This is a genomic window from Sphingomonas metalli, assembly GCF_014641735.1.
In the GTDB taxonomy this organism is placed as follows: Bacteria; Pseudomonadota; Alphaproteobacteria; order Sphingomonadales; family Sphingomonadaceae; genus Sphingomonas; species Sphingomonas metalli.
In genome coordinates this window covers 166447-222938 of record NZ_BMIH01000004.1, presented here as the reverse complement: position 1 = coordinate 222938, position 56492 = coordinate 166447, and the positions used below count along the sequence as shown (strand labels likewise).

Sequence of the window (56492 nt, the reverse complement as noted above, 5' to 3'; positions counted from 1 at the left end):
CTGCGCGTCGGCGATCAGGTTGCCGAGCGGCGATTCGGTCATCTGGTCGGTCGCCTTGGCCAGCGGCGCGGACAGGCGGCCGGCGGGCGCATTCGCCAGCGGCGCGGCCGCGGCGGTATAGCGGGCGACGATCGCGGCGACGCCCGGGTCCGGCGCCGGCCGCGGCGCGCGATCGGTCGGCGCGACCGGACCGTCCGGCCCGGCATAGCCGTCATTCTGCACCACCACGTTGCGCGCGCGCTTCGCCACGACGCGGTGCGTCGCCGGATCGATCGTGAGCACCGCATCGGTGACGAGCGTCCCGAACTTCTCCGCGCTGGTCAGCAGAAAGGGTCGGTCAGGCGCATATTGGGCATAGTCGCAGATATAGGAGCGGTGCGTATGGCCCGACACGACCAGGTCGACGCGGGTGTCGAGCCGGTCGAGGATCGGCCGGATCGCCCCCGACAGGGCGCGGCAGTCGTTCGGCCCACCCTCCTGCCGGCCGCCTTCGTGGATCAGCACCACGATCGCATCCGCGCCCGCCGCCTTCAGCCGCCCGACCTCTTCATTGGCCGCCTCCGCCTCGTCGCCGAAGCGCACGCCGCGGATGCCGGCGGGGCTGACCAGCGTCTGGGTCGAGTGGGTGGTCAGCCCGATAAAGCCGATCCGGATCGTGCGGCCATGATCCTCCACCGTCCGCATCGCGGTGGCGGGCAGCAGCGTGCGCCCGTCCGGCCCGACCGTGTTGGCGCTGAGATAGGTGAAGCCCGCGCCGCCGAAAGGCTCCAGCCGGCACGGCTCCGCGGTGCGGGTGCTCACCGCCACCCGGTCGCACCCGCCGCGCTGCAGCCGCAGCAGCTCCGCCGTGCCGCGGTCGAATTCGTGGTTGCCCGCCGCGTTCAGGTCGACGCCGATCCGGTTCATCACCGCGATCGTCGGCTCGTCGAGGAAGATCGAGGAGACGAGCGGGCTCGCCCCCGTCATGTCCCCCGCCGCGACGGTGACGCTGTGCGGAGCCTGCGCGCGCAGCGCGGCGATCGTCGCCGCCAGCCAGGCCGCGCCGCCGGCGGGCGCCTGCACCGTCCGCCCGTCCGGGCCCGTCACCGGCATCGACAGTTCGGGCTTGGCGAGATTGCCGTGGAAATCGTTGAAGGCGAGGATGTGCACCTCGACCGGCGCGGCATCGCCGTCGGCCATGGGGCCGGCCGGCCGCAGCCCGGCCGTGGTGCAGCCGGCGAGCGCCAGCCCCGCCAGCAGCAGCGCCGCCGCGGTGCGCATCAGCCGTCGCCCACCCGCTCGATATCCGCGCCGACCGCCGACAGCTTCTCCTCCAGCCGCTCGTAACCGCGGTCGAGATGATAGACGCGGCTGACCTGCGTCTCGCCCTCCGCCGCCAGCCCCGCCAGGATCAGGCTCATCGAGGCGCGCAGGTCGGTGGCCATCACCGGCGCGCCGACCAGCCGCTCGACCCCGCGCACCACCGCGGTACGGCCCGACACGGTGATGTCCGCCCCCATCCGCGCCAGTTCGGGCACGTGCATGTAGCGGTTCTCGAAGATCGTCTCGGTCAGCACGCTCGATCCGTCCGCCTTGCACAGCATCGCCATGAACTGCGCCTGCATGTCGGTGGCGAAGCCGGGGAAGGGCGCGGTGGTCAGCGTCAGCGGCCTGAGCGGGCCGTTGGCGGCGATCCGCACGCTGTCCCGGCCCGCCTCCACCGTCACCCCCGCCTCGGTCAGCGCCGACAGGGTCGCGCCCATGTCGTCGGCGGCCACGCCGGTCAGGGTCAGGTCGCCGCCGGTGATCGCCGCCGCGCAGGCATAGCTGCCCGCCTCGATCCGGTCGGGCATCACCGCATAGGTCGCGCCGTGCAGCCGGTCGACGCCCTCGATCTCCAGCGTCCCCGTGCCGATCCCCTCGATCCGCGCGCCCATCGCGACCAGGCAGCGGCACAGGTCGACGATCTCGGGCTCGCGCGCCGCATTCTCGATCCTTGTCGGGCCCTTGGCCAGCACTGCCGCCATGACGACATTCTCGGTCGCGCCCACCGACACGACCGGGAAGCGATAGGTGCCGCCGGTCAGCCGCCCCCCCGGCGCCACCGCGCGGACGTATCCCGCCGCCATCTCCAGCTCCGCGCCGATCGCCTCCAGCGCCTTGAGATGGAGGTCGATCGGCCGGTTGCCGATCGCGCACCCGCCCGGCAGCGACACCCGCGCCTCGCCCGCCCGCGCCAGCACCGGGCCGAGCACCAGGATCGACGCGCGCATCTTGCGCACGATGTCGTAGGGCGCCTCGGTGCTGGTCAGCTTGCCCGCGCGGATCGTCATCACCCGCCCGAAATCCTCCGGCCGCGTCCCCTCGATCCGGGTCGAGGCGCCGAGCTGGTTGAGCAGATGGCCGAACCCGTCGACATCGGCGAGCCGCGGCAGGTTGCGCAGCGTCAGCGGCTCGTCGGTGAGCAGCGCGCAGGGCATGAGCGTCAGCGCGGCGTTCTTCGCGCCGGAAATGGGCAGGCGGCCGGACAGGCGGCGACCGCCGCGGATGATGATGCGATCCATGCCACGGCTCTATCGCCCCCGTCGCATCGTGCAAGCGCCGCCGCGCGGCCGGCCGCCGCCGCCGCGACGGCCCACACGCCGCATACGTCAGCCCCGTTGATCGACTTTAATGCGAGTACGAAGCGATAGCCCATAAACGACTGGCCTTTGGGGGAAATATCACGACGTGTCGGAAAGTGTGTTCGCGGATCGCCTTACCCGTCTGATTGCCCTCTCCCCCGACGAGCATGCGCTGTTGACCGGCGTGGAGGAACGCGAGCGGCGGGTCAGGCGCAACGGCGTCCTGTTCAGCGAGAATGACCGCGTCGCCGAACTCTTCGTGCTGCGGCGGGGCATGATGATGAGCTATGTGCTGCTCGACGACGGCAGCCGGCAGATCCAGCGCTTCCTCTTCCCCGGCGACCTGATCGCCACCACCTCGCTCGTCTATGCCAAGGCGCCGGACACGGTGATGGCGGTCCATGACAGCAGCCTCGGCGCGATCGACCGCCAGGCGCTCGCCGATGTCGTGCTGCGCTGCCCGCGCATCGGCCTGGGGCTGCTCGCGCTCGAGCAGGTCGAGCGGGTGGCGATGAGCGACCGGCTCGCGGCGGTCGGTCGCACCTCGGCCAAGGCCCGGGTGGCGGCGCTGCTGCTCGAACTGCGCAACCGCCTGCGCGCCACCGCGCCGGCCGGCATCGACAGCTTCGCCCCCGGCATCACCCAGGAGGAGATGGGCGACGCCACCGGCCTCACCGCGGTCCATGTCAACCGGATGATCCGCCAGCTCGAGGAGGAGCGGCTGATCGGGCGCGAGGGCGGCCGCTTCACGATCCGCGACGAGGCGTCGCTGGTCCGCATCGCCAACTATATCGACCGCTATGCCGGGCTGGACATGGGCTGGCTGACCGTGCGCGGCTGACCGTCCGCGGCTGAGCGGGTCGGCCGCCGGCAAGCACGCCGCCGCTCCGACGGATATTTGCGCTGTCCCTCGAGGGGGAACCCGTGCCGACCCCGCCACGCCGACGACGGCGCCGAACCTAGGCCACGCTTCCGCCTGCACCCCTTCTCCGCGCCCTCCGCGCCTCCGCGCGATCCGGCCTTCGTCGGCCACACGGGCCGGGCCCGAAGCCACGCTTCCGCCTCTCCCGAACCGTCGCCCCAGCGCAGGCTGGGGCCTCTCGCGGCTCCTGCCGCGCGCCATCACCGGGAGATCCCGGCCTTCGCCGGGATGACGATCGCCTTAGGCCCCGATCCGAACCGTCGCCCTAGCGCAGGCTGGGGCCTCACGCGGCTCCGGCCCGTTCGCAGCCGGCCCTAGGAACGCCCCGCCGGCCTCCGCCGCCGCCCGTTCAGGCCTTTTCCAGCGTGCATTGCAGCGGATGCTGGTTTTGCCGGGCGAAGTCGATCACCTGCCCCACCTTGGTCTCGGCGACCTCGTAGGAGAAGATGCCGCACACCCCCACGCCGCGCTGGTGGACGTGGAGCATCACCCGCGTCGCCTGCTCCATGTCCATGCGGAAGAAGCGCTGGAGGCAGAGCACCACGAATTCCATAGGGGTATAGTCGTCGTTGAGCATCAGCACCCGATAGGGGGTCGGCTTCTTGGTCTTCGCGCGGGTCTTGGTCGCGACGCCGACGCCCGTGCCGCCATTCTCGTCGCTGCCGTCGCCATCGTGGCGCTCGGTCATGCTCGTTGCCTTCCTATGCCTGTGTGCGGCGAAATATGGCATTCTCGTCGCCGCGGGCAAGTCCCCGCGCGGAGCCCCGCGCCTCGCGCGGACGCGAAAGGGGCGCGGCGCGGCGGGGGATCCCCGCGCGCGACGCGCCCCTTGCTGCCGCCGCCGCCCCGATCGGGGCGACCGGCGGATATCGTCAGGCGACGACCTTCATCTTCTCGGCCGCGACCGCGACGCGGTTCGAGATCGGCTGCGCGACCTCGCCGGCCAGCTTCAGCGACGCCTCGGTCCCGCGCGAGGCCTGGGCGACCATCGCGTCGAAGCTCGAGCGGACATAGTCGGCCTGGAACTTCATCAGCTCGGTCGGCGACTTGATCGCGGCGAGCGTGCGCATCGCCTGGGTCGCGTCCTCGAACGACGACTTCCAGTAGGCGGCCGCGTCCTGGCCGAGCGTCTCGAAGCCCTTGGCGGCGATCTTCGACGATTCGACGACCGCCTCGACATTGCCCTTGCCGAACTCGGTCAGCTCCTGGAAGAACTTCGCGCCCTTCTCCATCGCGCCCTTGGCGCGATCGTTGGCGTCGGCGAACATGGCCTGGGTCTTCTCGGCGCTGTTCTGGATGGTATCCATGATCGTCTGCTCCTGCTTGGCGTGGACGGCTTGTGCCGCGGTCGTTGTGGTTTCGGCGATGTGGGCGACCGTCGCCTCGGCGGACCCGGTCACCTGCTCGGCGGTCTCGGCCGCCTGTGTCTGAAGCGTCTCGACGGCGTCCTGCGCGGTCTCGGCGAGCGACTCGGCCGACGCGCTCGTCGTCCCGGCCACGTCCGCGGCCGCCTCGACGGCCACGGCCCGCGCCGGCTCGGCCTGCTGCACGATCTCGGGGATCGTGGCGGGCGCGGGTGCGGGCGAATCGATCGCGGGCGACTCGGCCTCGACCGGCTTCGCCTTGCGCACCGGCGCCTTACGGACCGGGCGGGCGAGGGCGGCGGGGACGTGCAGCGCCTGCTCGACCACCGTCTCGGGGTCGGGCAACACCGGCGCGGGCGACGCGAGCGGCGCGACGATACCCGGAATTCCCGCGCTCGCCGGCGCGGGCGCGCGCTTCGGGCGCTTGTTACTGGGTGCAGCCATGCATCCGCCTCCAACTCTGCTGCGGCGCAACATAGTAGATCGAAACGGCGGAAACAAGCCCTTTTGTGCAGTGCAACAAAAGCGTCAGCGCTGCGTCACATAGCGCCCCGGCGCCGGCTCGAGCGCGGGCAGCGCGCCCTCGCCCGGCACCCGCGCCCCGGTGGCGGGCACCTGCCCGCCGCCCCGCTGCGCCAGCCAGGCCTGCCAGTCGGGCCACCAGCTGCCCTTGGTCTCGGTCGCCCCGGCGACGAAGTCCGCCAGCGACTCGGCGGGCGCGTCGTTGGTCCAATATTGGTATTTGCCCGCGGCCGGCGGGTTGACCACGCCCGCGATATGCCCCGATCCCGCCAGCACGAAGCGGACCGGGCCGGCGAAATGCTGCGTCACCTTCCACACGCTTTCGGCCGGGGCGATATGGTCCTCGCGCCCCGCCTGGACATAGCTGGGGGTCGCCACGCGGGAGAGGTCGATCGGCGTCCCGTCGACGCTGATCGCGCCCGGCTTCACCAGCAGATTGTCGCGATACAGGTCGGTCAGGTACGACAGGTGCCACTTGGCCGGCAGGTTGGTGATGTCGCCGTTCCAGTGGAGCAGGTCGAACGGCGCATAGTCCTTGCCGAGCAGGTAATTGTTGGTGACGTAGTTCCAGATCAGGTCGCGCCCGCGCAGCAGGTTGAAGGTCGCGGCCATGTAGCGCCCGTCGAGGAACCCCTCGGGCGACAGCGCCGCGATCATCGCCAGCTGCTCGTCGTCGACGAAATGCTTCAGCTCGCCCGCCTCGGCGAAGTCGACCTGCGCGGTGAAGAAGGTGGCGCTGGCAACCCTGTCCGCCTCTCCCCGCGCCGCGAGCAGCGCCAGCGTCGCCGCCAGCGTCGTCCCCGCGACGCAATAGCCGATCGTATGCACCGCCTTCACGCCCAGTAGGTCGCGCACCGTCTCGATCGCATCGATCTGCGCGCGGACATAATCGTCCCAGCTCACATCCTTCATCGACGCGTCGGCCGAGCGCCACGAGACCATGAATACGGTCAGCCCCTGCTGCGTCGCCCAGCGGATGAAGCTCTTCTCGGGCGTCAGGTCGAGGATGTAGAAGCGGTTGATCCAGGGCGGAAAGATCACCAGCGGCGTGTCCGCCACCGTGTCGGTGACGGGGGCGTACTGGATCAGCTCGTAGAGCGGCGTGCGCTTCACCACCTGCCCCGGCGTCGTCGCCAGGTCCCGCCCGACCTGGAAGGCGCCGCCGTCGGTATGCGTCAGCTGCCCGCGCGCGATGTCGGCCAGCATATGCTGCAGACCCTTCATCAGATTCTCGCCGCGCGTCTCGATCGTCCGCTCGATCACCTCGGGATTGGTCCAGGGGAAGTTGGCGGGGCTCATCGCCTCCACCAGCGCGCGGGTGGCGAAGCGGATCTTCTCCTTCTGCGCCGGCTCGACGCCGTCCAGCGCATCGATCCCGCGCAGCAGATGGTCGGCGATCGTCTGGTAGCTCTGCCGGACGAGGTCGAAGGCCGGCTCGCGCCATGCCTCCGCCCGAAACCGCTTGTCGGCCGGCGGCGCCCCCGGCTCGGCCGCACCGCCGGGCGTCAGGAATCGCTGCCACAGCGTCAGGCTGTCGCTCCAGAAATCATGCAGCCGTTCGATCGTCGCGGCATCGTTGACGCCGGGCACCTCGGGCAGCGCGGCGAGGCCCTGCTCCATCATCATCTGCTGCATCCGCCCGATCACCCAGGTCCAGTGCTGCATCTCCTCGAGGCTGGGAAAGCCGGCCGCCGCGCCGGGCGTCCCGCCCTGCTCGGGCGGCGCGGTGTCGGTGGGCGAAGCGGCCATGATTGCTCTCCTGTCTGGTCCCCAACCTAGGCTTGTGGGGCGGTGCAGGGAAGGGTTGTGGCGTGCCTGCCGCTTTGGGCGTACACGGACGAGGCAACCGCAAGAGGAAGCCATGTCCGACGAATTCTACCGCATGAAGCGCCTGCCGCCCTATGTCATCGCCGAGGTCAATGCGATGCGGGCACAGGCGCGTGCGGGGGGTGAGGACATCATCGACCTCGGCATGGGCAATCCCGACCTGCCGCCGCCGCCGCACGTCATCGAGAAGCTGGTGGAGGTCGCGACCAAGCCCTCCGCGCACGGCTATTCCCAGTCCAAGGGGATTCCGGGCCTGCGCCGCGCCCAGGCGAATTATTACGGCCGCCGCTTCGGGGTCGATGTCGATCCGGAGACGGAGGTGGTCGTCACCATGGGGTCGAAGGAGGGGCTCGCCAGCCTCGCCACCGCGATCACCGCGCCGGGCGACGTGGTGCTCGCGCCCAACCCCTCCTACCCGATCCACACCTTCGGCTTCATCATCGCCGGCGCGACGATCCGCGCGGTGCCGACCACGCCCGACGAACACTATTTCGAGAGCCTCCAGCGCGCGATGGAGTTCACCATCCCGCGCCCCTCGGTGCTGGTCGTCAACTATCCGTCGAACCCGACCGCCGAGACGGTCGACCTCGCCTTCTACGAGCGCCTCGTCGCCTGGGCGAAGGAGAACGGGGTCTGGATCATCTCCGACCTCGCCTATTCGGAGCTGTATTTCGACGGCAAGCCGACCGTCTCGATCCTCCAGGTGAAGGGCGCGAAGGACGTCGCGATCGAGTTCACCTCGCTCAGCAAGACCTATTCGATGGCCGGCTGGCGGATCGGCTTCGCGGTCGGCAACGCCAAGCTGATCGCGGCGATGACGCGGGTGAAGTCGTATCTCGATTACGGCGCCTTCACCCCCATCCAGGCCGCCGCCTGCGCCGCGCTCAACGGGCCGCAGGACATCGTCGAGGCGAACCGCCAGCTCTACCACAAGCGCCGCGACGTGCTGGTCGAGAGCTTCGGCCGCGCCGGCTGGGACATTCCCTCGCCGCCCGCCTCGATGTTCGCCTGGGCGCCGCTGCCCCCGGCGCTGCGCCATCTCGGCAGCCTCGAATTCTCCAAGCAGCTCCTCACCCATGCCAAGGTCGCGGTCGCGCCGGGGGTGGGCTATGGCGAGAATGGCGAGGGCTATGTGCGGATCGCCATGGTCGAGAACGAGCAGCGCCTGCGCCAGGCGGCGCGCAACGTGAAGCGCTATCTGCAATCGATGGGGGTGAATACGCCGGGGGGTCAGGCGGCGGGGTGAGGGTCTGAAGCCTCCCCGCTACCCCTAAGCGCCACCCCCGACCGCTTCCCCCCAAACCGTTCGTGCTGAGCGACGTCGAAGCACAGGTGAGTCTCAAGCCCTTCGACTGCGCTCAGGGCGAACGATTCGAAGCGGGTCGACCTGACGTCATCCGGCTCTCGGGTTCAATTCCCTGAGCCAATATCGTCATCCCAGCGCAGGCTGGGATCTCCCGGTAATAGCACGGGACCAGAGCCGCACGAGGCCCCAGCCTGCGCTGGGGCGACGCTAATGGCCAAGCGGATCAGGCTCCGCAGCCCAAAAAGAGCGCAGTGTGTCGACACGCTCAGCACGAACGGGGTGGAGCGTCGCGATCGCCAGCCGACCGAAGATCCACCCCAAAAACCACGGGCGGCGCCTTCTGAAAGGAAGCACCGCCCGCAGCCCGTAGTGACACAATGAATGTGTACAGCCGCGAATGCGGACTGCAAGTGTCTCGCTAACGCCTAAATCGTACCAAATTGTGTCTATTCGGCGGGTGATCCGGTAACATCCCGTCGGCGAGAGGCCTTCGAACCCACGTCATCCCGCCAGGAACGGCGCCGCGATATCCTCGCGCACGCGCAGCAGCCGCCCGGTGGCGCGGTCGATCAGCGCCCAGGTCGTCACCGCCTCCACCTTCACCCGGCCATCGTCGCCGGTGAAGCGGACATGCCGGTCGAAGCGCGCGCCCTTCGGCACGCCGACCCAGGTCTCCGCGGTCACCCCCTCGCCCTCGGCCAGGTTGCCGCGATAGTCGATCGCGTGCCGGGTCACCACCCAGGCATAGGCGGCTTGGTGCGCGGCCGGCGCCACCGATGCCCAATGGGCGGTGGCGATGTCCTGGATCCAGCGGACCCAGACCGCATTGTTGACATGGCCCAGCTCGTCGATGTCCGCCGCCGCGGCGACGAAGCGCATCGCGAAGCGGCTCACGCGTTCCGCCTCCAGCGGCGGATCTGCCCCCAGCCGAGCAGCAGCAGCACCGCCCCCAGCCCCGCGAGCACCAGCGTCGTGCCCGAGGGGCGATAGCGGTGGAACAGCGCCTCCAGCCCGTCGCCGAAGACATAGCCGAGCCCGGTGAAGGTCACGCCCCAGACGATCGCGGCAAGCGCGTTGAGCGCCAGGAACTGGCGGTGCGCGACCGACGTCGTGCCGATCGCGATCGGGCTGATCGTGCGAAGCCCGTAGAGGAAGCGGAAGCCGAGGATGAACCCGGTCGGCCGCCGCTCGAACGCGGCGAGCGCGCGGGCGAAGGCGGGGCGCGCCATGATCCGCCGCACCCGCGGATGATGGCGGAAGCGGCGCCCGATCAGGAAGAAGAGCTGGTCGGCGACGAACGAGCCCGCCACCGCGACGGCGGCCGCCCCGGCCAGCGGCAGCAGCCCGCGATGCGACAGGATGCCGCCGGTCACCACCGCCGTCTCCCCCTCCAGCCCCGCGCCGAAGAACAGGGCGATCAGGCCGTAGCGCGCGATGATCGCCTCGATCGTCACCCTGCCGTCAGGCCTCCACGCCCAGCTGCCACAGGACGAAGGCATGTTCCTCCGCCACTTCGCGCAAGGATTCGAACCGGCCCGACTTGCCGCCATGGCCCGCGCCCATGTTGATCTTGAGCAGCAGGACAGTGTCGTCGGTCTTGGTGGCGCGCAGCTTCGCGGTCCACTTGGCCGGCTCCCAATAGGTGACGCGCGGATCGTTGAGCCCGCCGGTCACGAACAGCGGCGGATAGGCCTGCGCACGGACATTGTCATAGGGGCTGTAGGAGGCGATCAGGTCGAACGCCGCCGTGTCCTCGATCGGATTGCCCCATTCGGGCCATTCGCCCGGCGTCAGCGGCAGCTCGGCGTCGAGCATCGTGTTGAGCACGTCGACGAACGGCACGTCGGCAACCACCGCGCCCCACAGGTCGGGATCGCTGTTGGCCACCGCGCCCATCAGCTCGCCGCCCGCCGAGCCGCCGGCGATCGCGATCCGCCCCTTGCCGGTCCAGCCGCCGTCGATCAGCCCCTTGGCCACGTCGACGAAGTCGTTGAAGGTGTTGGTTCTCTTCTCCAGCTTGCCGTCATGATACCATTGCTGGCCCAGGTCGTCGCCGCCCCGGATATGCGCGATGGCGAAGGCGAAGCCGCGGTCGAGCAGGCTCAGCCGCCCGGTCGAGAAGCCCGGCGGCACGGCATGGCCATAGGCGCCATAGGCATAGAGATAGAGCGGCTCCGTCCCGTCGCGCACGAAGCCGGCCGGATAGACGATCGAGACCGGGATCTCCGTCCCGTCGCGCGCCGCGATCTTGAGCCGTTCGGTGCGATAGCGCGTCCCGTCATAGCCCGACGGGATCTCCTGCACCTTGCGCACGGTCAGCTGTCGCGTCGCCACGTCATAGTCGTAGACGGTGCCGGGCGTGACCATTGATTCATAGCCGAGGCGCAGCACGTCCATCGCATATTCGGGATTGTCGCCCAGCCCCGCGGTATAGCTCGCCTCCGGAAAGTCGATCCGCTCCGCCACGGTCGGCGCGTCGTAGCGGTGGATGGCGATCCGATCGAGCCCGTCCTCGCGCCCCTCCACCACGAAGAAGTCGCGGAAACACTCCACCCCGGTCATGTAGAAATGCGGGTTCGGCCCGACCAGCTCGCGCCACTCCCCCGGCGCGTCGAGCGTCGCGGTGCACAGGCGGAATTGCGGGTCCGTGTCGTTGGTGTGGATGAACAGCGTGCCGTCATGCTCGTCCACATCATATTCGCGCCCCTCCCGGCGGGGCGCGATCAGGATCGGCGCGGCGGTCGGGTCGCCGGCCGGCACCAGCCGCACCTCGCTGGTATTGTGGTCGCCGGTCGCGATCACGATCCAGTTGCGCGCGCTCGTCTCCCCGACCGAAACGCGATAGCCCTCGTCCGCCTCGCGATAGAGTTCGACATCCGCCTCGATCGGCGTGCCGATCCGGTGGAGCCGGGCATTGTCGGTCCGCCACTGGTCGTTGGCGAGGCCATAGAGGAACGCGCTGTCGTCCGCGGTCCAGACTATGTCGGAAAGCATGCCGGGGATCGTGTCCGGCAGCAGCGCGCCGGTGGTCAGGTCCTTCACATGGATGGTGAACCGCTCCGCGCCCGAATCGTCGATCGCATAGGCGAGCAACCGTCCGTCGTTGCTGACCGCGAAGGCGCCCAGCCGGAAATACTCCTTGCCCTCGGCCAGCGCCGGCTCGTCGAGCAGCAGTTCGTCGGGCCCGCCCGCGACCGGTCGCCGCCACCACTGGCGATACTGGCCGCCCGTCTCGAACGCGGTCCAGTAGAGCCAGTCGCCATCCTTTTGCGGCACGGACGAATCGTCTTCCTTGATCCGCGCCTTCATCTCTTCGTAGAGCCGGTCGACCAGCGGCCGGTGCGGCGCCATCACGCTCTCGAAATAGGCGTTCTCCGCCTCGAGATAGGCGAGGATCGCCGGGTCGTTCACCTCGGGATAGTCGGGGTCCTTCAGCCAGGCATAGGGATCCTCCACCGTGCGGCCATGCACGGTAAAGGCATGCGGCCGCCGCTCGGCGACGGGGGGAACGGGACGGGAGGAATCGGTCATCGCACCGGCCATAGCGCGCGATGGTTAAGGGCACAGCCTGAATCGGGGTTGAAGCGAATGGCTGTTACCGAGGGGTGCCGCGGGAGTTCGTCGACCGGCATAAGAGGTTGATCTGCTCCGCCCCACACCCGTCACCCCGGCGAAGGTCGGGGCCCAGTCGGGTGGAACTTCGCAGTGACGTGCCGCTCCCTCCCCAAAGGCTTCTGCCTTCACGAAGCCGTGGCTCGAAGCGGACGCCTGTCGCAAACACCCGTCACCCCGGACCTGTTCCGGGGTCCACCGTCCCACAAACTCATGGGCCTGATCCTATTCGCCACGGTGGATGCCGGAACAGGTCCGGCATGACGAGTGGGCCCCAACCCCCTTCACATCCGGTACACCCCGCCCCAGCTATGACCCGCTTATGTTCCCCACCCCCGGCTCGGAGCCCGTCCCCTATCTGATCGCCGCGCTCGTCGTGGCGGTCATCCTCGTCGCGCGGCGGGTGCCGATCCTCGGCGGGCTGGTGCGCGTCGCCACCTGGGGGGCGCTGGCGCTGCTGCTCGTCGTGGTGCTGGGCGAGCGGGCGAGCTTCGACCCCTATCTCGGCCGGATCGCGGCCTTTCTGAAGCTGGAGGACCAGAAGGTCGTCGGCGACACGATGCGCATCCGGATGAGCCCCGACGGCCATTTCTGGGTGCGGGTGACGCTGGGCGGGATCGAGCGGCGGATGCTGGTCGACAGCGGCGCCACCGTCACCGCCGTCTCCACCGCCACCGCCCGCGCGGCGGGGCTGACGCCCGACGAGGGGATCGTGCCCGTGCTGCTGCGCACCGCCAACGGCACCGTCCAGGCGCAGACCGGCACCGTGCCCGAACTGCGCCTCGGCAACATCGTCGCGCGCGACCTGCCGGTGGTGGTCTCACCCGCCTTCGGCGACATCAACGTGGTGGGCATGAACTTCCTGTCGCGGCTCAAATCCTGGCGCGTGGAAGGCGACACGCTGATCCTCGTCCCGCACCATCCGCAGGATCGGCCCACGGGTCATACATCCGGCGACGCCGCCTAGGGGCCGGTTCGCCCCATCCGGATCGTCGCCCCGACAGTGGCCGGGCCCTCTCGCGGTTCATGCCGGCGCGCATGATCGCGCGGCCCCGGCCTTGGCGGCGATACCGGGTCCTGTCCTGAGCGCCAACGGATCCTAGCGCTTGATGACGTCGCTCGTCGCCTGTTCGCCCGCCGTGCAATCGCGCACCCGCCGGGCGACGATCTGGCGCGTCTCGTGGCTGGTGGCGCCCGATCGCATGTCGGTCACGCTGATGTCGGCGGTCGCCGCATAGCGAACCGCAGTGTAGCGGCCGGCGAGCGACCCGCGATACAGGCTGCCGCGCGGTCCCACGCAGCGAAGCGCGCCGCTGATCGTGCCGCCGCCGGGCGTCATCTTCCAGCCGCAGCGTAGCGTCTCCGACTCGACGGCAGGCGGCGTCGCAGCGGCGGGAGCGCTCGCCCCGCCCGGCAACGCGGCACCGCTCGCCGCCGTCGGCGCGGCTCCTTCCGCCCGGCTCAGTGGCGACTCCGCATTTTCGAGCGGATTGGCCTTCATGAGGAGCGCCAGCGCCGAGGCGGGGGTTTCCGTCGCAATGCAGCGCCGCCACGATACCGGGCTCCCCGCCCCACGCAGCGCGCCGTCGCTACTGTCCGACGCGGTGCGCCACGACGAGACCAGCCACAGCCCGGCGTCCGGCTGCACCGCCTTGCGGCCGCGGACGACGATTGCATCCGGCGGGTCGCCCGGCGTCTCCGGCAGATCGTCCGCCCCTTTTGTGAACGCGCCGGCCTTCACCAGGCCCTGTAACCGGCGCAGATAGGGTCCGACGCAGCGATTGGCGTCCGGTCGCGTTACCGCGCCGCCCTCGACGCAGCGCTGGATCAACAGGCAGATCGCCTCGTCGACCTCGTCGTCGCCGGTCGATGGCGACACCTCGCAGTCGAGCAGTTCGCGATCCTTGTTCATCATCTGGATGTTGAGGCGAGCAAAGCGGGACGCCACCTCGTCCCATGTGGGCCCGGCGACGGCCGGCGGAGCCGGGGTGCCGGACACGGGTGCGATCGCCACGGCGAGGGCCGCCAGCATGGCCGTCGCCGGAACGGCAGAACCGCGCATCACCCTCTCCCCGTCTTCGGACCACGCCCTATCCTCCGGTCTGGCGCCGCTTCCGACAAGGGACGGACCGGCGGGGCTTCGGGACAGGGCGCGTGCCGGGTGACGCGGTATAAGGCCAGGGACGATCGCCGACGCGGCCGGGCCGGTCCGTGTTCCGCACACCGCGCGACATGGCCGGGTCGAAGCCGCGCGGATCGAGCCATCGCAAGGGGATTACGCACGTCGCCGAAATCGACGCCCCGATCCTGCCCGAACGGATGCCCTTAGAAGCGGAAGGCCGTCCCCACATACACCGCCTGGCTGTCGCGGCGCTGGTCGATCTGCGTCAGCCGGTCGCGATCCGCGCGGTAGCGGACGCCGGCGGTGACGTCGATGTTGCGGGTCAGGCGATAGGAGCCGCCCAGATCGAGCGAATAGCCCGGATCGCCCGAGACGAGCCGCGGCACGCCGGCGAGCGGCTGGTCGGCCTCGGCCTTGACCCGGCCGGTCCAGCGCGGCGTCGAATAGCTGACCGTCACGTCCGCCGAGTCGCGACCGCCGGGCTGGCCCATCAGGTCGACGCGCTTGACGTCGCCGGCCACCGCGAATCGCTTCCAGCCGAGCGACATGCCGAGGTTGTACGCGATCGGCGCGATCCCGACCGCGGCATCGGTCGCCAGCCCGCGCGCCGTCGTCCCGCGCACCGCCCGCGCCCGGACGGCGACGGTCACCGCGCGCGAGTCGCGGCGCGATTCGGCGGGGGTGAAGCGGAACTGGGCCGCGTCGATGCCGCCGCGCGCCAGCATGGCGGCGAGTCGCGGATCGCCCGCGGCGGGGGTGAAGCTGCCGACGGTGCGGGTGGCGGAGGCGCGCGGTGCGACCTGCGCGCGGTCCTGATCGGTCGCGCCGAAGGCAGGCGCGACGAGAGCGCCGACGGCCGCGAGGCCCGCCGTTGCGATCCCGATCATCACGCGCCCAGCGCTCACCGTTCCTACTCCCTGGCGGTCTCTTATGCCCCGAACCGGCCCTAGCAGACTTTGATCCGTTAGCGCCACCAGCTTGGTCGGAATTCGGTCAGGTGTTGCATAGGTCACACAGGCTGCCAAAACCGGGGCGACCGCGTCGCCCGTGGTGTGCAAGGGGCAGCGGGCGCCCCGCTTGCCGCTGGGGGCGGCGGGCGATAGAGGCGGTCAGTCGCTCCCTTCGCGCAGGATTTCCGCCATGTTCCGCCCTTCCGCCCTTGTCACCGGGCCCGTCATCGCGATCGCCGCCCTTTCGCTCGCCGCCTGCGCCAGCAAGAAGGACCGGCCCGCCCCCGATCTCGCCGCCTCACGCGTGACGACGATCGGCGTGAACTCCTATCTGTGGCGCGCCACGCTCGACACGCTGTCGTTCATGCCGCTGGTGCAGACCGACTCGAACGGCGGCGTCATCGTCACCGACTGGTACGCCAATCCGCAGGCGCCGAATGAGCGGGTGAAGTTCACCGTCACCATCCTCGACCAGGATCTGCGCGCCGACGCGATCCGCGTCGCCGGGCTGCGCCAGGTCAACCAGGGCGGCCAGTGGGTCGCCGCGCCGATGACCGCCGCGACCACGCAGAAGCTGGAGGACCTGATCCTCACCCGCGCCCGCGACCTGCGGCGGACCTCGGTCGCCGGCTGAGGCTGACGCTGCGATGAGCCGGTACAATGCCCTGAAGGCGGACGCCCATTGGCAGGGCGAGTGGGACGCGCGGCGCACCTTCGCCGCCGACGATCACAGCCCCAAGCCGCGCGCCTATGTCCTCGAGATGTTCCCCTATCCCTCGGGGCGCATCCATATGGGCCATGTCCGCAACTATACGATGGGCGACGTGCTGGCGCGCTATCGGCGGATGACCGGGCACGAGGTGCTGCACCCGATGGGCTGGGACGCCTTCGGCATGCCGGCCGAGAATGCCGCGATGGAAAAGGGCACGCATCCCGGCACCTGGACCCGCGCCAATATCGCGACGATGAAGGCGCAGCTGAAGCGCCTCGGCTTCGCGCTCGACTGGACGCGCGAGCTGGCGACCTGCGAGCCCGACTATTATGGCCACGAACAGGCGCTGTTCCTCGACCTGTTCGCCGGCGGCCTCGTCTATCGCAAGGAATCGGCGGTCAACTGGGACCCGGTCGACATGACCGTGCTCGCCAACGAGCAGGTGATCGACGGCCGCGGCTGGCGCTCGGGCGCGCTGGTCGAGAAGCGCAAGCTCAACCAGTGGTTCCTGAAGATCACCGACTTCGCCGACGACCTGCTCGACGGCCTCGCCGAGCTGAAGGACTGGCCCGACAAGGTCCGGCTGATGCAGGAAAACTGGATCGGCCGCAGCCAGGGCCTCACCTTCTCCTTCCAGCTCCTCCCCGCTGGCGGGGAGGAGCGGATCGACGTCTACTCGACCCGCCCCGACACGATCTTCGGCGCGAGCTTCGTCGCCATCGCCGCCGATCACCCGATCGCCCGCGCGCTCGCCGAGACGCGCGAGGACGCTGCCGAATTCATCGCCCGCTGCAAGGCGGGCGGCACCACCGCGGCCGAGCTGGAGACGCAGGAGAAGCTGGGCTTCGACACCGGCCTGACCGTCCGGCACCCCTTCGATCCCGCCTGGACCCTGCCCGTCTACATCGCGAACTTCGTGCTGATGGAGTACGGCACCGGCGCGGTGATGGGCGTGCCGGCGCATGACCAGCGCGATCTCGATTTCGCGCGCAAATACGGCCTCGCCGTGCGCCGCGTCGTCTCCGACGGTGACCGCACCGATCCGGTGTTCGAGGGCGACGAGGCCTATACCGGCCCCGGCACCATCGTGAACTCGCATGTCCTCGACGGGATGGACGTGGCGGAGGCCAAGCGCGCCGTGATCGAACGCGCCGAGGCGGAGGGCTGGGGCAGCGGCACCACCGTCTACCGCCTGCGCGACTGGGGCGTCAGCCGCCAGCGTTACTGGGGCACGCCGATCCCGATCATCCACTGCGCCGCTTGCGGCGCGGTGCCGGTGCCGCGCGAGCAGCTGCCCGTCACCCTGCCCGAGGACGTGACCTTCGACGTCCCCGGCAACCCGCTCGACCGGCATCCGACGTGGAAGCACGTCGCCTGCCCGTCCTGCGGCGCGGACGCAGTGCGCGAGACCGATACGCTCGACACCTTCGTCGATTCGAGCTGGTATTTCATCCGCTTCGCCAGCCAGCCGGACGACAGGCCCTTCGACCGGGCGGTGGCCGAGCGCTGGCTGCCGGTGGGCCAGTATATCGGCGGGGTCGAACATGCGATCCTCCACCTCCTCTACGCCCGCTTCTGGACGCGAGCGTTGAAGCATATCGGCCGGCTCGACATCGCCGAGCCCTTCGCTGGCCTGTTCACGCAGGGCATGGTGACGCACGAGACCTACAGGGCGGAGGATGGCCGCTGGCTCTCCCCGCCCGAGGTGGCGGACGGCATCGAGATCGCCACCGGCGCGCCCGTCACAATCGGCCGCGTCGAGAAGATGTCCAAGTCGAAGAAGAACACCGTCGATCCCGAACCGATCGTCGACCAGTATGGCGCGGACGCGGTGCGCTGGTTCATGCTGTCGGACAGTCCGCCCGAGCGCGACCTCCCCTGGTCCGAGGCCGGGATCGAGGGCGCATGGCGCTTCGTCCAGCGGCTGTGGCGGATCGTCACCACGGATGCCGAGGGCGAGGGCGGGGATATCGCCCTGCGCAAGCTCGCCCACCGCACCGTCCGCGATGTCGCCGCGGATATCGAGGCGTTGCAGTTCAACAAGGCGGTGGCGCGGCTCTACACCCTCGCCTCGGCGATCGAGAAGGCGCAGCCCTCGGCCGATCGCCACGCCGCGGCGCATACGCTCCTCCTCCTCACCGCGCCGATGGTGCCGCATGTCGCCGAAGAGGCCTGGGCGGCGCGCGGCGGCGCGGGGCTGATCGCCGATGCCGCCTGGCCCGAAATCGATCCGGCGATGCTGGTCGACGACGAGGTGACCGTCGCCGTCCAGATCAACGGCAAGCTGCGCGACACGCTCACCCTGCCCAAGGGCGCGCCGAAGGAAGCGCTGGAAGCCGCCGCGCTCGCCAGCGACAAGATCGTCCGCGCGCTGGAGGGCAAGGCCCCGCGCAAGGTCATCGTGGTGCCCGACCGTCTGGTGAACCTCGTCGCATGATCCGTCCCGCGCTCCTCCTCCTCGCCGCCGCCGCGCTCTCCGGCTGCGGCCTGCGTCCGCTCTATGGCGGGGGCAGCGGCGGCACCGTCGCCGCGGCGCTGGCGGAGGTCGAGGTCGCGCCGATCGAGGGCAAGGCGGGCTGGCTGATGGCCAATGCGCTGCGCGACCGGCTCGGCCAGCCGAGCGCGCCGCGCTATCGCCTCGTGGTGCGGCTCGACGACCAGATCAGCGGCCTCGGCGTACGGCGGGACGACAGCGTCACCCGCGAACGCCGCATCCTGCGCGCCCGCTACCAGCTGATCGATGCGAGCGCGGACCGGCTGCTGCTCGACGCCACCGCCGGCTCGGATGCCGGCATCGACGTCGTCCAGTCCTCCGAATATGCCACGATCGCGGCGGAGAATACCGCGCTCGAACGCCTGTCGGGGATCGTCGCGGACGAGATTGTCGCCCGCCTCGCCCTCTATGCGCGCAATCCCTCGCCGCCCCCGCCGGTGCCGGTCGCGACTCCCAGCCCGACCCCCGTCGTCGGGACGCCGTGAAGGCCAGCGCCAACCAGATCCGCCAGGCGCTCGCCGCGCCGCGCCCGCCGGTCCGCCTCTACCTCCTCCATGGTCCCGACGAGGCCGGCGCGGCCGCGCTCGCCGCCTTGGTCGGACAGGCGATGGGCGATCGGGCGGAGCGGGTCGATCTCGACGGCGCCACGCTGCGCTCCGATCCCGCCCGCCTGTCGGACGAGGCCGCCGCGCTGTCGCTGTTCGGCGATCCGCGCTGGATCCGGGTCAGCGGCGCGGGCGAGGAGAGCCTGACCGCACTCGCCGCGCTGCTGGAGGCGGAGGCGGTCGCCCATCCGGTCGTCGCGCTCGCGCCCTCGGTTCGCACGACTGCGAAGATCGTCAAGCTCGCGACCGACTCGCCGCTGGCCATGGCCTATGGCTGCTACGCCCCGACCGCGCAGGATGCCGAGCGGCTGGCGGCGACGCTGGCGGGCGAGCAGGGCCTGCGCCTCGCCCCCGGCACCGCCGCGCGGCTCGTCGCGGCGGCGGGCGGCGACCGCGCGGTAATGGCGCGCGAGATCGAGAAGCTCGCCCTCTACTGCGACGCCGCGCCCGATCGCCCGCGTGAGCTCGACCATGACGCGATCGACGCGGTCGGCGCCGATCTGGACGAGGCCGAAGCCACCCGCGCGGTCGAGGCGCTGGTCGAGGGCCAGCCCGACCGACTCGCCGCCGAGCTCGCCCGGCTGGGAGAGACGGGCACCTCCCCCATCCCGTGGTTGCGCCAGATCGCCCGCCGCCTCGTCGCGCTCGCCGAGATGCGCGCCGAGATCGCCGCGGGCGACACGCCCGACGCCGTCATGAAGCGCCACCGCGTCTTCTTCCGCGAGGAGGCCGCCACCGCCCGCGCGCTGCGCCGCTGGACCCCCGCCATGCTCGCCGACGCCCTCGCCCGCATCCGCGGGGCGGAGCGTGCGATCATGGCGTCGGGCAATGCCGGCCCGGTACTGGCCGAACAGGCGACGCTGGCCCTGGCACGGGCGCTGGCGCGACGCGGCTGAGGGCGCGAGCGTCTGCAATCCCGTGGCCGAGCCTTTCGCGGCCCCAGCCCTGATCCTCGCCAAGGATCCCGGTCTTCGCAGGACCTTTGCAAATAGCTCGGAGTCCACTTCACTTCCGTCATTACCGCGAAGGCGAGACCTCTGCGAAGGTCCGAGCACCCACCATTTTGCGTCCACCCCGGCGCAGGCCGGGGTCCAGCTGGGCGAAGCTTTGCAATGACTTACTGCCGTTGCCCAACTGGACCCCGGCCTTCGCCGGGGTGGACGGAAGACTTCCCAGGGGTCTCGCGAAGGCAGGGATCCATAGCCTCAGACGTTGCGAGTTATGCGGCAAGCTCCCGCGCGTCTGGCTCCCCGCCTGCGCGGGGATGACGGAAGCATGTGTGGAAAGGTCTTACCCCCCCAACCCCTTTCGTCGCCCCGGCGCAGGCCGGGGCCTCCCGCGGCTCCTGCCCCGATCCTTGCCGAAACGGCGAGCCCACCGCCTATCGCGGCAGCGCCGCCCCGGCCTGTGCGGTGAAATCCGCCGAAGTGCCCGGCGCGCCCGTATCCGGCTGTCCCGATCCCACCGTCACCCGGTAGTGCCCCGCCGCGACCGCGCGGGTCCCGTCGAGCGCCACCGAGCTGAGGTCGCGCGGCGTGAGGTCGAAGCGGAGCGTGCGCGTCTCGCCCGGCTTGAGCGCCACCCGCTGGAAGCCGCGCAGCGCCACTCGCGGCGCACCCGGCACGTCGGGGAAGTTGAGGTAGAGCTGCGCCACCTCCTCGCCCGCACGGTCACCGCTGTTGGTCAGCTGCGCCGTCACCTGCAGCCCCTGCGCGGCCCCGCCGGCCGCCGGCGTCACCCTCAGCGGCCCATAGGCGAAGCGCGTGTAGGACAGGCCGTGGCCGAAGGGATAGACGGGCTGGCCGGCGAAATAGCGATAGGTCCGCCCCGTCATCGCATAATCGCCGAAATCGGGCAGGTCGGCGACGCTGCGATAGAAGGTCAGCGGCAGGCGCCCGGAAGGATTGGTCTTGCCGGTCAGGATGTTGGCGACCGCCTGCCCGCCCGTCTCGCCCGGGTACCAGGCCTCCAGCGCCGCCGCGGCATGGTCCTTCGCCCAGCTCAGGTTGAGCGGGCTGCCGTTGAGCGTCACCACCACTACCGGCTTGCCCGTCGCGCGCGCGCGCTCCAGCATCGCCAGCTGGTCCGCGGGCAGCTCGACATCGGTCTTGTCGCCGCCCCTGAAGCCCGGCACCGACACGCCTGTCTCCTCCGCCTCCAGATCGGAGGTGAGGCCGACCACCGCGACGATCACATCGGCCCGTGCCGCCGCGGCTTCGAGATCGGCGTCGGGCGTCTTCGACACCCGCTTCCAGATCAGGTCGACCGCGCCGCCCTCGACCCGCAGCGCGTAGCGGCGGCCGCCGACCAGATCGAGCGTCGTGAGGCTGCCGGCCGGTGAGGACTCCCCCTTCAACGCCTTGCCGTCGAGCATCAGCGTGCCGCCCCAGCCGGCCAGGCCCAGCCGATAGGTGCCACTGGCCGGCGGCACCAGATAGCCCGTCCAGACGGTGCGGTGGACGTCCTGCACCTGCGGCAGCGCGAGGTTGCGGTCGCCGATATCGGGCTCGACCCGCGACACGACCGGGGTGGCGGCATAGGTCGCCGCGGCGATCGCCCGGTCGCGCGTGCCCGGCGCGAAGGCGGCCGGCAGCGGCGTGACCGGGTTGTAATAGTCGACCCGCACCCCCGGCTGGCCGTCGGGCGTGCGCAGCGCCGCGGTCGGCACCCGGTCGCCATCGGTGATGGAGGCGCCGAAGGGCACCAGCGTCACCCGCTCCGCCCCCAGTTCGGCGCGCAGGCCCTCCACCACCGATACGGGCGGGCCCGACAGCGCCGACGAATAGTTGCCGCGCAGCACCCGCGTCGCGTCGCCGAGCGGGCCGACCACCGCCACGCGCACTCCGGCCTTCAGCGGCAGCAGCCCGTCATTCTTGAGCAGCACCATCGAGCGCTCGGCGGTCGCCAGCGCCAGCGCGCGATGGGCGGGGCTTCCCACCACCGACGGGGGCAGCGCCGCGGGCGCCCCCGCCAGGCCGGGCAGGTCGCCGTTGCGATAGCGCGCCGCGAACAGGCGGACGAGCAGCCGGTCGACATCCGCCTCGGTGATCAGGTTGCGGCGCAGCGCCTCGGCATAGCGCTTCTCCAGGTCGGCGACGTAGAGCACCGTCTCGTAATTGCATTCATTGTCGACGCCGGCCCGGATCGCCGCCGCCACCGCCGCGGCGCGATCGGGGGCGTAATGATGGTTGTCGGCGATGTCCTTCACCGCATCGCAGTCGGAGACGACATAGCCCTTGAAGCCCCAGGCCTCGCGCAGGTGCGTCTTGAGCAGCAGGTCGCTGGCGCAGGCGGGCTGGCCGTCGATCCGGTTGTACGCGCACATGATCGATCCCGCCCGGCCCTCGACGATGGCGGCGCGGAAGGCGGGAAGGAACGTGTCCTCCAGATCGTGCGCCGAGACGAAGACGTTGGCCGAGTGGCGCGTCCCCTCCGGCCCGCTGTGCACCGCGAAATGCTTGGGCGTCGCGATCACCAGCGGGCGCTCGGGATCGGGGCCCTGTATGCCGCGGACATAGGCTACCCCGATCCGCGCGGTGAGGAACGGATCCTCGCCATAGGTTTCCTGCCCGCGGCCCCAGCGCGGATCGCGGAAGATGTTGATGTTGGGCGACCAGGTATCGAGCCCGGTGCCGATCCGCCCCAGCCGCCCGGTCTGCCGCGCGAGCGTGTGGAGCCCGCGCACCTCGGTGCCGATCGCCCCCGCGACCGCCTGCACCAGCGGTGCGTCGAAGGTGGCGGCCAGCCCGATCGGCTCGGGGAAGTTGGTCGTCTCGACCGGCCCCAGCGCGCCGTGGAGGGACTCGGTCCACCAGTTATAGGCGGGGATGCCGAGCCGCGGGATGGCCGGCGCGACGTTGAGGAGCTGCGGCAGCTTCTCCTCGATCGTCATCCGCGCCACCACCGCCCGCGCGAGCCGCGCCGCCGCATCGTCCTGCGCGGCCGCCGCCGCCACCGCGCTCTCGACCGGGGCCGGCGCGGGCTGCGCCGTCCCCGGTCCCGCCCCCGCCACCGCCGCCACCACCACGGTCGCCGCCGTCGCCAGCATCCGCCACCTGCCGCTCATCGTCATCCTGTCACTCCCGCCTCGGTCGGATCGCGTCCGCGCGCGCCGGCCGGGTTCCTCGTCCCCGACCGGCGCGCACGCCCTGCCCTCAGGTCTGGCTCGACCCGCTCGTCTTGATCAGGCCGTTCACGCCGGCCGGGAAGAAGCCCCCCGCCGCGACCGGCGTCTTGCTGATATAGAGGATGTTCAGCACCTGCTCGGGCGTGCGGCGGAACACGCCCTGGTTGGCGTCGCCCGGCAGGATGTCGGCGCCATATTGGTTGCCGACACCCTTGTCGTAGTCACGATTGCCGTCATAGGCGTCGCGCGCATCGCTCAGCTTGAAGATGGTATCGTACAGGCTGTTGTTCAGCGCGCCGCGCCAGTAGAGATAGTAGCGCAGCATGCCGTCCTGATAGCTGCGCGCGGCCATCAGCGCCGACACCTTCGCCATCAGGTCGCGATTGCTCATCTGGCGGGCGACGTCGTGATAGGCGGTCACCGTGATCGCGCCGATCGCGGTCGCCTGCATCAGGAACAACTCCTCCGACGCATAGGGATCGAAGGCGTCGCCCGCCTTGACGACGGTGGTCGGCGCCAGCTTGGTGAAGGGGCCGTCGACCGTCCCGGCGATGGTGATCGCGGGCTGTGCGGTCACGGCGCTGCCGATCAGCCCGCGCAGCGCCGTGATCTGCGTCACCAGGTCATAGGCGGTCTCCCGCAGCAGCTCGGCGAGGATCTGGTCCTGGAAGGACAACGCCCTGCCCCCGGTCACGCTGCCCTGCGCGCCGGCACCGCCGGTCAGGCTCGCCGGCAGGCTCTGGTCGAGCACCCCGCGCAGCATCAGCGCCGCGAAGAGATAATCCACCTGGAGCAGGAAGTTCAGCCGGTCCGCATCGGTCGCGGTATAGGTCGGAACCGGCGTCGGCACCGGCGGTGCGGTCGGCGAGGCGGTCGGCGTCGGCGTCGGGCTCGGCGAGGCGGTGCTGTCGTCGTCGCCCCCGCCACAGGCGTCGAGCAGCATCGCGCCGCCGGCGATCGCGCCGCCCTGCCCGCAGAGGCGCAGGAAGCGCCGGCGATCGGCCGCCGCCCGGAGCGGGTGGATGGTAGCGTCGGCGTCGGTCGTGTCGGCCGTGCCGGTCGTGTCGATCATGTCGGTCATGTTATCCCCCTCCTGTTCGCTCAGAGTGCGGCGCTGATGCGGATGTTGGCGTTCAGCCCGGCCGGGAAGAACCCGCCCAGCGTCGTCGCCGCCCGGTTGAGGAAGGCGACGTTGAGGGTCTGCGCCGCGGTCCTCGCCTGCACCATCGCGTTCCGGTCGCCCGGCAGGATGTTGGCGACGGCCTGGCCGTTGACCTGATCGGGCCCGATGCCCTGGCTCGCGGTCGCCGAGGTCGAATAGCCCGCCACGGCCGTGGCGAAGCCGCCGGCGCTCTGCCGCACGGCCGGGTTCGCCGCGCCGAGCCGGTAGAGCGTGGAGCGGATCATTCCGGCGTTATAGGCGTGCCCGCCGAGCCGCCCGATCGCCACGTTGAGCAGGATCGGATTGGTATAGAGCGGCGCCAGCCCCGCATAGAAGCTGACCATCATGTCCTTCAGCACCATCGCGGCGAGCAGGAAATTGGCGTCCGACGCATAGGGATCGAAGCTGTCGCCGGGCGCCACCACGCCCCCCGCCCGCGCCAGCACCGTGAACGGTCCGTCGGTTCCGCCGCCCAGGTTGATCTGCGGCTGCGCGACGACGTTGGCGCGCAGCGTGTCGCGCAGGAACAGGATGTGGAAATAGTCGTCGACCGCGATCTCGTCGAGGCAGCGGCGCACCGAGCCCGACTGGAAGCGGACGGGGCGCGCGCCGAGCGTCACCCCCTGGGTGCCGCTGCCGGTCAGCGCGTCCGCCGGCAGGCTGCCGCTATAGACGCCGTAGGAGCAGAGCTCCCCGACCAGATATTCCATGTTGAGCGACAGGGTGAGCAGGTCGGTGTCGGTCACCGCGCTCCCCGTTCCCCCGCTCTGTGCCCCGGCCTGCCCGGCCAGGCCGATGGCGAAAGCACCGGCCAGCACCGCGGCGAAGAAGCCGCGCCGGCCCTCATCGATGGCGGCACCCCCCGGTGCGTCCCGTTCTACGATCATGCGTCCCTCTCCCTCTTCCCTAGGCCCGAATGTCCCCCGGTGCGCCTGGGTGCGTTGCGCCCCGGGCCCCGATCGACAGGAGGCCGCGCCACGCTTGGCTGCGTGGTCGCCGGCAGCGGGAAGATGCGATTCGCGGCCGATTCGCCGGGGCGATCGCCCCGGAATTCCACCGCCCTGTCACCCACCGCATTAAGTCCGACAGTTGGAGAGCCGTCATCTTTGCGGGACTTCTGTGACACTTAGCGGAAGATCGTCGGTTTCCCCCCAATTTATCGCGTTCCCGGCCTGTTTTTGCCCCTTGCCGAGCCAATGGGGTACCGGTAACTTTTATGTGTGTCGAGATGTTTTGCAGGACAAAAGATCCTGCGAACGGGGCGGCATCGCAGGGAAGAACAGAATGTCGGCCGCGAATCGCGGCCGCCTCGTGGGGGGAGAGAGATGAAGAGCGTAAGCTATGCGTGTCTGATGGTCGGCGTGTGCACGGGGGCCATGCTGACCGCTCAACCGGTCCTCGCGGCGACCGCTAACACGGCGGCGGGGGCAAGCGATCCGACGACCGAGCAGCCGGCCAAGCGCCCGGCCAAGGGGAAGAAGCGCAAGCCGGGCAGCACGCCGCCTGCCGAGACGCCGCCTGCCGGGACGGCGTCGGCCGCCGGCGGGATCGGCGCCAATACGGGCAAGGCCGCGAACGGCGAGTCGGGCCGGCTCGAGGGCGACATCGTCGTCGTCGGCCTCAAGAACACGGTGAAGACCGCCCGCAACGTCAAGCGCAAGGCGCAGCAGATCGTCGACGTCGTGATGGCGCAGGACATCGGCAAGCTGCCCGACAAGAACGTTCCGGAGGCGCTCGCGCGCGTGCCCGGCGTCCAGCTCGAGCGCGATCGCGGCGAGGGCACCAGCATCCGCATCCGCGGCCTGAGCGACGCGATGACGACGATCAACGGCTCGACCGCCTTTTCGGGCACCTCGCGCACGACCTTCCTCAACGACATCCAGTCGGACCTGATCGCCGGCATCGAGGTCTACAAGACCCGCACCCCGGACCAGATCGAGGGCAGCCCGACCGGGGTCGTCAATCTCTCGCTGCGCCGCCCGACCGATTTCAAGAGCGGCGCCACCTATGCGATCAACGTCAAGGGCGACTATAACGACCAAAGCCGGTCGCTGAACCCCTATGGCAGCGTGCTCGTCGCCTATAATGGCGACACGCCGCTCGGGCAGATGGGCTTCATGGTCAACGCGACCTACAACCATCTGCAATACAACGAGTCGGACCGATTCAACAATCTGCCGGTCCTGCCGGACGATCCCCGCCAGATCATCGAGCCGAGCACCACGCCCGCCGGCATCTACATGCCCAACCGGGTCGGCATCTTCTATCGCCGCGGCAACAACAGCCGCGTCGGCATGAACGTCTCGGCGCAATGGCGGCCCGACGACCGCTGGAAATTCACGGCGGAGAGTTCGTTCACCAACGCCGCCGCCCAGTTCCTCGACGATCTGTTCTGGATCCCGATCACCTATTCCGACTCGAAGAATCCGCCGCCCACGCTGACCAACATCGTGGTCGGCCCCGACGGCCGGCTCGCCCAGTCGCTGAGCGCGACCTCGATCGATCCGATCGGTCCGGGCAAGGATTCGACCCTGATCTGGACCCGCAACTATACGTCACGCTTCCAGATCGACTATATCACCGACCGGATGGAATTTACCGGCTGGATCAACTACGCAAAGTCGCATTTCTTTCTGGACAGGCTTTATCACTACACGCGCTTCCTCCAGCAGCCCAGCTTCGACGTCGAGTTCAATACCGCCAAGGATCCGCGCGGCGGCATGAATATCGACTTCAAGAATATCGATCTGATGGATCCGAAAAACTACATCTACATAGATGGTATTTCTCAGAGCCGTATCCTGGAGATTAGTTCGGAACTGGAACAGCGCTACGATCTCAAGCTCAACACGGACTCGTCCTTCATCGACTGGTTCAAGACCGGCTTTCGTCACGCCAGTCGCGACTACGAACGCAAGATCGGCGAACGCGGTGAGGGCAATATGCGGGTGCCGATCGCGTCCCTGCCCGACTACAAGCTGACCCCGATCGGCAAGGGCTTTCAGGGCACGACCACGGGGGCCGATGCGGATTGGCTCGCTGGCGGGAACAACGTGATCCGGCGCAACTGGAATGCCATCCGCGCCCTGGCGGTAGCGACGAACCCCGGTTCAGACCTGGTCAAGGCCTATCCGGATTACGATCCGTTCCGATACTTCAGCGGCAACGAGGAAAGCTACGCGGCCTATTTCATGGCCCATTACAATGTGAAGCTGCTCTTCCCGATCGAGGGGACGTTCGGCGCCCGCCTCGTCAACAGCCTGACCCGGCTGAACGCCAACAAGCTGACCACCACCTTTGAGTCGATCGACGGCAAGCGCCCGGAATATGTAACCACGGCCGAGCTTGTAAGGTCGAAGGGCAATTACCTCGATGTTCTGCCCAGCGTGAATGCGATCCTGCATTTTTCGCCCAAGCTACAGCTCCGCGCGGCCTGGACCTATGACGTCGGGCGCCCGAGCGCCCAAGCCTTGAATCCTGCCACCTCTATCAACGCGACCAATCCCAATCAGGTTTACGGCCAGGGCGGCAATCCCAATGCCCGGGCGACGACGACGAACAAATACGATATGTCGCTGGAATATTATTTCGGCGAGGCGGGATCGATCAGCCTGGCAGCCTGGAAGTGGCGGCAGGATGGCTATCTGCAAACGCAGCTTCGGTCTGAGATATTGCCCGGCTACGCCGATCCGGTGCTCGTGTATCGCCCCTATAATGCCGGGCGCGGCAAATTTACCGGCATCGAGGCGTCGGCGACCAGCTTCTTCACCTTCCTGCCGGGCGTTCTTAAGTCCTTCGGCGGCACCGTCAACTTCACCTACAATAAGACGCAACAGGAATATCCCGTCTTTGACGCCAAAAATAACGTGACCGGCTATTTAGTGAGGCCCTGGCTCTATACCTCCAAATATGTCTACAATGTCATTGGTTTCTTCGAACGCGGCGGTCTGAACGTCCGCGTCGCCTACAACTGGCGGAGCAAGCAGGTTTATTCGGTAAATCCATATTACTACTATGATAACCGGTTCACCGATCCGGTCGAGCGCCTTGACGCCTCGATCAATTACGACATCACCAAACAGTTGACCCTCTCGGTCGAGGCATCGAACCTCACCCGCAACGGCGTGCAACTCTACTGGAACTCGCGCGACATCCCGCAGGACATCTATTATTACGCCCGCAACTTCGCGGCATCGGTACGGTACAAGTTCTGAACGGCAGCCGGTGACGTATCGCATTCCACGATCGTCACCGGCGTCCCGCAGTGAACGGCGCGAGCAGCCGGTCGCCGGGCCGCGCCTCCGGGCTCAGATCCCCTCGCCGGTCAGCCGCTGGCAGATCATGTCGAGCTGGTCGAGCGTCGCATAGCCGAGCGTCACCGACCCGCCTTTTCCTCCGTGGACGATCGTCACCGAAACGCCCAGCAGATCGGCGAGCTGGCGTTCGAGCGCCGCGATATCGCTGTCCGCAGCGGTGTCGCCACCCCGCACGTCGTTGGCGGGACGCCGCGGCGCGGCATCCGCCTCGTCGCGAGGGCTCTTGGTTTCGCGCGCCAGCTTCTCCGTCTCGCGCACTGATAGGCCGCGGTCGACGATCTGGGTCGCGAGGCGCTCGACATCGGGTGCGCCGAGCAGCGCGCGGGCATGGCCCATCGACAGGCTGCCATCGACCACCCGCGTCTGCACCGGCTCGGGCAGTTCGAGCAGCCGCAACAGATTGGCGACATGGCTGCGCGACTTGTGGACGATCCTGGCCAGCGCTTCCTGCGTATGGCCATATTCGCCGGCCAGCCGCTGATAGGCCTGCGCCTCCTCGATCGCGTTGAGATCCGCCCGCTGGATGTTCTCGACCAGCGCGATCTCCAGCGTCTCGGAGTCGGAGAGGTCGCGGACGACCACCGGCACCTCGGCCAGCTTCGCCCGCTGCGCCGCGCGCCAGCGCCGCTCGCCCGCGACGATCTGATATTGATGGCCGTGCGGTCGCACGACGATCGGCTGGATCAGCCCCCGCGCCGCGATCGACCCGGCCAACTCGTCGAGCAGGGCATCGTCGAAGTGGCGGCGCGGCTGGTCCGGGTGTGGGGCCATGGCGCTGACCGGCAGCATCCGCACCCCGCTCGGCCGCTCCGCATCGGGGCTGACCGGAGTCTCGCGCGCCATTTCGCCCAGCAGCGCGTTGAGCCCCCGGCCCAGGCCGCCGCGCGGCCGCCGCAAGGCCTCGCTCATGCCGCCACCGCCGTCTTGGCCGCCTGGGGCAGGCGCCCGATCATCTCCCGCGCCAGCGCCATATAGGCCTCCGATCCCGAGCAGCGATGGTCGTAGATCAGCGCAGGCAGGCCGTGGCTCGGCGCCTCGGACAGGCGGACATTGCGCGGGATCACCGTCTCGAACACCACCTTGCCCAGGACCGCGCGGACATCGGCGGAGACCTGTTCGGTCAGCCGGTTGCGCCGGTCGTACATGGTCAGCGCCACGCCGATGATCGAAAGGCCGGGATTGAAGCGGGTGCGGATCCGCTCGACCGTCGACAGGAGCTGCGACAGACCTTCCAACGCGAAGAACTCGCATTGCAGCGGCACGAACAGCGCATCGGCGGCGACCATCGCGTTGATCGTCAGCAGCCCCAGCGAGGGCGGGCAGTCGATCAGCACGATGTCCCACTGGTCCTTCACCGCCGCCAGCGCGGTATCCAGGCGATGGGTGCGCGCCTCGAACTCGACCAGCTCGATCTCCGCGCCCGACAGGTCGACCGTTGCGGCGACGATGTCGAGCCGCGGCACCTTGGTCGGGATCGCCGCCTCGACGACGCTCGCCTCGCCCATCAGCACGTCGTAGCTCGACCGTTCCCGCTGCGCATGGCCGATGCCGAGCCCGGTCGAGGCATTGCCCTGCGGATCGAAGTCGATTAGCAGCACCCGCTGGCCGGTCGCCGCGAGCGCGGTGCCGATATTGATCGCGCTGGTGGTCTTGCCCACCCCACCCTTCTGATTGGCGATGGCGACGACGATCACCGGCCACGTCCGTCGAGAATGAGGATCGCCGAGTCCGGCTGGGTAAGGCTATGTTCCACGTGAAACACCACTCGATGCTGTGCGGCGAGCGATGCGAGATCGGCCGGATCGACCAGACCCCTTGGCAGCAGCCACCGCGTCTCCTCTGTGGCGCAATGCGCGGCGGCAAGCAAAAGCTTTTCGACCGAGGCGACCGCGCGTGCGGTAATCACTGCCGCCGTCCAGTCGACCTGCTCGACCTTGGCGGCCGCAACGCGCGCATCCGCCAGGCCGAGCGTCGCGACGCACTCGCTCAGGAAGGTCGCGCGCTTCCGACGCGGCTCGACCATCAGCATCGGCGTGGCGCCGGCGATGGCCAGCACCATCCCCGGAAAGCCGCCGCCAGTGCCGATATCCAGCCATGCACCGCTCGACCTGTTCGCCAGCGGCAGCAGCTGGAGCGAGTCGACGACGTGCCGCGACCAGATGGCTGGGATCGTGGCGGGGGAGATCAGGTTCTGCTGCGCGGTCTCTGCCAGAACGAGATCGACGAACCGTTCGAGCATGGCGAAGCGCTGCGCGCCGACCAGATCGAGCGCCCAGTCGCGTGCCTCCTCTTCGGTCATGCGGCGAGCCGCCGGGCGTGGAGCAGGACGGCCGATAGCGCCGCAGGCGTGACGCCGCGCACCCGCGCCGCTGCGGCGAGCGAGCGCGGACGGCTGGCGGTGAGCCGCGCGACCATCTCGTTCGACAGGCCCGGGATCGCGGCATAGTCGATCGCCTCGGGCAGCAGCAGCGATTCCTCGGTGCGCAGCCGCGCGACCTCCTCCGCCTGGCGTTCGAGATAGGGCGCATAGCGCGCGTCCTCGATCGTCTCCGCGACGACCGCCGGCGCGATCCCGTCCTCCGCACCCGGCGCGACATGCGCGAGCGTGACGCCGTCGAAGCGCAGCCAGTCGAAGGCGCTGCGCCGCGCCCCGTCCTGACTGACCTGTCCCCCTGCCGCCGCGACGTCCGAAGCCGTCCGCATCACCGCCAGGCGCGCGCGGAATGTTCCACGTGAAACATTCCGGCGATCGAGATGGGCCCGCCGAGCCTCGGACAGACACCCCGCCGCGTCTGCGATGGGCGCAAGACGGGTCTCAGCATTGTCGGACCGCAGCGACAGGCGATATTCGGCGCGGGCGGTGAGCATGCGATAGGGCTCGGTGACCCCCTGCAGGACGAGGTCGTCGATCATCACGCCGAGATAGCTCGACGCGCGATCGAGGATCACCGGCGGCAGCGACAGCGCCAACGCCGCCGCGTTGAGCCCGGCGACCAGCCCCTGCCCCGCCGCTTCCTCATAGCCGGTGGTGCCATTGATCTGTCCCGCGCAAAACAGCCCCGGCATAGCGGTCACCGCCAGGGTCGCGTCGAGCGCCCGCGGATCGATATGGTCATATTCCACCGCATAGCCCGGAACGGTGATCGCCGCGCGCTCCAGCCCCGGGATGCTGGCGATCATCGCGGCCTGCGCCGCCGCACCGATCGAGGTCGAGAGGCCGTTCGGGTAGACCGTTGCGTCGTCGAGACCTTCGGGTTCGAGGAAAATCTGGTGCCCGTCGCGATCACCGAAGCGATGGATCTTGTCCTCGATCGACGGGCAATAACGCGGCCCTGCCCCTTCGATCGCACCGGAAAAGAGCGGGGATTCGGGAATGGCGTCGCGGATGATCGCGTGGGTCGCCGGGGTGGTGCGGGTGATCGCACAGGCGATCTGGGGCAGCAGCCGGCGCTCGGTCATCGCCGACATCGTCCAGGGCTCGGCGTCGGACGGCTGCGGTTCGAGGCTGGCCCAGTCGATCGTCCGCCCGTCGAGGCGCGGCGGCGTGCCCGTCTTGAGCCGGGCCATCGGCAGCGCCAAGTCGCGCAACACCGCGGCCAGCGGACCGGCCGCGCGCTCGTCGACCCGGCCGCCCTCGCCCCGTTCCGACCCGCGGAAGAGCCGCCCGCCCAGAAAGGTCCCGGTCGCCAGCACCACCGCGCGTCCGGCGATCCGGCGGCCATCGGCGAGCATCACCCCGGCCAGCGCGCCGCCCGCCAGGTCGAGCGCGACGACGTCGCCCTCGACCACCGTCACGCGCGCCTCGGCGGTCACCATTGCCTGCACCGCCGCGGCATAGAGCCGGCGATCGGCCTGGATCCGAGGACCCTGTACCGCGGCACCCTTGCTGCGGTTGAGCATGCGGTGGTGGATCGCCGCCGCGTCCGCAGCCCGCGCCATGACGCCGTCGAAGGCGTCAACCTCGCGGGCGATATGCCCTTTGCCCAACCCGCCGATCGAGGGATTGCACGACATCATGCCGAGATTGCTGCGGGAAAAGGTGACGAGGGCTACCGACGCGCCCCGCCGCGCCGCCGCCATCGCCGCTTCCACCCCGGCATGCCCACCGCCGATTACGATTACGTCGCTCATGCCGCCCGCCTACTCCGATGGCGACGAGGGGTCAAAATTGTTCCACGTGGAACAATCGGCAGCGCCTCGTCTCGGCTGGCCGTTCCCGGTTGTGCCGGGTTTGTTGAGGCACGGTACCGCATTGAGCAGCTGGACTGTGAGTCGGTGCGCGGACAGGCTGGACCGCCGACGCAGTCGAAGGTCCTCAGCGGAATTGTTCCACGTGAAACAAAGGGCCGAAACGGACATGATCCACTGGTGCCGAATCTTGCCTTGGCGAAAAACAACTGGTCCTCTTCGCAGCTTCGATTCTGGAGGCAACGGGTTCGTGCACCGACGATGTTGGCGCTGATGACCATAAAGGCGCGCCGCGAAAATGTTCCACGTGAAACATTTCACCTCTGTCAGACCCGGGGCCTCAGCCGAAGCGATGACGGTCGATAGGTCATCGCGTCACGCGGGACGATGATGGGTACGAACAGTCGGGCGAAGTTCAGCGGGGGAAGGATTGTTCCACGTGGAACATTTCACTTCCCGATGCAGAACCGCCCGAAGAGCGCATCCAGCATCGTCTCGGTCGCATCCGCCCCGGTGATGCCAGCGAGCGCAACGCGTGCCCGGCGCAGCGCCTCTCCCATCAGAAGAGGATCGCGCGGCGGTACACGCAGCGCCGCAGCCGCCTCCCCGCACAGTCGCCGATGCCGCTCACGTAAAGGCAAGGCGTCCACCCGCGGCAGCAAGGCCGCCGACCGCTCCGCCACCAGCGTCCACAGTGCTGCGATGCTCGCGGGATCGTCCTGCCGCACGGCCAATGTCCGATCGGCCGGCACCGTCCCCCGCCCCGACAGGTCGGACCGGCCGTGCAGCCAGAGCGCGTCGCGACGCGGCGGGGCTTCGTCTCCCATCCATAGCAGCAGATCCGCGGTGGCGATCGCCGCGCCGGCGCGCTCCACACCGATCGCCTCGACCATATCGTCGGTCTTGGTCAGTCCGGCCGTATCGAGCAGCAGATAGGGCACCCCGCCCCGCACCACCGCCGCCTCGATCCGGTCGCGGGTGGTGCCGGCGATCGGCGAGACGATCGCCGCCTCGCGTTCGGCCATCAGGTTGAGCAGCGTCGACTTGCCCGCATTGGGGGGCCCGGCAATGACCACGCGGATACCGTCGCGCAACCGCTCGACGGGCGGGGCGGAGGCCGCCGCATCGATCCGCCGGCCGAGATCGTCCATCCCGCCCCGGATCGCTGCCATCTCGTCGTCCCCCCCGACGACATCGTCCTCGTCGTCATGGTCGAGCATCGCCTCGACCCGGGCGGAGAGGATCGCGACCTCGGCCAGCCAGTCGCCGACCTGGCGGCTGATCCAACCCTCCGCCGCGGCCAATGCCGCCACCCGCTGCGCCTCGGTTTCCGCCTCGAGCAGATCGGCCAGCCCCTCGGCCTCGGCGAGATCGATCCGGCCATGCGCCAGCGCCCGGCGGGTGAACTCGCCCGGCTCGGCCCGGCGGCAGGACGGAAGGCGGGATAGCGCGGCCTCCACCGCCGCCACCACCGCCCGCCCGCCATGGCAGTGCAGCTCCACCAGATCCTCTCCGGTCGCGGTGGCGGGGCCGGGGAAGACGATCGCCAAGGCGCGGTCGAGCACCGCCCCGGCGGCGTCGCGCAGCACCCGCACCCGTGCCGCCCGCGCCGGGGGCAGCGGCCCGGCCAGCGTGCGGCCGGCGAGCAGGGCGTCGGGCCCGCTGATACGGATCACCGCGATCGCGGCGGGGGGACGGCCGCTGGAGACGGCGAAGATCGTGTCGGTCATGCGCCGGCGCCTATAGCAGAGGGCGCGCGCCGATCAGCTGCCGGACTTGGCCGCGCCTTCCAGCATCCGCCGCCAGAAGTTCATCCCCGCCTCGCCCATCGGCGCCCAGCTGCGCATCATCGCCTCGAGCATCTCGGGCCGGACATTGCCCTCCATCGCCTCGCGGGTCAGCTGGACATAGCGTTCGTGGATCGGCGTCAGGTCGGGCAGGCCCATCGCCGCACGCGCTTCCTCTGGCGTGCAGTCGATCTCGATCGTCACCTTCATCGTTCGCCGTCCCTGCTTGTCACTGTAACCTCGCGCGCATAGCGCCATGCGCGACGCCCAGCGTCAACGCATATCCCCAGGAGAGGACGGCCATGACCGACACGATCACGCTCGACACGCTAGCCGGCGACGCCCGGTTCACCGTCTATCGCGCCCGACCCGAAGGCACGCCGCGCGCGGCGATCGTCGTCATCCAGGAGATTTTCGGGGTCAATGCCGGCATCCGCCGCAAATGCGACACCTTGGCCGAAGCCGGCTATCTCGCCCTCGCCCCCGACCTGTTCTGGCGCTTCGCCCCCGGCATCGAGCTCGACCCGGACGTGCCCGACCAGATGCAGCAGGCGCTGGGCCTGATGCCCAAGCTCGACCAGGACGGCGCGATCCGCGACATCGAGGCGACGATCCGCGCCGCGCGGGCGGAGCTGGGCGACGGCGGCAAGGTCGGGGTGGTCGGCTATTGCCTGGGCGGTCGGCTCGCCTTCATGACCGCGACGCGCACCGATGTGGATGCGGCGGTCGGCTATTACGGCGTCGGGATCGACGGGCTGCTCGGCGAAAAGCACGCCATCGCGCATCCGGTGCTGCTCCACGTTCCCGAAGAGGATCACTTCGTCGACAAGGATGCGCAGGCGCGGATGCATGCGGGGCTGGACGACCACTCCAAGGTGACGCTGCACGACTATCCCGGCGAGGATCACGGCTTCGCGACCGAGTTCGGCGCGCGGCGCTCCGAGGAGTCGGCGCGACTGGCGGACGAGCGCACCGCAGCCTTCTTCGCCGAGCATCTGGGGTAAGCGACCGGGCCGCCGGCCCTGAGCGACCCCCCTTTCCCCGCCCATCTCACCGTCACCCCGGCGCAGGCCGGGGTCTCTGTCGAGGGTCGCGACAGGAGCCGCAGGAGATCCCGGCCTGCGCCGGGATGACGGTTGGGAAGGCTCCTGCACGCAAGATCAACCTAACCTCGGCCGTTCGCCCTGAGCGCCGTCGAAGAGCCCGAAAACCACCTGTGCTTCGACGTCGCGCGGCACGAACGGCCCAGGGGGATGGCGTCGGCGCTACCGGAACAGGCTGATCAGCCCCAGCGTGTCCTCGCTGCCCACCCAGCCCTCATAGATCATCCGGAACGCCACGAAGACGATCACCGCCAGCCCGACATAGGCGATCCAGCGATAGCGATCGATGATGCGGGCGATGAAGTTCGCCGCCAGCCCCATCAGGGCCACCGACAGCAGCAGCCCGACGACGAGAATGCCGGGATGCTCGCGCGCCGCACCGGCCACGGCGAGGACGTTGTCGAGGCTCATCGACACGTCCGCCACCGCCACCGCCCAGGCGGCGGCGGCGAAGCTGCGCGCCGGCTTGAGGCCCGATGTCTCTTCGGCGGCGTCGGGATGGTGCCCGCCCTCGCGGATCTCGCGCCAGAACTTCCAGCTGACCCACAGCAGCAGCAGCCCGCCGGCGAAGATCAGCCCGACGATCCCCATCAGCCAGGTGACGATCAGCGCGAAGGCGATGCGCAGCACCAGCGCCGCGCCGATGCCGATCAGGATCACCTTCTTGCGCTGGTCGGCCGGCAGCCCCGCCGCGAGCGCGCCGACCACGATGGCATTGTCACCGGCCAGGACGAGGTCGATCATCAGCACCGAACCGAACGCCGCCAAGGCCGCCGGATCGCCGAGGTTGGAGAAGTCGTTGAGGATGTGCTGCCAGATCTCGGCAGGCGATCCGGGCCCCTGCACGGCCCCGGCGGCCGCTCCCGCGGCGGCAAGCATGGTTAGGATGGACAAGACGAAACGCTCCCGATGGGCCTGCCGGAAGCAACGGTCACGCGCCCGTCAGGGTTGCGTCATCCTTAGCGGAATGTGGCCGGTTCGGAAGGGTTGCTGGGCGATGGGTTGCACGGCCGCCCGATAGCCGGATGGCGAGCCGGGATGGAGTCACCCCATTCACGCCGTCCGTCATTCCCGCGAAGGCGGGAATCCAGATACGTGGGAGCCTTCCGCATCGTGCGCAAGCGTCAGAGGTTCTGGATTCCCGCCTTCGCGGGAATGACGGTGGGGTGAAGGTCCACCTCTCACCATCGATCCCGCATCGGCCGCTGGATCGGGCAGTGCTTCCCGCACCGGCTGTGCTCCGCCGCGGCGCGCTGGCCGGCGCGGACGCGACCGAGCGCCTCTACCAGCGCGCGTCGGGCCTCATCCTCGTTCGGGTCATGTTCCACGTGAAACACTGGAACATGACCCGAACAAAGGCGCAAGTCACTGGTTCATCGAGTCGAAGAAGTCTTCGTTGGTCTTCGAGTTCTTCATCTTGTCGAGCAGGAACTCCATCGAGTCGATGGTACCCATCTGCATCAGGATGCGGCGCAGGACCCACATCTTGGACAGCTTGTCCTTCTGGACCAGCAGCTCTTCCTTGCGGGTGCCCGACTTGCCCACGTCGAGCGCCGGGAAGATGCGCTTGTCGGCGACCTTGCGGTCGAGCACGATCTCGGAATTGCCGGTGCCCTTGAATTCCTCGAAGATCACCTCGTCCATGCGGCTGCCGGTGTCGATCAGCGCGGTGGCGATGATCGAGAGCGACCCGCCCTCCTCGATGTTGCGCGCCGCGCCGAAGAAGCGCTTGGGGCGCTGGAGCGCATTGGCGTCGACGCCGCCGGTCAGCACCTTGCCCGACGAGGGCACGACGGTGTTGTAGGCCCGGCCGAGGCGGGTGATCGAGTCGAGCAGGATCACCACGTCCTTCTTGTGCTCGACGAGGCGCTTGGCCTTCTCGATCACCATCTCGGCGACCTGGACGTGACGCTGCGCCGGCTCGTCGAAGGTCGAGGAGACGACCTCGCCGCGCACCGAGCGCTGCATGTCGGTGACCTCCTCGGGCCGCTCGTCGATCAGCAGGACGATCAGGAACACCTCGGGGTGGTTGTCGGTGATCGCCTTGGCGATGTTCTGGAGCATCACCGTCTTGCCGACGCGGGGCGGCGCGACGATCAGCGTGCGCTGGCCCTTGCCCTGGGGCGAGACGATGTCGATGACCCGCGCCGACTTGTCCTTCTGGGTCGGGTCGGCGGGGTCGAGGATCAGCTTCTGCTCGGGATAGAGCGGGGTGAGGTTGTCGAAATTGACGCGATGGCGGACCGCATCGGGATCGTCGAAATTGACGCTGGTGAGGCGGGTCAGTGCGAAATAGCGCTCGCCGTCCTTGGGCGCGCGGATCTCGCCCTCCACCGTGTCGCCGGTGCGCAGGCCGTGCTTGCGGACCTGATTGGGCGAGACATAGATATCGTCCGGCCCGGCGAGATAGTTCGCCTCGGGGCTGCGCAGGAAGCCGAAGCCGTCCTGCAGCACCTCGATCGTGCCCAGCCCCATGATCTGGTCGCCCTGCTCCGCCTGCTCCTTCAGGATGGCGAACAGCAGGTCCTGCTTGCGCAGCGTCGAGGCGCCCTCGACGCCCAGTTCCTCGGCCAGCTGCACCAGCTCGGCAGGAGTCTTCTTCTTCAGGTCTTTGAGATGCATGGGATAATCCGGATGCGAGCAGGCAGTGGGAGGTAGCTGGGACCGGCGGGTCGGAACGCGCGGGAGTTCGGCCGAAGCTGGAGGAAACGCGGATCGGCAGGACGCCGCTCTACGCGAGAGGGGGAGGTAAGCGTGGCAGGCGGCGGCGTCAAGCGGGATGCAGTACTATGGCAGCCGCGGAACGCGCTCCTGCGCCCCGCCCCTACATGTTATCCCGGCGCAGGCCGGGATCTTTATGGGGCAGGCGCTGAGCTTACCAGCCGGGAAACCTCAGCCTTCGCGAGACCTCTGCGAAAGTCTGAGTGTTCAACAAGCCTCGTCCACCCCGGCGAAGGCCAGGGTCCAGTTAGGTGGAGCTTTGCAATAACTTACTGCCGTCTCCCGACTGGACCCCGGCCTCCGCCGGGGTGGACGGAAGATTTTTGCAAAGGTCTCGCCTTCGCTGGGGAGACGTTTGGGGCAGGACTGACGATCAGGACCCCCTCACCCCAGCGGCTTCACGAACACCAGGATCACGATCAGCGCCGCGGCGAGCGCCGGCACCTCGTTGAGCATGCGCAGCTGCCGCCCGGTCAGCGACGGCGCGCCGCGGGCGAGCTTCCTGGCATAGCCGACCGCCCAGCCATGATAGCCCGACAGCACCAGGACCAGCAGCAGCTTGGCATGGAGCCACCCTGCCCCCCAATGCTGCCCCACCGTCGCCAGCGTGAGGCCCAGCACCCAGACGACGATCATCGCCGGGGTGAGGATGATGTGGCGGATCTTGCCCTCCCGCTCCACCCACAGCGCCGCCTCCTCGCTGCGGCCGGCGGCGAGCGCTTCCTGATGGTAGACGAGGTAGCGGGGCAGCATGAACAGCCCCGCCATCCAGAAGATCACGAAGATCACATGCGCCGCGACGATCCACAGATAGGCGGCGCCGAGAAGCTCGATCATGTTTCGGTCCCCTGCATCATCAACATCGGTCGCTCGCCCCCATGCCCTTCGACAGGCTCAGGGCGAACGGGTGAATGGTGGCCCTGCCGTCCGGCCTCGCCCGTCATCCCCGCAACCGGTCGAGCAGCCGCTCGACATGCGCGATCGGCGTGTCGGGCAGGATGCCGTGGCCCAGGTTGAAGACGTGCGGCCGGTCGGCCAGCGCGGCGATGATACGGTCCACCGCCGCGTCGAGTTCCGCGCCCCCGGCGATCAGCGCGAGCGGGTCGAGATTGCCCTGCACCGGCATGTCCGCCGGCAGCGCGCCATGCGCCCAGACCGGGTCAACCGTCTCGTCCAGCCCGATCGCGTCCACCCCCGTCTCGCGGGCATAGGCGGGGAGCTTGCCCCCGGCCCCCTTGGGAAAGCCGATGATGGTCAGGTCCGGCCGCCGCGCCCGCAGCCCGGCGACGATCGCGGCATTGGGGGCGATGACCCAGCGTTCGAACTGCGCCGGCGAGAGCGATCCGGCCCAGCTGTCGAACAGCTGCACCGCCTCCACCCCCGCATCGGCCTGCGCGACCAGATAGTCGATCGTCATCGCCACGATCGTCTCGACGATCGCGGCGAACGCGCCCGGGTCGCGATAGGCGTAGCGGCGGGTCTCGCCCTGATCCTTCGACCCCTGCCCCGCCACCATATAGGTCGCGACCGTCCAGGGACTGCCGGCAAAGCCCAGAAACGTGGTCTGTGGGGGCAAGGCGGCGGCGACGCGGCGCACGGTCTCGTAGACCGGCTCGAGCCGCTGTGGGGCCCTCTCCAGCGCCGCCAGCGCATGGTCGACCAGCGGCGGCGACAGGCGCGGTCCCTCCCCTGCCCCGAAGCTCAGGTCCTGCCCCAGCGCCCAGGGCACCATCAGGATGTCCGAGAAGAGGATGGCGCCGTCGAAGCCGAAGCGGCGGATCGGCTGGAGCGTCACTTCGGCCGCGGCGGCGGGATCGGTGGCGAGCGCGAGAAAGCCCCCCTTCTCCGCCCGCAGCGCGCGATATTCGGGAAGGTAGCGCCCCGCCTGGCGCATCAGCCAGACCGGCAGCCCAGCCTGCCGCTCGCCCCGCAGCGCCGCCAGCAGCGGTTTGTTCACAACGTCGGTCAGCGCCTTCTTCCTCTATATAAGAAGATTGAAAAGAGAGATGATGATGGGGTTGGCAGGTGGGTGACGTGGCTTATTCGCCGGTGCCGGAAATGCCAACAGCTTGACCCGCCGGAGCCCGCGGAAACCGGCGCGATTCGCCCCCTTCGTCCCCGTTATCCACAGGCTGTGGACGATCGGCCCGCCTGTGGATCGGGCTGTGGATGGACCGGCGCTTGTCCACCGGTTGGCGGGGCCGCCGGGTTGCGCTAGCGTCGGTCCACCGGCTTATCCACAGAACCGCCAAAGGTGCCTGAAAATGACCCTGACGCGGCTGCACCTCCACCTCCTGTCGGACTCGACCGGCGAGACGCTGGAGAATATCGCCAAGGCCGCGCTCGCCCAGTTCGACGATGTCGAGACGGTGCGCCATTTCTGGCCGATGGTCCGCACCGAGGCGCATCTGGAGCGCATCCTGCAGGAGATCGCGCAGAATCCCGGGCTGGTCGTCTACACGCTGGTCAATCCGGCGACGCGGCGCATCCTGGAGACGCGGTGCAGCACGCTCGGCCTGCCCGCGGTGGCGCCGCTCGATCCGGTCAGCGACGCGCTGTCGGCGATGCTGGGGCAGCAGGCCAAGGCGCGGCCGGGCCGCCAGCACGCGCTCGACGCGGCCTATTTCGCGCGGGTCGATGCGATCCAGTGGACGATCGCGCACGACGACGGCATCGCCTGGGAGGAATGGGAGGAGGCGGACATCCTGCTCGCGGGCGTGTCGCGCTCGTCCAAGACGCCGACCTCCATCTATCTCGCCAATCGCGGCTACAAGACCGCCAACATCCCGATCGTGGTGGAAAGCCCGCCGCCGCGCGCGCTGTTCGCGCTGCGCCGGCCGCTGGTGGTGGGGCTGACGACCAGCGCCGACCGGCTGATCCAGGTCCGCCGCAACCGCCTGCTGTCGCTCAACCAGCAGCCCGACACGCCCTATGTCGAGGAAGAGGCGGTGCAGCGCGAGATCGCCTTCGCCCGGCGCATGTTCGCCGATCAGGGATGGCCGGTGATCGATGTCACCCGCCGCTCGATCGAGGAGACGGCGGCGGCGGTGGTCTCGCTCTTCCAGCAGCGCCGCGGCGGCAAATAGGGGGCTGACGCGCATGTCGAACCGGATACCGGACCTGATCCTCGCCTCGCAGAGCGCCTCGCGCAGGGCGATGCTCGAGGCGGCGGGCGTGCCCTTCGCCGCGGTGGCGGCGCGGGTGGACGAGGAGGCGGCCAAGGCCGCGCTCGCCGACCTGTCCCCCCGCGACCTCGCCGATGCGCTGGCGGAGCTGAAGGCGCTGAAGATCGCGCGGCAGGTGACGGGGGCGCTGGTGCTCGGCTCGGACTCGCTGGTCGCGCTGGCGGACGGCAGCCGGCTCGACAAGCCCGAAAGCCGCGAGGCGGCGGCCGCGCATCTGGCGCGGATGTCGGGCGGGACGCACGAGCTGTGGAGCGCGGCGGTGATCGCCGAGAACGGCACGCCCGTCTGGCGCCATGTCGAACGCGCGAGGCTGTTCGTGCGGCCGCTGTCGCCGGGGTTCGTCGAGTCCTATCTGGATGCGGAATGGCCGGCGATCGCGGGCTGCGTCGGCTGCTTCCGGATCGAGGGGCGGGGGGTGCAGCTCTTCTCGCGGGTGGAGGGGAGCCACTTCACCATCCTCGGCATGCCGCTGCTGCCGGTGCTGGGCTATCTGCGCGAGCGGGGGGTAATGGCGGGGTAGGGGGGATATCTCCCCGTCATGCCGGACGTGTTCCGGCATCCACCGCGCCACAAACGTACACGCCGTCGAATGTGCGGTACCGTGGATCCCGGAACAGGTCCGGGATGACGATCGGAAGATGCCACCGTCGCGATCTTCACGGAGGTGTGTGAGGGTGGGACCGGGAAGGAAGAAGGGGTTCGCGCGGAGGCGCGGAGGCGCGGAGGTGGCGGGCGAGGGGGCGTCGCGCGATCCTTCGGCCGGGGTGGTGCCTCTGCGCTCTCTGCGCCTCTGCACGAGGCTTTTCGGGTGGTTCGGCAAGGGTGACGTTGCGAGCCTTATGCGGGCTTCGCGTTCATAGGCCCCCGGCTTTCGCCGGAGAAACGGGAGAGAGAGAGAGTCGGACCTCTTCCTTCGTCATTCCCGCGAAGGCGGGAATCCAGAACCTCTGACGGTTGCGCGGAATGCGGCAGGCTTCCGCGCGTCTGGATTCCCGCCTTCGCGGGAATGACGGATGGGGGGGTTCGCCGCCCGATGGGGTTACGACGCGGCGGCGATGTTATAAGGCCGCCTCATGACCCGCCCCTATGCCGAGGTGATCGGCGATCCCATCGCCCAGTCCAAGTCGCCCCTCATCCACCGGTTCTGGGCCGAGCAGCTGGGGCTGGACGTTGACTATCGCGCCCTGCACGTCCCCGCCGCCGACCTGGCCGGCTATTTCGCCGCGCGGGCGGCCGATCCGGCGTGGCGGGGGTGCAACGTCACCGTGCCCCACAAGGTCGCCGCGCTCGACCATGTCGCCGATCCGGGCGACGTGCGCGGGACGATCGGGGCGATCAATACCGTGTTCCGGCAGGAGGATGGCACGCTCGCGGGGACCAATACCGATGCCGCGGGCTTCTGGACGCCGATCGCGGGGCTCGACCTCGCCGGCAAGCCGGTGACGGTGATCGGCGCGGGCGGGGCGGCGCGGGCGATCCTGTGGGCGCTGGCCCGGGTCGGCGCGGGGCCGGTGACGGTGATGAACCGCAACGTGCTGAAGGCCGCGGGGCTGCTCGCCGCCTTCGGGCTGAAGGGGCAGGCGCTGCCGCTCGGCCCGGCCGCGCCGCCCGCGGCGCTGCTCGTCAACGCCTCGAGCCTCGGCATGACCGGCCAGCCGCCGCTGAGCCTCGACCTGTCGGCGCTGCCCGAGGACGCCGTGGTCTATGACGCGGTCTATGCGCCGCTCGAGACCGATCTGCTCGCCGCGGCGCGGGCGCGCGACCTCGACACGGTCGACGGGCTGGAGATGCTGGTGGGGCAGGCGGCGGTCGCCTTCGCCATCCTGTTCGGCGCCGAGCCGCCGCGCGACCGCGACGACGCCCTGCGCGCGCTGCTGACGGCATGACGATCCGCCTTGGCCTCACCGGATCGATCGGCATGGGCAAGTCGACCGTCGCGGCGATGTTCGCGGCGGACGGCGTGCCGGTGTTCGACGCCGATGCGGAGGTGCACCGGTTGCAGGGGCCGGGCGGCGCGCTGGTGCCGGCGATCGAGACGGCCTTTCCGGGCACGACCGGGCCGGGCGGCGTGGATCGCGCCGCGCTCGGCCGGGCGGTGCTGGCCGATGATGACGCCATGACGCGGCTGGAGCGGATCGTGCATCCCGCCGTCTTCGCCGCCCGCGCCGCCTTCCTCGCCGCGCATCGGCACGCGCCGCTCGTCCTGCTCGACATCCCGCTGCTGTTCGAGACGGGCGGGGAAGGGGGGGTGGACCGGATCGCGGTCGTCTCCGCCGCCCCCGCGGTGCAGCGCGCCCGCGTGCTGGCGCGGCCGGGGATGACCGAGGCGAAGTTCGCCGCGATCCTCGCCCGCCAGCTGCCCGATGCCGAAAAGCGCGCCCGCGCCGATCATGTCATCGCGACCGACGTCCCGCTCGCCGACACGCGCGCGGCGGTGCGCGCGGTGATCGCTTGCATGGGGGCGGGCGGAGGCCGATAACGTCGCGCCTATGCGCGAGATCGTGTTCGACACCGAGACCACCGGCTTCAAGTTCAACGAGGGCGACCGGCTGGTCGAGATCGGCTGCGTCGAGCTGGTCAACCGGGTCGAGACGGGCCGCATCTTCCACGCCTATTATTGCCCCGAGCGCGACATGCCGGCCGAGGCGGAGCGGGTGCACGGCCTGTCGACCGCCTTCCTCTCCAAATTCCCGGTCTTTGCCGAAGGGGTGGCGGAGCTGCTCGATTTCCTCGGCGATGCGCCGCTGGTCGCGCACAATGCCGGATTCGACTTCGGCTTCCTCAACGGCGAGCTGGGCGCGCTGGGCTTTCCGCCGATCTGCCACAGGACGCGGATGGTCGACACGCTGCAGATCGCGCGCACCCGCCATCCGGGCGCGAAGCATACGCTCGACGCGCTGTGCACCCGCTTCGGCATCGATCGCTCGCACCGCGTCCATCACGGCGCGCTGCTCGACGCGCAGCTGTTGTCGCAGGTCTATGTCGAGCTGCTCGGCGGGCGGCAGATCGGGCTGGGGCTGGCCGACACGCTGGTCGTCGCCGATACGGGCCCGATCGTCGCCGAAACGCCGCGCCGGCAGCGCGCACCGCGGGTTTTCACCGTCCCCGAGGGAGAACTTGCCGCGCATGCGGCGTTCATGAAGGGGATCAGTGATCCGATCTGGGGGGCCGGGGCGTCCGGATGACGCCGCGACCGGACGGAGCCAACAGGACCGTCGGGATGGAAGGAGAAGACGATGGATATCCGGGTATCAGGTCATCAGGTCGAGACGGGCGATGCGCTCAAGACCCATGTGCAGGACCGGCTCCAGGGTATCGCGGACAAGTATTTCAGCCGCGCCATCTCGGCTGAGATCACGTTCGGCAAGGGCCCGCACGATGTCGGGTTCAAGTGCGACGTCGTGATGCACGTGATGAAGGGCCTGGTGCTCAAGGGCCGGCATGAGGCGCATGACGCCCATCCCGCCTTCGACGGCGCGGCCGAGAAGATCGAGAAGCAGCTGCGCCGCTACATGCGCCGGCTGAAGGACCGCAACGCCGGGGCCGCGATCGAGCTGGCCGAGGCGACCGGCTACGACAATGCCGGCTACACGCTGTTCGCCGAGCAGGTGGACGAGGACGAGGCGGGCGACGCGCCCCTCATTATCGCCGAGACGCGGGTCGACGTGCCCGACGCCAGCGTCAGCGACGCGGTGATGATGCTCGACCTGCGCAACACCGCCGCGCTGCTGTTCCGCAATTCGGGCACGGGCGCCTACAACATGGTCTATCGCCGCGGCGACGGCACGATCGGCTGGGTCGAGCCGCAGCGGGTGAGCGCCGGCCAGGCGGGGTAATGTTTCGCGGGAGGGGGGCCGTTGGCCTCCCCTCCCTATCCCCGAGGGGCTGTTCCACGCGGCCGGAACCGTCGCCCCAGCGAGGGCTGGGGCCTTATTCGGCTTTTGCCGCGCGCCATAACCGGGAGATCCCAGCCTTCGCTGGGATGACATTGGCTTTGCAGGCTCGTTTGCTGGGCACGACGATAGGTGGTGGACCCATCGAACATTTCGCCCTGTGCGCAGTCGCCTGCGTCATCCCCGACCCCTGATAGGCCGCCCGCGCTTGCCACCCCCGCCGCCCGCTTCTAAGGGCCGCGCGAGGGGCGTTTCATTCAGAGTCTCGCAATGACCGATTTCAGCGACCTGCTGCGCCCCGAGGCGGTCCTCGCCGGGCTCGCGGTCGCCAGCAAGAAGGCGCTGTTCCAGCAGGTCGCCGCCATCGCCGCCACGTCCGCCGGGCTCGATCCCGCGCTGGTCGCCGAGCGGCTCGGCGCGCGCGAGAAGCTCGGATCGACCGGCTTCGGCGGCGGCGTCGCGATTCCCCATGCCAAGCTCGCCGGGCTGGAGGCGCCGGTCGGCGTCTTCGTCCGGCTCGCCCAGCCGATGGCGTTCCAGGCGGTCGACGACCTGCCGGTCGACCTCGTCTTCGCGCTGCTCTCGCCCGAACGCGCGGGCTCGGTCCATCTCAAGGCGCTGGCGCGGGTGTCGCGGCGGATGCGCGACCAGGCGTTCCTCGCCAAGCTGCGCGGCGCGGGCTCGCGCGATGCGCTCTATGCGCTGTTCACCACCGCCGAAACCCGGCATGCCGCCTGAGGCGGGACTGGCCGGGCAGGCGGCGCATTTCCGCGCGCTCGAGGGGCTCTATGCCGCCGCGCCGATCAACCGCTTCTTCGAATCGACGCTGACGATCGTGGCCGAGGGGGTGGCGCGGATCGGCTTCACCCTCGACGAGCGGCATTTCCACGCCGCGGGCGCGGCCCACGGCACCAGCTATTTCAAGATGCTGGACGATGCCGCCTTCTATGCGTGCAACAGCCTGGTCAGCGACCGTTTCCTGCTGACCACCGCCTTCAACCTGCTGCTCACCAAGCCGCTGGGGCCCGGGCCGGTGGTGGCGGAGGGGCGCTGGATCTCCGGCCGGCGGCGGGTGTTCGTCGGCGAGGCGCGGCTGATCGATGCCGAGGGCGAGGAGGTGGCGCGGGGCACCGGCACCTTCATGCGCTCGCGCATCGCGCTGGCCGGCCTGCCCGGCTATGCGGCGGGCTGAATGGACCGGCTGCCAAGCGGCCTGCTGGTCGGCGCGATGCTGCGCCGGGCGAACGATGCGGGCGGATCGGGCATGGTGCTGGCGAAGGGCGATGCCCAGGCGGGCGGCATCCTGGCGCTGGTCGTCGAGGACGGCCGCGAGCGGCTGTTCGAGCGCGGGCTCGGCCCCGACGGCGCGCCGGCGCTGATCGAGTCGACCCCGCGCGACGACGTGACCGGCTATTGGCAGCGGCGCCGCGCGCGCGATCCCGACCTGTGGGTGATCGAACTGATCGTCGCGGGTGCGCAACGACTCGTCGCCGAAACGATCGCGGCGAGTTGACGCGCGCGGGCCGGCGGGCGAGCGGGGGCCATCGTCAAAGGCGTTGTGCCGTGGCCGGGTGCGATCCGGGTCGGTTACGCAGTCGGGGGGCAGCCCGGACGATCGCTTCCTGAGCGGTCGTGCCGTGATCCAACCGCATATCGTTTCGAGTGAATGACCCTGATTTCGCGGGTCGCGTCTTTCGCGGCCATGACCCTGACTGCCGCCGGGCTGCTGACCACCTCGCCCGGCTGGGCCACCGGCCTCGATCAGTCGCTGATCGCAGCTCCCGGCCTCGCCACGATCAACACGCTGGCGCCCCATATGGTTCCTGCGGTCGAGACGACCGCCACCGTGGTCGAGCCCGCGGCGCCCGAGGCGCCCGCTCCCACCGAGCAGACCGGCCCGCAGGCCGATCAGGACGATCAGGATTTCGCGACCCTCGCCGACGCCGTCGCCGCGCAGGATGCCTCCGCCGAGATGGACGAGGCGACCCGCTGCCTCGCCGGCGCGATCTATTTCGAGGCGAAGGGCGAGCCGCTGACCGGCCAGCTCGCCGTCGCCGAAGTCGTCATCAACCGCGCCAAGTCGGGTCGCTTCCCGACCGACCTGTGCAGCGTGATCAAGCAGCGCGGCCAGTTCGGCTTCGTCCGCGACGGCCGCATCCCCGCGATCGACCAGGGCCGCACCAGCTGGCGCACCGCCGTCGCCGTCGCCCGCGTGGCGCTGGCCGACATGTGGGACTCGGCCGCGTCGAACGCGCTCTACTTCAACGCGCACGGCCGCTCGCCCGGCGCCGGCATCCGCAAGATCGCCGCTATCGGGAACCACGTCTTCTATCGATGATGGCGCGGCCGGGCTGACCCTGCCGGTGTGACGGGAAGGAGCCGTCCGGGGTGCCGTTGGGCGCTTCGGGCGGCTTTTTCGTGGGGGCGGATGGAGACCGGATCCTTCCGTCATCGCGGCGCCGGCAGGGCATCTGCCCAAAGGCCGTCATCCCCGCAAAGGCGAGACCTCTGCGAAGGCCCGAGCGGTCACCATTCCGCGTCCACCCCGGCGCAGGCCGGGGTCCAGCTGGGTGAAGCTTTGCGATGACGTACTGCCGTTTCCCGACTGGACCCCGGCCTTCGCCGGGGTGGACGGAGAGCTTTCGCAGAGGCTTCACCTCTGCGAGATGGCGGAAGTGGCTTTTTCGCGAGGGCCGGTAAGGTCAGGACTCGATGCGGCTCGGTCCCGATCTGTCGGGACGGGCCGCAGTTCGCGCCGAGGCGAACCCTTCGGAACAGCACGCACTTGCGCCACGCAACTTCCCGCCGGCGGCTCTTGCCATGTTCCCCTGATGTTCTATGACGAGGCGATGCTCGACGTCGCTCCGCCTTCCTGTCTCGACGGTAACGATCCCATGCTGTGCGCCGCGGACGTGGCGCGGGGGGTGGCGCGACTGCTCCTGCGGCACGACCTGGCGCCGATGGCGGAGGTGTCGCTGGAGGGCGGGAGGCGGGCCGATCTGATGGCGCTCGATCCGCGCGGCCAGATCGTGATCGTCGAGATCAAGGTGTCGCGCGCCGACCTGATGGGCGACGGCAAATGGCCCGACTATCTCGACCATTGCGACCGCTTCTTCTGGGCGGTGCCGGCCGGGTTCGACCTGCGCCCGCTCGATACGCCGGCCTTTCTGCCGGCGCGGACGGGGGTGATCGTCGCCGACCGCTATGATGCGGAGATCGTGCGCGAGGCGCATACCCATCCGCTGGCGGCCCATGCGCGGAAGCGGTGCACGCTCGCCTTCGCCCGCCGCGCGGCGCGGCGGGTCACGGCGCTGATGGATCCGGAAGGGGCGGGGCTGGCGGGGTAGGGGGCCGCGCTGGAGCGGTGATTTCCGTCGTCACCGTTTGCGCAAGGCCTCTGCGAAACTCTTCGATCCACCCCGGCGAAGGCCGGGGTCCAGTCGGGAGACGGCAGTAAGTTAGCGCGAAGCTTCGCCCAACTGGACCCCGGCCTTCGCCGGGGTGGACGAGAGTTGTTGATGGCGCTGGCTTGTGTCGAGGTCCCGCCTGCACGGGAATCAACAGTCGCGCCGATAGAGTTCTCCCATCGTCACCCCGGCGAAGGCCGGGGTCCAGTCGGGAGACGTCAGTAAGTTAGCGCGAAGCTTCGCCCAACTGGACCCCGGCCTTCGCCGGGGTGGACGCGAAGTGTTGACGGCGCTGGCTTGTGTCGAGGTCCCGCCTGCGCGGGGATCAACAGTCGCGCCGATAGCGGTTACCCATCGTCACCCCGGCGAAGGCCGGGGTCCAGTCGGGTGACGGCAGTAAGTTATCGCGAAGCTTCACCAAACTGGACCCCGGTCTCCGCCGGGGTGGACGAGAGCTGTTGAACACGCAGGCTTTCACAAGGGTCACAGCCTGCGCCGGGGCGACGATCATCGCGATGCGGATGACGCCCGGCGACGCCACTCCCTCAGCGCAGCTTCGGCCCCGCCACCTGCGGCTTGGCGCGCTTCGGCGTGTCCGCGAAGAGCTTGGCGATCGCGCCGGCGCGGGGGTCGGCGTCGGCATAGTCGCGGGCGGACTGGCCGGCCATCATGTCGCGCTGGTCGGGATCGGCATTGGCGGCGAGCAGCGTGCGGACGAGGTCGATGTCGCGCGCCTGCACCGCCAGGATCAGCGGGGTGACGCCCGAGGCGTTGCCGAGATTCACATTGGCGCGCGCGGCGACCAGGATCGGCACCAGGTCGCGCTGGCCGAGCTGGACCGCGAGCACCAGCGGGGTGTTGCCCTTGCCGTCGCGCAGGTTCGGGTCGGCGCCCTTCTGCAGCAGGTAGCGCAGATATTTGTCGTCGCCGCGCTTCACCACGATGTGGAGCGCGCCGTCGCCGGTGGTCACCTCGCGCGTGTTGATGATGTTGCTGCCGGGGCGATCGAGCATGTCGATCACCTCATTGCCCTTGGCCTCCTTCACGGCCTGCAGGAACTTGTAGCTCTCCGACTGGATCTGCGCGCCGGCGGGGGCAGCGAGCGCCAGGAGGAGCGCGGCGGGAAGAAGGAATCTGGCAGTCATGGAAGTCGTCCTCGGGTCCACCGGTGCTGCTTGCGCGGGCCGGGCTAACAGATCAAGGGTGGCTGCGCCATGAACCCGCGCCGCCTGATCCCGCTCATGCTGCTCGCGCTCGCCGCCTGCCAGCCCGCCGCTCCTGAGCAGAACGCCGCAGCCCCGCTGGCGGGGGCACGGATCGGCGGACCCTTTTCGCTCACCGACCAGAATGGCCGCACCGTCACCGAGCGGAGCTTCCCCGGCTCGTATCGGCTGATGTATTTCGGCTATACCTTCTGCCCCGATGTCTGCCCGACCGACGTCGCCTCGATCGCGGCGGGGCTGAAGCAGGTCGAGGCGAGCGATCCGACGCTGGCGGCGAAGGTGGTGCCGATCTTCGTGACCGTAGATCCCGAGCGCGACACGCCCGCGGTGCTGAAACAGTTCACCGCCGCCTTCCACCCGCGCCTCGTCGGGCTGACCGGCAGCCGCGACGCGATCGAGGCGGCGAAGAAGGCCTATGCCATCTATGCCGCCAAGGGCGCGGCGCAGCCGGGCGGCGGCTATCTGGTGGATCACTCGCGCCAGACCTATCTGATGGATCCGGACAACCGGCCGATCGCGCTCGTCCCGCAGGACAAGGGCGCGGATGCGGTGGCCGAGGCGATCCGCCAATGGGTGAAATGACGACGGGCCGATGACCACGCGCTTCTGGGAAGACACGCCGATCGAGCGGCTCGACCGCGGCCAGTGGGAGGCGCTGTGCGACGGCTGCGGCAAATGCTGCGTCCACAAGCTGGAGGACGAGGTGACGGGCGAGGTCTTCCCGACCAATGTCGCCTGCCGGCTGCTCGACCGGCGGACGGGCTTCTGTTCGGACTACAGGCACCGGCGCGCCTATGTGCCCGAATGCGTGCGGCTGACCGCAGGCAATGTGCGCGACATCGACTGGCTGCCCTCCACCTGCGCCTATCGGCTGCGCGCGAACGGCGAGGCGCTGCCCGACTGGCATTATCTCGTGTGCGGCGACCGCGAGGCGGTCCATGCGGCCGGCCAGTCGGTGCGCGGCTGGACGGTGAGCGAGGACGATGTCGGCGACATGGAGGACCATCTGGTCGACCGCATCCTGTGAGCGACGCGGGCGGGGGCATCGCCGGACTGGAGATCGTCCGCCATGCGCGGGCGCGGCGCTGCACCCTGTCGGTCGATCCCGCGAGCGGGCGGGCGCGGCTGGTGCTGCCGCGCCGCGCGCCGCTCCAGCCCGCGCTCGCCTGGGCGCAAGGCAAGGCGGAGTGGCTGGCGGCGCAGCGGGCGAAGCTGCCGGTGGCGCGGCCCTTCGCGCCGGGCACGGTGCTGACCGTCGCCGACCGCGCCCTCACGATCGTGCGCGAGGAGGGGCCGCGGCGGGCGCTACTGTGCGTCGGGGACGAGTTGCGCGTCGCCGGGCCGGAGGAGACGATCGCCCGCCGGGTCGAGGCGTGGCTGCGCCGCGCCGCGCTCGACCGGCTGACCGAGGAGACGGCGGAATATGCCGCCAGGGCCGGGGTGACGGTGGCGAAGGTCGCGGTCGGCGATCCGCTGCGCCGCTGGGGCAGCTGCGCGGCGACGGGGGTGATCCGCTATAGCTGGCGGCTGATCCTCGCCCCCGGTTGCGTCCGCCGGGCGACGGTGGCGCATGAGGTGGCGCATCGGGTGCATATGAACCACGGCCCCGCCTTTCACGCGCTGGTGGCGGAGCTGTACGGCGCAGACCCGGCCCCGTCGCGCGCCTGGCTGCGCGCGCACGGGGCGGGGCTTCACTGGATCGGGCGGACGTCCTGAGGTGGGCGCGCCGCGGGGACGGGCGCGGCGGGGGGCGTGCCGGGCACGTCGCGGCGGGGCGCGGGATCGCGGCGCGGCTGGCCCTCCGCGCCGCCCGCCGGGGCGGGGGCGCCGCCGCGGCCTGACACGCTGTCGATCAGATCGTCGAGCTGTTGCTGCGGGGTGCGCGGCGCGGGCGCGCGGGGCGTATCGTCGCCCTCGACCGGGACGGGCGGCGGCTGGTCGGCGGGCTGGGCGACCGGCTCGCCATTCTCGTCGACGAAGCTCGTATTGTCGGGCGCGCCGAAATAGCTCTCCTCATCGGGCTCGAGCTGCCATTCGGGCAGCGTCACCTGGGTGTCGAACTGCTCGATCGGGCGCGTCGCGGTGGCGGGGCGCATGAAGGCGGCGAAGGCGCGGGCGGGGGCGGTGCCGCCATGCAGGCCGCGCACGGGCTTGGCGTCGTCGCGGCCCATCCAGACGCCGGTGGTCAGGCCGCTGGAAAAGCCCAGGAACCAGCCGTCGCGCAGCGAGGTGGTGGTGCCCGTCTTGCCCGCCACCGGCCGGCCGATCTGCGCCTCGCGACCGGTACCGGTATTGACCGCGGTCTGGAGCAGGTCGGTCATCGCCGCGGCGACGTAGGGGGCGACGAGCACGCGGCTGCGATCGACCTCGTGCGTGTAGATCGTCTCGCCATTGGCGGTGACGCGGGTGATGCCATAGGGGACCACCGCCACGCCCTTGGCCGCGACGCTGGCGAAGGCGCGGGTCATGTCGATCAGCCGCACGTCGCTGGTGCCGAGCACCATGGCGGGATGGGTGTTGATCGGGGTGGTGATGCCGAAGCGGCGCGCCATGTCGGCGATGGTGTTGAAGCCGACCTCCTGCCCCAGCTTCGCCGCCACCGTGTTGAGCGAATAGGCGAAGGCGGTGCGGAGCGTGACGTTGCCGGAGTTGCGGCGCGAATCGTTGCGCGGGCTCCAGCCGTCGATCGTCACCGGCTCGTCGACCACCACGTCCTCGGGCTTGTGGCCTGCTTCCAGCGCGGAGAGGTAGACGAACAGCTTGAAGGCGGAGCCGGGCTGGCGCTGCGCCTGGGTCGCGCGGTTGTAGATCGAGGTGACGTAGTCGGTGCCGCCGACCATCGCCCGCACCGCGCCGTCGCGGTCGAGGCTGACCAGCGCGCCCTGCGCCCCGGCGGGGACGTTGGCGCGCACCGCGGCATCCGCCTGGCGCTGCATGGCGGGATCGATCGTCGTCCACACCTCCAGCGGGGCCTGGGTCTCGTCGATCAGCATGTCGAGCTGGGGCAGCGCCCAGTCGGTGAAGTAGCGCGCGCTGTTCTGCGGCGGCTCGGGCGCGAGCTTGAGCGAGCGGGGATCGGCCTGTTCGGCCTGGACCTGGCTGATATAGCCGTAGCGGACCATCTGGTCGATCACCACGCCGGCACGGCCGACCGCGGCATCGGCATCGGCGGTGGGCGAATAGTTGGACGGCGCCTTGACCAGGCCGGCGATCACCGCCGCCTCGGCGAGGCTCAGCCGGTCCGCGCCATGGCCGAAGAATTTGCGGCTGGCCGCGTCGATGCCATAGGCGCCGCCGCCATAATAGACCTTGTTGAGGTAGAGTTCGAGGATCTGGTCCTTGCTGAACTTGCGCTCCAGCGCCAGCGCCAGGATGCCCTCGCGGAACTTGCGGCCGAACTTCTTCTGGCTGTTGAGGAAGACGGTGCGCGCCAGCTGCTGGGTGAGGGTGGAGGCGCCCTGCACGTTGCGCCCGCGCTCGTAATTGACCCACAGGGCGCGGACCATGCCGACCGGGTCGACGCCCGGATGCGAGCGGAACCGCCGGTCCTCGACCGCGACGGTGGCGTCGCGCATCGCCTCCGGGATGCGATTATAGGGAAGCCATTCGCCATAGCTCGGCCCAAGCGAGACGATCACCGACCCGTCCGCGGCGTGGACGCGGATCATCTGGCCGTTGGGCGAGGATTTCAGCTCCTCGAAGCTCGGCAGCTGCGAGCGGGCGACATAGACCGCGATGACCAGCGCACCGAAGGCGAGCACCCCCAGCCCGATCAGGATCTTGAGGGCCAGCATCACACGCCGCCGCCAGAGCGGGGCAGGCGACCGGGACGAACGGGTTGCGGTACGCGGACGGGCCATGAGCGACGTGGCAAATACGCGGTAACCACGGCGGCAGCAAGCGGGGGGGTGGGGTTTGCCGCTGGGCGCTTCGCTTCGTCCTATACGTCCTTACCGTCACCCCGGCGAAGGCCGGGGCCCAGTTGGGAAGGTTGCCGTACCGGAGCGCTCCGCTCCAACACGTATGTTCCCCAACTGGGCCCCGGCCTTCGCCGGGGAGGCGGAGGTGGAACGGGCGCCGCTTGCGGCTATCCCCCTCCACCATGCTGCGCATGGTCCCCCTCCCCGTGCCGGGGAGGAATCACCCCTTGCGCGGGCGGAATTCCAGGGCGATCGAATTCATGCAGTAGCGCAGGCCCGTGGGCGGCGGGCCGTCGGGGAAGACGTGGCCGAGATGGCTGTCGCAGCGCGCGCAGCGGGTCTCGGTGCGGACCATGCCGTGGCTGTGGTCGCTATGGTCGGACACCCGGTCGGGCGCGATGGGCTGGGTGAAGCTGGGCCAGCCCGAGCCGCTGTCATACTTGTCGGCGCTGTCGAACAGCTCATTGGCGCAGGCCGCGCAGCGATAGATGCCGTCGGCCTTGTTGTCGGTCAGCGCGCCGGCATAGGCGCGCTCGGTGCCCGCCTCGCGCAGGACGTGATATTGCTCGGGCGTCAGGCGACGCCGCCATTCGGCTTCGGAAAGATTGATCTGGTCCATGGCCATGATGTCGTTCGCCCCCGCTGTCCGATCAAGAGGATCGTCTCTGTACGGAAGCGTGCCCGATCCGCGTGAGCCCGGCGATGACCTGGATCAGGGCCGGCGGCATGACGGCAAGCCAGCGCGCCGCGGCGGGGCGTTCGGAGAGGCGCCAGCACAGCCCCGCCACCGCCATCGGCCGCGCTGCGGCGCGGGCGAAGCGGCGCTGGTAGCGGTCGGCGGCGGTGGGGCCGCCCTGCACGAAGGCGGCGGCGGCGGCGACGCCGCTGGCGAGGGCGATGCCCATGCCCTCGCCCGCCAGCGAGGGGATCACGGCAGCCTGGTCGCCGAGGCGGAACAGGCCGGGCGTGCCGGCGCGCTGACGCCAGCCATAGGGGACGTTGGCGATCGCATCGATCGCCGGCGCATCGGCCATGTGCGCGAGTCGCTTGCCCAGCGCCGGTGACTCGGTGCCCAGCAGGGCGAGCAGCGCGGCGGGGGTGCCGGCGGCGTCGAGGCGCGAGCGGTGGACCGCCATGCACAGGTTGACGCTGCCATCCTCCTGCCGCGCCACCCCGGCATAGCCGCGGGCGAAACAGTGGAGCTCGATCGTGTCGCCGACCAGCCGGTCGAGCGCGGCCGAGGCGGGCAGGCGGACGCGCAAGCCGAGCACCGGATCGGCTCCCCGTGCCGCCTCCGGCCGGGCGAGGCCGCGCAAATCGTGCTTGCCGGTGGCGAGGAACAGGGCGGCGGGGTGGAGCATCGCGCCATCGGCCAGCCGCACCGCGCCCGCCTCCGCCGTACGGGCGGCGACGCCGCGCTCGACGCGGTCGACCTTCGCGAGCAGCGCCGCGTCGAGCGTGCGGCGCGAGACGGCCAGCGCGGGGCGGGGCAGGGGCGATTCGACCATCCGCTCCCCGGCAAAGAGCCGAACCCGGTCGATGCGGCGGCGGTTGAGCGTGTCGGGCTCGATGCCGAGCCGCGCCAGCGCCGCGAGCGACCGCCAGCTGAGGAAGCCGCCGCAGAGCGCATCGCCGGTCTCGCGCGTCCGCTCGAGCAGCAGCGGGCGATGGCCGGCGCGGGCGAGCGCGATCGCCGCCGCGGCCCCGGCCGGGCCGCCGCCCAGGATCAGCGGCTGGTGATGGCGCATCGCCGCTCGACGCAGAGGCGGAAGGGAAAGGCGCGGAACACCCGCGCCTCGCGCACCCCCGCCTCGCCGAGCAGCGTCGCCCAGTCGGGCGGGCGGAAGGCACGGGCGATTGAGACGGTGCCGTCATGGCGCACGATCGGATGCCAGCGCATGATCCGCGCGAGCAGCGGGAAGCTGCGATGGGCGACGGCGTGGCGATGGAGGTCGTTGACGAACCACGCGCCGGCATGCCCCTCCATCCAGCGGAGGAAGGCGACCAGCTCGACCCGCGTCATGTGATGCGCGACGAGGCTGGAGATGACCGCATCCCAGCCGCGCCCCATCAGCTCATAGTCGCCGATCCGGTAGCGGATCGACGAGCCGGGCGGGGTATGGAGCCGCGCGGCGTGGAGGCTGCGCGGATTGAGGTCGATCCCGACCAGCTCGACCGCGATGCCCCTGCGCGCCGCCCAGCGTTCGATCCGGCGGAGCATGTCGCCATCGCCGAAACCGACATCGAGAATGCGGAGCGAGCGGCGATCCGCCGCCAGCCGGTTCAGGAAGGCCAGGGTCGGCCGCGCCGCCAGCGTGACGCGGTTGACCCGCGCCAGATCGGCCATCACCGCGGCATAGGTGTCGGTATCGAGCCGCTCGGAGTCCATCAGCTCCTCGGCGACGAGCCGGTCCTTGAGCAG

51 protein-coding genes (2 of these 51 only partly in view) are annotated in these 56492 nt (G+C 69.8%); 23 read left to right on the top strand and 28 right to left on the bottom strand.

What is annotated here, in order from left to right:
* Together IEX18_RS15360 and murA are read right to left on the bottom strand one after the other, a co-directional pair.
* Positions 1-1260, bottom strand: the 5' portion of a protein-coding gene (locus IEX18_RS15360; RefSeq protein WP_188659629.1) for a bifunctional metallophosphatase/5'-nucleotidase. 498 nt of this gene lie to the left of the window's left edge; the window shows 1260 of its 1758 coding nt (coding positions 1-1260); it begins with the start codon at positions 1258-1260; its stop codon lies off the left edge, out of view.
* Positions 1260-2543: a UDP-N-acetylglucosamine 1-carboxyvinyltransferase gene (murA, locus tag IEX18_RS15355; RefSeq protein WP_188659628.1), complete on the bottom strand. Its 1284-nt coding sequence runs from the start codon at positions 2541-2543 to the stop codon at positions 1260-1262. Before murA ends, IEX18_RS15360 begins: the two co-directional genes overlap by 1 nt.
* Positions 2544-2709: 166 nt before the next feature.
* Here murA and IEX18_RS15350 point away from each other — a divergent pair, with 166 nt between their 5' ends.
* On the top strand, positions 2710-3444 hold the full coding sequence (locus IEX18_RS15350; protein ID WP_188659627.1) for a Crp/Fnr family transcriptional regulator: 735 nt from the start codon (positions 2710-2712) through the stop codon (positions 3442-3444).
* Positions 3445-3874: 430 nt separating this feature from the next.
* Here the strand turns inward: IEX18_RS15350 and clpS are convergent, their stop codons facing one another.
* The 3 genes from clpS to IEX18_RS15335 form a co-directional block, all read right to left on the bottom strand.
* The gene (clpS, locus tag IEX18_RS15345) at positions 3875-4213 is read right to left on the bottom strand and encodes an ATP-dependent Clp protease adapter ClpS (protein WP_188659626.1); all 339 of its coding nucleotides are present in this window, start codon (positions 4211-4213) and stop codon (positions 3875-3877) included.
* Positions 4214-4397: 184 nt separating this feature from the next.
* The gene (locus tag IEX18_RS15340) at positions 4398-5333 is read right to left on the bottom strand and encodes a phasin family protein (protein ID WP_188659625.1); all 936 of its coding nucleotides are present in this window, start codon (positions 5331-5333) and stop codon (positions 4398-4400) included.
* An 84-nt stretch (positions 5334-5417) separates the two neighbouring features.
* Positions 5418-7160 carry a PHA/PHB synthase family protein gene (locus tag IEX18_RS15335; RefSeq protein ID WP_188659624.1) on the bottom strand — a complete coding sequence of 581 codons (1743 nt, stop codon included), beginning with the start codon at positions 7158-7160 and terminating at the stop codon, positions 5418-5420.
* A 112-nt stretch (positions 7161-7272) separates the two neighbouring features.
* Here IEX18_RS15335 and IEX18_RS15330 point away from each other — a divergent pair, with 112 nt between their 5' ends.
* Positions 7273-8484, top strand: coding sequence for an LL-diaminopimelate aminotransferase (locus tag IEX18_RS15330; protein ID WP_188659623.1), 1212 nt, complete (start codon positions 7273-7275; stop codon positions 8482-8484).
* Positions 8485-9045: 561 nt separating this feature from the next.
* On the opposite strand, the gene IEX18_RS15325 is transcribed toward IEX18_RS15330, so the two are convergent.
* From IEX18_RS15325 to IEX18_RS15315, 3 genes are read right to left on the bottom strand one after another with little or no spacing between them, the layout of a single operon-like run.
* A complete protein-coding gene (locus tag IEX18_RS15325; protein WP_188660090.1) occupies positions 9046-9423 on the bottom strand; it encodes an acyl-CoA thioesterase in 378 nt (125 codons plus the stop codon).
* A gap of 11 nt (positions 9424-9434) precedes the next feature.
* A complete protein-coding gene (locus tag IEX18_RS15320; RefSeq protein WP_188660093.1) occupies positions 9435-9998 on the bottom strand; it encodes a DedA family protein in 564 nt (187 codons plus the stop codon).
* A gap of 7 nt (positions 9999-10005) precedes the next feature.
* A complete protein-coding gene (locus IEX18_RS15315; RefSeq protein WP_188659622.1) occupies positions 10006-12075 on the bottom strand; it encodes a S9 family peptidase in 2070 nt (689 codons plus the stop codon).
* Between the two features lie 403 nt (positions 12076-12478).
* Between IEX18_RS15315 and IEX18_RS15310 the strand changes: the two genes are divergently transcribed.
* Positions 12479-13123 carry a retropepsin-like aspartic protease family protein gene (locus IEX18_RS15310; RefSeq protein ID WP_188659621.1) on the top strand — a complete coding sequence of 215 codons (645 nt, stop codon included), beginning with the start codon at positions 12479-12481 and terminating at the stop codon, positions 13121-13123.
* Positions 13124-13255: 132 nt separating this feature from the next.
* On the opposite strand, the gene IEX18_RS15305 is transcribed toward IEX18_RS15310, so the two are convergent.
* Both IEX18_RS15305 and IEX18_RS15300 read right to left on the bottom strand, forming a co-directional pair.
* The gene (locus tag IEX18_RS15305) at positions 13256-14218 is read right to left on the bottom strand and encodes a hypothetical protein (protein ID WP_188659620.1); all 963 of its coding nucleotides are present in this window, start codon (positions 14216-14218) and stop codon (positions 13256-13258) included.
* Positions 14219-14481: 263 nt separating this feature from the next.
* Complete coding sequence (locus tag IEX18_RS15300) at positions 14482-15183, bottom strand: hypothetical protein (protein ID WP_308419353.1); 702 nt, start codon at positions 15181-15183, stop codon at positions 14482-14484.
* A 235-nt stretch (positions 15184-15418) separates the two neighbouring features.
* Here IEX18_RS15300 and IEX18_RS15295 point away from each other — a divergent pair, with 235 nt between their 5' ends.
* From IEX18_RS15295 to holA, 4 genes are read left to right on the top strand one after another with little or no spacing between them, the layout of a single operon-like run.
* Positions 15419-15862, top strand: a complete 444-nt coding sequence (locus IEX18_RS15295) for a DUF3576 domain-containing protein (RefSeq protein ID WP_188659619.1) — start codon at positions 15419-15421, stop codon at positions 15860-15862.
* 13 nt (positions 15863-15875) lie between these two features.
* Positions 15876-18377: a leucine--tRNA ligase gene (gene leuS / locus IEX18_RS15290; RefSeq protein WP_188659618.1), complete on the top strand. Its 2502-nt coding sequence runs from the start codon at positions 15876-15878 to the stop codon at positions 18375-18377.
* Positions 18374-18919 (top strand): LPS assembly lipoprotein LptE, encoded by a 546-nt coding sequence (gene lptE, locus IEX18_RS15285; protein WP_188659617.1) that lies wholly within the window; start codon positions 18374-18376, stop codon positions 18917-18919. Before leuS ends, lptE begins: the two co-directional genes overlap by 4 nt.
* Positions 18916-19935, top strand: coding sequence for a DNA polymerase III subunit delta (gene holA / locus IEX18_RS15280; RefSeq protein WP_188659616.1), 1020 nt, complete (start codon positions 18916-18918; stop codon positions 19933-19935). The genes lptE and holA overlap by 4 nt, the downstream gene beginning before the upstream one ends.
* Positions 19936-20420: 485 nt before the next feature.
* Here the strand turns inward: holA and IEX18_RS15275 are convergent, their stop codons facing one another.
* The 3 genes from IEX18_RS15275 to IEX18_RS15265 form a co-directional block, all read right to left on the bottom strand.
* On the bottom strand, positions 20421-23105 hold the full coding sequence (locus IEX18_RS15275) for a glycoside hydrolase family 3 C-terminal domain-containing protein (protein ID WP_188659615.1): 2685 nt from the start codon (positions 23103-23105) through the stop codon (positions 20421-20423).
* 88 nt (positions 23106-23193) lie between these two features.
* A complete protein-coding gene (locus tag IEX18_RS15270) occupies positions 23194-24246 on the bottom strand; it encodes a ferritin-like domain-containing protein (RefSeq protein ID WP_188659614.1) in 1053 nt (350 codons plus the stop codon).
* Between the two features lie 20 nt (positions 24247-24266).
* Positions 24267-25214: a ferritin-like domain-containing protein gene (locus IEX18_RS15265; protein ID WP_188659613.1), complete on the bottom strand. Its 948-nt coding sequence runs from the start codon at positions 25212-25214 to the stop codon at positions 24267-24269.
* A 438-nt stretch (positions 25215-25652) separates the two neighbouring features.
* Between IEX18_RS15265 and IEX18_RS15260 the strand changes: the two genes are divergently transcribed.
* Positions 25653-28541, top strand: a complete 2889-nt coding sequence (locus IEX18_RS15260; RefSeq protein ID WP_188659612.1) for a TonB-dependent receptor — start codon at positions 25653-25655, stop codon at positions 28539-28541.
* A 93-nt stretch (positions 28542-28634) separates the two neighbouring features.
* On the opposite strand, the gene IEX18_RS15255 is transcribed toward IEX18_RS15260, so the two are convergent.
* The 6 genes from IEX18_RS15255 to IEX18_RS15230 all read right to left on the bottom strand — a co-directional run bounded on the left by IEX18_RS15255 (position 28635) and on the right by IEX18_RS15230 (position 34828).
* A complete protein-coding gene (locus IEX18_RS15255) occupies positions 28635-29552 on the bottom strand; it encodes a ParB/RepB/Spo0J family partition protein (protein ID WP_188659611.1) in 918 nt (305 codons plus the stop codon).
* Positions 29549-30337: a ParA family protein gene (locus tag IEX18_RS15250; protein WP_188659610.1), complete on the bottom strand. Its 789-nt coding sequence runs from the start codon at positions 30335-30337 to the stop codon at positions 29549-29551. The genes IEX18_RS15255 and IEX18_RS15250 overlap by 4 nt, the downstream gene beginning before the upstream one ends.
* Positions 30334-30942 (bottom strand): 16S rRNA (guanine(527)-N(7))-methyltransferase RsmG, encoded by a 609-nt coding sequence (gene rsmG / locus IEX18_RS15245; protein ID WP_188659609.1) that lies wholly within the window; start codon positions 30940-30942, stop codon positions 30334-30336. The genes IEX18_RS15250 and rsmG overlap by 4 nt, the downstream gene beginning before the upstream one ends.
* Complete coding sequence (gene mnmG / locus IEX18_RS15240; RefSeq protein WP_188659608.1) at positions 30939-32774, bottom strand: tRNA uridine-5-carboxymethylaminomethyl(34) synthesis enzyme MnmG; 1836 nt, start codon at positions 32772-32774, stop codon at positions 30939-30941. The genes rsmG and mnmG overlap by 4 nt, the downstream gene beginning before the upstream one ends.
* A gap of 506 nt (positions 32775-33280) precedes the next feature.
* The gene (gene mnmE / locus IEX18_RS15235; protein WP_188659607.1) at positions 33281-34561 is read right to left on the bottom strand and encodes a tRNA uridine-5-carboxymethylaminomethyl(34) synthesis GTPase MnmE; all 1281 of its coding nucleotides are present in this window, start codon (positions 34559-34561) and stop codon (positions 33281-33283) included.
* A 33-nt stretch (positions 34562-34594) separates the two neighbouring features.
* Complete coding sequence (locus IEX18_RS15230) at positions 34595-34828, bottom strand: DUF6489 family protein (RefSeq protein WP_188659606.1); 234 nt, start codon at positions 34826-34828, stop codon at positions 34595-34597.
* A gap of 92 nt (positions 34829-34920) precedes the next feature.
* Here IEX18_RS15230 and IEX18_RS15225 point away from each other — a divergent pair, with 92 nt between their 5' ends.
* Entirely contained in the window at positions 34921-35622 is a 702-nt protein-coding gene (locus IEX18_RS15225) for a dienelactone hydrolase family protein (RefSeq protein WP_188659605.1), read from the top strand.
* Positions 35623-35883: 261 nt separating this feature from the next.
* Here the strand turns inward: IEX18_RS15225 and IEX18_RS15220 are convergent, their stop codons facing one another.
* The 4 genes from IEX18_RS15220 to hemE all read right to left on the bottom strand — a co-directional run bounded on the left by IEX18_RS15220 (position 35884) and on the right by hemE (position 40399).
* On the bottom strand, positions 35884-36600 hold the full coding sequence (locus IEX18_RS15220; protein WP_188660083.1) for a TerC family protein: 717 nt from the start codon (positions 36598-36600) through the stop codon (positions 35884-35886).
* Between the two features lie 486 nt (positions 36601-37086).
* The gene (rho, locus tag IEX18_RS15215; protein WP_188659604.1) at positions 37087-38343 is read right to left on the bottom strand and encodes a transcription termination factor Rho; all 1257 of its coding nucleotides are present in this window, start codon (positions 38341-38343) and stop codon (positions 37087-37089) included.
* Positions 38344-38826: 483 nt separating this feature from the next.
* On the bottom strand, positions 38827-39279 hold the full coding sequence (locus IEX18_RS15210) for a CopD family protein (RefSeq protein WP_188659603.1): 453 nt from the start codon (positions 39277-39279) through the stop codon (positions 38827-38829).
* 103 nt (positions 39280-39382) lie between these two features.
* On the bottom strand, positions 39383-40399 hold the full coding sequence (gene hemE, locus IEX18_RS15205) for a uroporphyrinogen decarboxylase (protein WP_188659602.1): 1017 nt from the start codon (positions 40397-40399) through the stop codon (positions 39383-39385).
* Positions 40400-40712: 313 nt separating this feature from the next.
* Between hemE and IEX18_RS15200 the strand changes: the two genes are divergently transcribed.
* The 11 genes from IEX18_RS15200 to IEX18_RS15150 all read left to right on the top strand — a co-directional run bounded on the left by IEX18_RS15200 (position 40713) and on the right by IEX18_RS15150 (position 48867).
* Entirely contained in the window at positions 40713-41528 is an 816-nt protein-coding gene (locus tag IEX18_RS15200; RefSeq protein WP_188660080.1) for a pyruvate, water dikinase regulatory protein, read from the top strand.
* Positions 41529-41541: 13 nt separating this feature from the next.
* Entirely contained in the window at positions 41542-42147 is a 606-nt protein-coding gene (locus IEX18_RS15195) for a Maf family protein (protein WP_188659601.1), read from the top strand.
* Between the two features lie 553 nt (positions 42148-42700).
* Positions 42701-43513, top strand: coding sequence for a shikimate dehydrogenase family protein (locus tag IEX18_RS15190; protein WP_188659600.1), 813 nt, complete (start codon positions 42701-42703; stop codon positions 43511-43513).
* On the top strand, positions 43510-44106 hold the full coding sequence (coaE, locus tag IEX18_RS15185) for a dephospho-CoA kinase (protein ID WP_188659599.1): 597 nt from the start codon (positions 43510-43512) through the stop codon (positions 44104-44106). The genes IEX18_RS15190 and coaE overlap by 4 nt, the downstream gene beginning before the upstream one ends.
* Before the next feature lie 10 nt (positions 44107-44116).
* Positions 44117-44812, top strand: coding sequence for a DNA polymerase III subunit epsilon (gene dnaQ, locus IEX18_RS15180; RefSeq protein ID WP_188659598.1), 696 nt, complete (start codon positions 44117-44119; stop codon positions 44810-44812).
* A 51-nt stretch (positions 44813-44863) separates the two neighbouring features.
* On the top strand, positions 44864-45463 hold the full coding sequence (gene hpf, locus IEX18_RS15175; protein WP_188659597.1) for a ribosome hibernation-promoting factor, HPF/YfiA family: 600 nt from the start codon (positions 44864-44866) through the stop codon (positions 45461-45463).
* 327 nt (positions 45464-45790) lie between these two features.
* Positions 45791-46258 (top strand): PTS sugar transporter subunit IIA, encoded by a 468-nt coding sequence (locus IEX18_RS15170; protein ID WP_188659596.1) that lies wholly within the window; start codon positions 45791-45793, stop codon positions 46256-46258.
* Complete coding sequence (locus IEX18_RS15165; protein ID WP_188659595.1) at positions 46248-46712, top strand: PaaI family thioesterase; 465 nt, start codon at positions 46248-46250, stop codon at positions 46710-46712. The genes IEX18_RS15170 and IEX18_RS15165 overlap by 11 nt, the downstream gene beginning before the upstream one ends.
* Entirely contained in the window at positions 46713-47033 is a 321-nt protein-coding gene (locus tag IEX18_RS15160; protein ID WP_188659594.1) for a DUF1491 family protein, read from the top strand.
* A 153-nt stretch (positions 47034-47186) separates the two neighbouring features.
* Positions 47187-47858: a cell wall hydrolase gene (locus IEX18_RS15155; protein ID WP_188659593.1), complete on the top strand. Its 672-nt coding sequence runs from the start codon at positions 47187-47189 to the stop codon at positions 47856-47858.
* Between the two features lie 511 nt (positions 47859-48369).
* A complete protein-coding gene (locus tag IEX18_RS15150) occupies positions 48370-48867 on the top strand; it encodes an MmcB family DNA repair protein (protein WP_188660077.1) in 498 nt (165 codons plus the stop codon).
* 605 nt (positions 48868-49472) lie between these two features.
* On the opposite strand, the gene IEX18_RS15145 is transcribed toward IEX18_RS15150, so the two are convergent.
* Entirely contained in the window at positions 49473-50072 is a 600-nt protein-coding gene (locus tag IEX18_RS15145) for an ankyrin repeat domain-containing protein (RefSeq protein ID WP_188659592.1), read from the bottom strand.
* A gap of 69 nt (positions 50073-50141) precedes the next feature.
* Here IEX18_RS15145 and IEX18_RS15140 point away from each other — a divergent pair, with 69 nt between their 5' ends.
* Genes IEX18_RS15140 through IEX18_RS15130 form a run of 3 tightly spaced genes read left to right on the top strand, consistent with a single transcriptional unit; the run spans position 50142 to position 51866 of the window.
* Positions 50142-50732, top strand: a complete 591-nt coding sequence (locus tag IEX18_RS15140) for an SCO family protein (protein ID WP_188659591.1) — start codon at positions 50142-50144, stop codon at positions 50730-50732.
* A 10-nt stretch (positions 50733-50742) separates the two neighbouring features.
* The gene (locus IEX18_RS15135) at positions 50743-51177 is read left to right on the top strand and encodes a YcgN family cysteine cluster protein (RefSeq protein WP_188659590.1); all 435 of its coding nucleotides are present in this window, start codon (positions 50743-50745) and stop codon (positions 51175-51177) included.
* Positions 51174-51866: a M48 family metallopeptidase gene (locus IEX18_RS15130; RefSeq protein WP_229664622.1), complete on the top strand. Its 693-nt coding sequence runs from the start codon at positions 51174-51176 to the stop codon at positions 51864-51866. The genes IEX18_RS15135 and IEX18_RS15130 overlap by 4 nt, the downstream gene beginning before the upstream one ends.
* Here the strand turns inward: IEX18_RS15130 and IEX18_RS15125 are convergent.
* The 4 genes from IEX18_RS15125 to IEX18_RS15110 all read right to left on the bottom strand — a co-directional run.
* A complete protein-coding gene (locus IEX18_RS15125; RefSeq protein WP_229664621.1) occupies positions 51842-53944 on the bottom strand; it encodes a transglycosylase domain-containing protein in 2103 nt (700 codons plus the stop codon). The genes IEX18_RS15130 and IEX18_RS15125 overlap by 25 nt on opposite strands.
* 346 nt (positions 53945-54290) lie before the next feature.
* Entirely contained in the window at positions 54291-54689 is a 399-nt protein-coding gene (msrB, locus tag IEX18_RS15120) for a peptide-methionine (R)-S-oxide reductase MsrB (RefSeq protein WP_188659588.1), read from the bottom strand.
* A gap of 31 nt (positions 54690-54720) precedes the next feature.
* Complete coding sequence (locus IEX18_RS15115; protein WP_188659587.1) at positions 54721-55818, bottom strand: NAD(P)/FAD-dependent oxidoreductase; 1098 nt, start codon at positions 55816-55818, stop codon at positions 54721-54723.
* A protein-coding gene (locus IEX18_RS15110) for a methyltransferase domain-containing protein (protein ID WP_188659586.1) crosses the window boundary here: on the bottom strand, positions 55797-56492 show its 3' portion. The gene runs 15 nt beyond the window's last position; only the last 696 of its 711 coding nucleotides appear in the window; its start codon lies beyond the right edge, outside the window; the stop codon is at positions 55797-55799. Before IEX18_RS15110 ends, IEX18_RS15115 begins: the two co-directional genes overlap by 22 nt.

Excerpts from the sequence above, each read along its gene's own strand:
- IEX18_RS15315 (WP_188659622.1), bottom strand. The coding sequence starts at position 12,075 with ATGACCGATTCCTCCCGTCCCGTTCCCCCCGTCGCCGAGCGGCGGCCG.
- rho (WP_188659604.1), bottom strand. The coding sequence starts at position 38,343 with ATGCATCTCAAAGACCTGAAGAAGAAGACTCCTGCCGAGCTGGTGCAG.
- IEX18_RS15335 (WP_188659624.1), bottom strand. The coding sequence starts at position 7,160 with ATGGCCGCTTCGCCCACCGACACCGCGCCGCCCGAGCAGGGCGGGACG.
- IEX18_RS15220 (WP_188660083.1), bottom strand. The coding sequence starts at position 36,600 with ATGCTTGCCGCCGCGGGAGCGGCCGCCGGGGCCGTGCAGGGGCCCGGA.
- IEX18_RS15155 (WP_188659593.1), top strand. The coding sequence starts at position 47,187 with ATGACCCTGATTTCGCGGGTCGCGTCTTTCGCGGCCATGACCCTGACT.
- mnmE (WP_188659607.1), bottom strand. The coding sequence starts at position 34,561 with ATGACCGACACGATCTTCGCCGTCTCCAGCGGCCGTCCCCCCGCCGCG.
- IEX18_RS15325 (WP_188660090.1), bottom strand. The coding sequence starts at position 9,423 with ATGCGCTTCGTCGCCGCGGCGGCGGACATCGACGAGCTGGGCCATGTC.
- IEX18_RS15165 (WP_188659595.1), top strand. The coding sequence starts at position 46,248 with ATGCCGCCTGAGGCGGGACTGGCCGGGCAGGCGGCGCATTTCCGCGCG.
- IEX18_RS15310 (WP_188659621.1), top strand. The coding sequence starts at position 12,479 with ATGTTCCCCACCCCCGGCTCGGAGCCCGTCCCCTATCTGATCGCCGCG.
- IEX18_RS15270 (WP_188659614.1), bottom strand. The coding sequence starts at position 24,246 with ATGACCGACATGATCGACACGACCGGCACGGCCGACACGACCGACGCC.
- IEX18_RS15150 (WP_188660077.1), top strand. The coding sequence starts at position 48,370 with ATGCTCGACGTCGCTCCGCCTTCCTGTCTCGACGGTAACGATCCCATG.
- IEX18_RS15330 (WP_188659623.1), top strand. The coding sequence starts at position 7,273 with ATGTCCGACGAATTCTACCGCATGAAGCGCCTGCCGCCCTATGTCATC.
- IEX18_RS15115 (WP_188659587.1), bottom strand. The coding sequence starts at position 55,818 with ATGCGCCATCACCAGCCGCTGATCCTGGGCGGCGGCCCGGCCGGGGCC.
- murA (WP_188659628.1), bottom strand. The coding sequence starts at position 2,543 with ATGGATCGCATCATCATCCGCGGCGGTCGCCGCCTGTCCGGCCGCCTG.
- IEX18_RS15265 (WP_188659613.1), bottom strand. The coding sequence starts at position 25,214 with ATGATCGTAGAACGGGACGCACCGGGGGGTGCCGCCATCGATGAGGGC.
- IEX18_RS15260 (WP_188659612.1), top strand. The coding sequence starts at position 25,653 with ATGAAGAGCGTAAGCTATGCGTGTCTGATGGTCGGCGTGTGCACGGGG.
- leuS (WP_188659618.1), top strand. The coding sequence starts at position 15,876 with ATGAGCCGGTACAATGCCCTGAAGGCGGACGCCCATTGGCAGGGCGAG.
- IEX18_RS15255 (WP_188659611.1), bottom strand. The coding sequence starts at position 29,552 with ATGAGCGAGGCCTTGCGGCGGCCGCGCGGCGGCCTGGGCCGGGGGCTC.
- IEX18_RS15140 (WP_188659591.1), top strand. The coding sequence starts at position 50,142 with ATGAACCCGCGCCGCCTGATCCCGCTCATGCTGCTCGCGCTCGCCGCC.
- msrB (WP_188659588.1), bottom strand. The coding sequence starts at position 54,689 with ATGGACCAGATCAATCTTTCCGAAGCCGAATGGCGGCGTCGCCTGACG.
- IEX18_RS15195 (WP_188659601.1), top strand. The coding sequence starts at position 41,542 with ATGTCGAACCGGATACCGGACCTGATCCTCGCCTCGCAGAGCGCCTCG.
- IEX18_RS15125 (WP_229664621.1), bottom strand. The coding sequence starts at position 53,944 with ATGCTGGCCCTCAAGATCCTGATCGGGCTGGGGGTGCTCGCCTTCGGT.
- mnmG (WP_188659608.1), bottom strand. The coding sequence starts at position 32,774 with ATGAGCGACGTAATCGTAATCGGCGGTGGGCATGCCGGGGTGGAAGCG.
- IEX18_RS15230 (WP_188659606.1), bottom strand. The coding sequence starts at position 34,828 with ATGAAGGTGACGATCGAGATCGACTGCACGCCAGAGGAAGCGCGTGCG.
- clpS (WP_188659626.1), bottom strand. The coding sequence starts at position 4,213 with ATGACCGAGCGCCACGATGGCGACGGCAGCGACGAGAATGGCGGCACG.
- rsmG (WP_188659609.1), bottom strand. The coding sequence starts at position 30,942 with ATGACCGAAGAGGAGGCACGCGACTGGGCGCTCGATCTGGTCGGCGCG.
- IEX18_RS15160 (WP_188659594.1), top strand. The coding sequence starts at position 46,713 with ATGGACCGGCTGCCAAGCGGCCTGCTGGTCGGCGCGATGCTGCGCCGG.
- dnaQ (WP_188659598.1), top strand. The coding sequence starts at position 44,117 with ATGCGCGAGATCGTGTTCGACACCGAGACCACCGGCTTCAAGTTCAAC.
- hpf (WP_188659597.1), top strand. The coding sequence starts at position 44,864 with ATGGATATCCGGGTATCAGGTCATCAGGTCGAGACGGGCGATGCGCTC.
- IEX18_RS15340 (WP_188659625.1), bottom strand. The coding sequence starts at position 5,333 with ATGGCTGCACCCAGTAACAAGCGCCCGAAGCGCGCGCCCGCGCCGGCG.
- coaE (WP_188659599.1), top strand. The coding sequence starts at position 43,510 with ATGACGATCCGCCTTGGCCTCACCGGATCGATCGGCATGGGCAAGTCG.
- IEX18_RS15225 (WP_188659605.1), top strand. The coding sequence starts at position 34,921 with ATGACCGACACGATCACGCTCGACACGCTAGCCGGCGACGCCCGGTTC.
- IEX18_RS15210 (WP_188659603.1), bottom strand. The coding sequence starts at position 39,279 with ATGATCGAGCTTCTCGGCGCCGCCTATCTGTGGATCGTCGCGGCGCAT.
- IEX18_RS15275 (WP_188659615.1), bottom strand. The coding sequence starts at position 23,105 with ATGAGCGGCAGGTGGCGGATGCTGGCGACGGCGGCGACCGTGGTGGTG.
- IEX18_RS15190 (WP_188659600.1), top strand. The coding sequence starts at position 42,701 with ATGACCCGCCCCTATGCCGAGGTGATCGGCGATCCCATCGCCCAGTCC.
- lptE (WP_188659617.1), top strand. The coding sequence starts at position 18,374 with ATGATCCGTCCCGCGCTCCTCCTCCTCGCCGCCGCCGCGCTCTCCGGC.
- IEX18_RS15170 (WP_188659596.1), top strand. The coding sequence starts at position 45,791 with ATGACCGATTTCAGCGACCTGCTGCGCCCCGAGGCGGTCCTCGCCGGG.
- IEX18_RS15145 (WP_188659592.1), bottom strand. The coding sequence starts at position 50,072 with ATGACTGCCAGATTCCTTCTTCCCGCCGCGCTCCTCCTGGCGCTCGCT.
- IEX18_RS15305 (WP_188659620.1), bottom strand. The coding sequence starts at position 14,218 with ATGCGCGGTTCTGCCGTTCCGGCGACGGCCATGCTGGCGGCCCTCGCC.
- IEX18_RS15295 (WP_188659619.1), top strand. The coding sequence starts at position 15,419 with ATGTTCCGCCCTTCCGCCCTTGTCACCGGGCCCGTCATCGCGATCGCC.
- IEX18_RS15135 (WP_188659590.1), top strand. The coding sequence starts at position 50,743 with ATGACCACGCGCTTCTGGGAAGACACGCCGATCGAGCGGCTCGACCGC.